At 64.8% G+C, this 56,852-nt stretch carries 48 protein-coding genes (2 of these 48 only partly in view); 26 read left to right on the top strand and 22 right to left on the bottom strand.

The window, feature by feature from the left end:
- Positions 1–1,093 carry the 5' portion of a selenium-binding family protein gene (locus tag SB764_RS05205; RefSeq protein ID WP_410862834.1) on the bottom strand. Its footprint begins 302 nt before the window's first position, so only the first 1,093 of its 1,395 coding nucleotides appear in the window; the start codon lies at positions 1,091–1,093; its stop codon lies off the left edge, out of view.
- A gap of 303 nt (positions 1,094–1,396) precedes the next feature.
- Here SB764_RS05205 and SB764_RS05200 point away from each other — a divergent pair, with 303 nt between their 5' ends.
- Positions 1,397–1,690, top strand: coding sequence for a DUF4148 domain-containing protein (locus SB764_RS05200; RefSeq protein WP_065065404.1), 294 nt, complete (start codon positions 1,397–1,399; stop codon positions 1,688–1,690).
- A 129-nt stretch (positions 1,691–1,819) separates the two neighbouring features.
- On the opposite strand, the gene SB764_RS05195 is transcribed toward SB764_RS05200, so the two are convergent.
- Positions 1,820–2,398 (bottom strand): TetR/AcrR family transcriptional regulator, encoded by a 579-nt coding sequence (locus SB764_RS05195; protein WP_183713696.1) that lies wholly within the window; start codon positions 2,396–2,398, stop codon positions 1,820–1,822.
- Between the two features lie 119 nt (positions 2,399–2,517).
- Between SB764_RS05195 and SB764_RS05190 the strand changes: the two genes are divergently transcribed.
- The gene (locus tag SB764_RS05190; RefSeq protein WP_110326985.1) at positions 2,518–3,318 is read left to right on the top strand and encodes an SDR family NAD(P)-dependent oxidoreductase; all 801 of its coding nucleotides are present in this window, start codon (positions 2,518–2,520) and stop codon (positions 3,316–3,318) included.
- A gap of 62 nt (positions 3,319–3,380) precedes the next feature.
- On the opposite strand, the gene SB764_RS05185 is transcribed toward SB764_RS05190, so the two are convergent.
- The 6 genes from SB764_RS05185 to SB764_RS05160 all read right to left on the bottom strand — a co-directional run bounded on the left by SB764_RS05185 (position 3,381) and on the right by SB764_RS05160 (position 9,652).
- Positions 3,381–4,871, bottom strand: a complete 1,491-nt coding sequence (locus tag SB764_RS05185) for an efflux transporter outer membrane subunit (protein WP_183039108.1) — start codon at positions 4,869–4,871, stop codon at positions 3,381–3,383.
- The gene (locus SB764_RS05180; RefSeq protein WP_065065480.1) at positions 4,868–5,836 is read right to left on the bottom strand and encodes an HlyD family secretion protein; all 969 of its coding nucleotides are present in this window, start codon (positions 5,834–5,836) and stop codon (positions 4,868–4,870) included. Before SB764_RS05180 ends, SB764_RS05185 begins: the two co-directional genes overlap by 4 nt.
- A gap of 7 nt (positions 5,837–5,843) precedes the next feature.
- Positions 5,844–6,053, bottom strand: coding sequence for a DUF1656 domain-containing protein (locus SB764_RS05175; RefSeq protein ID WP_027818583.1), 210 nt, complete (start codon positions 6,051–6,053; stop codon positions 5,844–5,846).
- A gap of 37 nt (positions 6,054–6,090) precedes the next feature.
- Positions 6,091–8,223 (bottom strand): FUSC family protein, encoded by a 2,133-nt coding sequence (locus SB764_RS05170; RefSeq protein ID WP_074982441.1) that lies wholly within the window; start codon positions 8,221–8,223, stop codon positions 6,091–6,093.
- A gap of 10 nt (positions 8,224–8,233) precedes the next feature.
- The gene (locus tag SB764_RS05165) at positions 8,234–8,695 is read right to left on the bottom strand and encodes a MarR family winged helix-turn-helix transcriptional regulator (protein WP_065065398.1); all 462 of its coding nucleotides are present in this window, start codon (positions 8,693–8,695) and stop codon (positions 8,234–8,236) included.
- Between the two features lie 261 nt (positions 8,696–8,956).
- Positions 8,957–9,652, bottom strand: coding sequence for an HAD family hydrolase (locus SB764_RS05160; protein WP_110326836.1), 696 nt, complete (start codon positions 9,650–9,652; stop codon positions 8,957–8,959).
- 156 nt (positions 9,653–9,808) lie between these two features.
- Between SB764_RS05160 and SB764_RS05155 the strand changes: the two genes are divergently transcribed.
- Positions 9,809–10,570, top strand: coding sequence for a class I SAM-dependent methyltransferase (locus SB764_RS05155; protein ID WP_065065396.1), 762 nt, complete (start codon positions 9,809–9,811; stop codon positions 10,568–10,570).
- Positions 10,571–10,618: 48 nt separating this feature from the next.
- Here the strand turns inward: SB764_RS05155 and SB764_RS05150 are convergent, their stop codons facing one another.
- On the bottom strand, positions 10,619–11,758 hold the full coding sequence (locus SB764_RS05150; RefSeq protein WP_234774728.1) for a pyridoxal-phosphate-dependent aminotransferase family protein: 1,140 nt from the start codon (positions 11,756–11,758) through the stop codon (positions 10,619–10,621).
- Positions 11,759–12,153: 395 nt separating this feature from the next.
- Here SB764_RS05150 and SB764_RS05145 point away from each other — a divergent pair, with 395 nt between their 5' ends.
- Positions 12,154–12,549, top strand: coding sequence for a PaaI family thioesterase (locus SB764_RS05145; protein ID WP_065065395.1), 396 nt, complete (start codon positions 12,154–12,156; stop codon positions 12,547–12,549).
- Positions 12,550–12,666: 117 nt separating this feature from the next.
- Here SB764_RS05145 and SB764_RS05140 read toward each other — a convergent pair whose 3' ends face one another.
- The 3 genes from SB764_RS05140 to SB764_RS05130 form a co-directional block, all read right to left on the bottom strand.
- Positions 12,667–13,461, bottom strand: coding sequence for an ABC transporter ATP-binding protein (locus tag SB764_RS05140; protein ID WP_410862830.1), 795 nt, complete (start codon positions 13,459–13,461; stop codon positions 12,667–12,669).
- A gap of 1 nt (position 13,462) precedes the next feature.
- On the bottom strand, positions 13,463–14,359 hold the full coding sequence (locus tag SB764_RS05135) for an ABC transporter permease (protein WP_321904334.1): 897 nt from the start codon (positions 14,357–14,359) through the stop codon (positions 13,463–13,465).
- Between the two features lie 212 nt (positions 14,360–14,571).
- Positions 14,572–15,561, bottom strand: coding sequence for an ABC transporter substrate-binding protein (locus SB764_RS05130; RefSeq protein ID WP_065065392.1), 990 nt, complete (start codon positions 15,559–15,561; stop codon positions 14,572–14,574).
- Positions 15,562–16,613: 1,052 nt separating this feature from the next.
- Here SB764_RS05130 and SB764_RS05125 point away from each other — a divergent pair.
- The 5 genes from SB764_RS05125 to SB764_RS05105 all read left to right on the top strand — a co-directional run bounded on the left by SB764_RS05125 (position 16,614) and on the right by SB764_RS05105 (position 21,554).
- Positions 16,614–17,729 carry a branched-chain amino acid ABC transporter substrate-binding protein gene (locus SB764_RS05125; RefSeq protein ID WP_110326846.1) on the top strand — a complete coding sequence of 372 codons (1,116 nt, stop codon included), beginning with the start codon at positions 16,614–16,616 and terminating at the stop codon, positions 17,727–17,729.
- Positions 17,730–17,871: 142 nt separating this feature from the next.
- Complete coding sequence (livH, locus tag SB764_RS05120) at positions 17,872–18,798, top strand: high-affinity branched-chain amino acid ABC transporter permease LivH (RefSeq protein WP_065065390.1); 927 nt, start codon at positions 17,872–17,874, stop codon at positions 18,796–18,798.
- 7 nt (positions 18,799–18,805) lie between these two features.
- Positions 18,806–20,086 carry a high-affinity branched-chain amino acid ABC transporter permease LivM gene (locus SB764_RS05115; RefSeq protein ID WP_074982433.1) on the top strand — a complete coding sequence of 427 codons (1,281 nt, stop codon included), beginning with the start codon at positions 18,806–18,808 and terminating at the stop codon, positions 20,084–20,086.
- The gene (livG, locus tag SB764_RS05110) at positions 20,083–20,853 is read left to right on the top strand and encodes a high-affinity branched-chain amino acid ABC transporter ATP-binding protein LivG (RefSeq protein ID WP_065065388.1); all 771 of its coding nucleotides are present in this window, start codon (positions 20,083–20,085) and stop codon (positions 20,851–20,853) included. Before SB764_RS05115 ends, livG begins: the two co-directional genes overlap by 4 nt.
- Positions 20,853–21,554: an ABC transporter ATP-binding protein gene (locus tag SB764_RS05105; protein ID WP_065065387.1), complete on the top strand. Its 702-nt coding sequence runs from the start codon at positions 20,853–20,855 to the stop codon at positions 21,552–21,554. The genes livG and SB764_RS05105 overlap by 1 nt, the downstream gene beginning before the upstream one ends.
- Positions 21,555–21,673: 119 nt before the next feature.
- Here the strand turns inward: SB764_RS05105 and SB764_RS05100 are convergent, their stop codons facing one another.
- Positions 21,674–22,846, bottom strand: a complete 1,173-nt coding sequence (locus SB764_RS05100) for a helix-turn-helix transcriptional regulator (protein WP_410862827.1) — start codon at positions 22,844–22,846, stop codon at positions 21,674–21,676.
- Between the two features lie 332 nt (positions 22,847–23,178).
- Between SB764_RS05100 and SB764_RS05095 the strand changes: the two genes are divergently transcribed.
- Positions 23,179–23,802 carry a DUF4337 domain-containing protein gene (locus tag SB764_RS05095; protein ID WP_065065385.1) on the top strand — a complete coding sequence of 208 codons (624 nt, stop codon included), beginning with the start codon at positions 23,179–23,181 and terminating at the stop codon, positions 23,800–23,802.
- 92 nt (positions 23,803–23,894) lie between these two features.
- Here the strand turns inward: SB764_RS05095 and SB764_RS05090 are convergent, their stop codons facing one another.
- Together SB764_RS05090 and SB764_RS05085 are read right to left on the bottom strand one after the other, a co-directional pair.
- A complete protein-coding gene (locus SB764_RS05090; RefSeq protein ID WP_110326852.1) occupies positions 23,895–24,368 on the bottom strand; it encodes a hypothetical protein in 474 nt (157 codons plus the stop codon).
- 201 nt (positions 24,369–24,569) lie between these two features.
- Positions 24,570–25,076 carry a DUF2501 domain-containing protein gene (locus SB764_RS05085; RefSeq protein WP_321868260.1) on the bottom strand — a complete coding sequence of 169 codons (507 nt, stop codon included), beginning with the start codon at positions 25,074–25,076 and terminating at the stop codon, positions 24,570–24,572.
- A 739-nt stretch (positions 25,077–25,815) separates the two neighbouring features.
- Between SB764_RS05085 and SB764_RS05080 the strand changes: the two genes are divergently transcribed.
- Positions 25,816–27,054, top strand: a complete 1,239-nt coding sequence (locus tag SB764_RS05080) for a transposase (protein ID WP_065065383.1) — start codon at positions 25,816–25,818, stop codon at positions 27,052–27,054.
- Between the two features lie 429 nt (positions 27,055–27,483).
- Here SB764_RS05080 and SB764_RS05075 read toward each other — a convergent pair whose 3' ends face one another.
- A complete protein-coding gene (locus SB764_RS05075; protein ID WP_110326858.1) occupies positions 27,484–29,004 on the bottom strand; it encodes a mannose-1-phosphate guanylyltransferase/mannose-6-phosphate isomerase in 1,521 nt (506 codons plus the stop codon).
- Positions 29,005–29,508: 504 nt separating this feature from the next.
- Between SB764_RS05075 and SB764_RS05070 the strand changes: the two genes are divergently transcribed.
- From SB764_RS05070 to SB764_RS05025, 10 genes are all read left to right on the top strand, one after another.
- Positions 29,509–30,888, top strand: a complete 1,380-nt coding sequence (locus tag SB764_RS05070; RefSeq protein ID WP_065065477.1) for an undecaprenyl-phosphate glucose phosphotransferase — start codon at positions 29,509–29,511, stop codon at positions 30,886–30,888.
- A gap of 77 nt (positions 30,889–30,965) precedes the next feature.
- Complete coding sequence (locus SB764_RS05065; RefSeq protein WP_110326860.1) at positions 30,966–32,384, top strand: UDP-glucose dehydrogenase family protein; 1,419 nt, start codon at positions 30,966–30,968, stop codon at positions 32,382–32,384.
- Between the two features lie 43 nt (positions 32,385–32,427).
- A complete protein-coding gene (locus SB764_RS05060) occupies positions 32,428–32,877 on the top strand; it encodes an exopolysaccharide biosynthesis protein (RefSeq protein WP_065065380.1) in 450 nt (149 codons plus the stop codon).
- Positions 32,874–34,046, top strand: coding sequence for a polysaccharide biosynthesis/export family protein (locus SB764_RS05055; protein ID WP_065065379.1), 1,173 nt, complete (start codon positions 32,874–32,876; stop codon positions 34,044–34,046). The genes SB764_RS05060 and SB764_RS05055 overlap by 4 nt, the downstream gene beginning before the upstream one ends.
- A 52-nt stretch (positions 34,047–34,098) precedes the next feature.
- Complete coding sequence (locus tag SB764_RS05050) at positions 34,099–36,327, top strand: polysaccharide biosynthesis tyrosine autokinase (RefSeq protein WP_321904337.1); 2,229 nt, start codon at positions 34,099–34,101, stop codon at positions 36,325–36,327.
- Positions 36,328–36,344: 17 nt separating this feature from the next.
- A complete protein-coding gene (locus SB764_RS05045) occupies positions 36,345–37,271 on the top strand; it encodes a glycosyltransferase family 2 protein (RefSeq protein ID WP_065065476.1) in 927 nt (308 codons plus the stop codon).
- A 128-nt stretch (positions 37,272–37,399) separates the two neighbouring features.
- Complete coding sequence (locus SB764_RS05040) at positions 37,400–38,557, top strand: glycosyltransferase (protein WP_074982423.1); 1,158 nt, start codon at positions 37,400–37,402, stop codon at positions 38,555–38,557.
- A 140-nt stretch (positions 38,558–38,697) separates the two neighbouring features.
- The gene (locus SB764_RS05035; RefSeq protein WP_110326989.1) at positions 38,698–40,125 is read left to right on the top strand and encodes a glucose-6-phosphate isomerase; all 1,428 of its coding nucleotides are present in this window, start codon (positions 38,698–38,700) and stop codon (positions 40,123–40,125) included.
- On the top strand, positions 40,122–41,345 hold the full coding sequence (locus SB764_RS05030; RefSeq protein WP_176080208.1) for a glycosyltransferase family 4 protein: 1,224 nt from the start codon (positions 40,122–40,124) through the stop codon (positions 41,343–41,345). Before SB764_RS05035 ends, SB764_RS05030 begins: the two co-directional genes overlap by 4 nt.
- 54 nt (positions 41,346–41,399) lie before the next feature.
- Positions 41,400–42,560 carry a glycosyltransferase family 4 protein gene (locus tag SB764_RS05025; RefSeq protein WP_065065375.1) on the top strand — a complete coding sequence of 387 codons (1,161 nt, stop codon included), beginning with the start codon at positions 41,400–41,402 and terminating at the stop codon, positions 42,558–42,560.
- A gap of 97 nt (positions 42,561–42,657) precedes the next feature.
- On the opposite strand, the gene SB764_RS05020 is transcribed toward SB764_RS05025, so the two are convergent.
- From SB764_RS05020 to SB764_RS05010, 3 genes are read right to left on the bottom strand one after another with little or no spacing between them, the layout of a single operon-like run.
- Positions 42,658–43,614, bottom strand: coding sequence for a GDP-mannose 4,6-dehydratase (locus tag SB764_RS05020; RefSeq protein ID WP_065065374.1), 957 nt, complete (start codon positions 43,612–43,614; stop codon positions 42,658–42,660).
- Entirely contained in the window at positions 43,601–44,644 is a 1,044-nt protein-coding gene (gene gmd / locus SB764_RS05015) for a GDP-mannose 4,6-dehydratase (RefSeq protein ID WP_065065373.1), read from the bottom strand. The genes SB764_RS05020 and gmd overlap by 14 nt, the downstream gene beginning before the upstream one ends.
- Positions 44,645–44,688: 44 nt before the next feature.
- Positions 44,689–45,777: an acyltransferase family protein gene (locus SB764_RS05010; protein ID WP_110326866.1), complete on the bottom strand. Its 1,089-nt coding sequence runs from the start codon at positions 45,775–45,777 to the stop codon at positions 44,689–44,691.
- 379 nt (positions 45,778–46,156) lie between these two features.
- Between SB764_RS05010 and SB764_RS05005 the strand changes: the two genes are divergently transcribed.
- The 3 genes from SB764_RS05005 to SB764_RS04995 are packed head-to-tail and all read left to right on the top strand — an operon-like array spanning position 46,157 to position 52,341.
- Positions 46,157–48,340: a hypothetical protein gene (locus tag SB764_RS05005; RefSeq protein WP_410862888.1), complete on the top strand. Its 2,184-nt coding sequence runs from the start codon at positions 46,157–46,159 to the stop codon at positions 48,338–48,340.
- 39 nt (positions 48,341–48,379) lie between these two features.
- On the top strand, positions 48,380–49,846 hold the full coding sequence (locus SB764_RS05000) for a flippase (protein WP_065065371.1): 1,467 nt from the start codon (positions 48,380–48,382) through the stop codon (positions 49,844–49,846).
- Positions 49,843–52,341 (top strand): glycosyltransferase family 4 protein, encoded by a 2,499-nt coding sequence (locus SB764_RS04995; protein ID WP_410862822.1) that lies wholly within the window; start codon positions 49,843–49,845, stop codon positions 52,339–52,341. The genes SB764_RS05000 and SB764_RS04995 overlap by 4 nt, the downstream gene beginning before the upstream one ends.
- Before the next feature lie 148 nt (positions 52,342–52,489).
- Here SB764_RS04995 and SB764_RS04990 read toward each other — a convergent pair whose 3' ends face one another.
- The gene (locus tag SB764_RS04990) at positions 52,490–53,650 is read right to left on the bottom strand and encodes an acyltransferase family protein (RefSeq protein ID WP_410862820.1); all 1,161 of its coding nucleotides are present in this window, start codon (positions 53,648–53,650) and stop codon (positions 52,490–52,492) included.
- 247 nt (positions 53,651–53,897) lie between these two features.
- On the opposite strand from SB764_RS04990, the gene SB764_RS04985 reads away from it, so the two are divergent.
- Together SB764_RS04985 and galU are read left to right on the top strand one after the other, a co-directional pair.
- Positions 53,898–54,041 (top strand): hypothetical protein, encoded by a 144-nt coding sequence (locus SB764_RS04985; RefSeq protein ID WP_167371401.1) that lies wholly within the window; start codon positions 53,898–53,900, stop codon positions 54,039–54,041.
- A gap of 347 nt (positions 54,042–54,388) precedes the next feature.
- The gene (gene galU, locus SB764_RS04980; RefSeq protein ID WP_065065473.1) at positions 54,389–55,279 is read left to right on the top strand and encodes a UTP--glucose-1-phosphate uridylyltransferase GalU; all 891 of its coding nucleotides are present in this window, start codon (positions 54,389–54,391) and stop codon (positions 55,277–55,279) included.
- Between the two features lie 70 nt (positions 55,280–55,349).
- Here galU and SB764_RS04975 read toward each other — a convergent pair whose 3' ends face one another.
- On the bottom strand, positions 55,350–55,874 hold the full coding sequence (locus SB764_RS04975) for a nucleoside deaminase (RefSeq protein ID WP_110326872.1): 525 nt from the start codon (positions 55,872–55,874) through the stop codon (positions 55,350–55,352).
- Positions 55,875–55,948: 74 nt separating this feature from the next.
- Positions 55,949–56,852: the 3' portion of a BMP family ABC transporter substrate-binding protein gene (locus tag SB764_RS04970; RefSeq protein ID WP_080180213.1), read on the bottom strand. It continues 197 nt past the right edge of the window; the window shows 904 of its 1,101 coding nt (coding positions 198–1,101); its start codon lies off the right edge, out of view; it ends in the stop codon at positions 55,949–55,951.

Raw genomic sequence — 56,852 nt, 5'->3', positions numbered from 1 at the left:
CGCCGATCCGCACGCTGCCAGTCAGTTTGGGATGTTCGGGGTCCGAAACATCGTATTGCCGCAGATCGCCGGTTCCCCAGCACGCCACGTAGAGGAAGCGGTCGTCGAGCGACAGTGCGATATCGGTCACGAGCGGCGGCACGGCGGCGAAGCCCTTGAGCATCGGCGGCAGCAGTTCCGGATCGGCGGGTTCGGCGGGAATCTCGATGATTTTGCGCGCCGCCCATTGATCGCCGTCGAGATACCATTGCCAGATCGAGGCCGAAAGATCTTTCAGGCTGATCACGGAATTCACGAAGCCATACGGGCGCGTGGGATCGTGCGCGGGCCGCAGTTCGAAGACGAGTTGATTCTCCGCGCCGAAGTCGAGCGTCTGCTTGTGCCGCCGCGTGTGCAGGTCCCAGAAGTGCAGGCGGTGACCGTACTGGCCGCCCAGCAGCACTTCGGGCAGGAGGCCGTTTTCGAACGTCGCGGGCAGGCCCCATTCGCTCGTCACGACCGTGTCGAAGCCCAGATGCCACCAGCCGTCGTACGCCAGCTCCTGCGGGCCGCGTTCGATTTCCCACTGGCCGAGAATATCGAAGCTCTCGTGATCCATCAGGAAGATGCCGCCGGGCGCTTCGCCGTGAGCATTGGCGAGCGCGGTGACATAAATGCCATCCGGCCCGCAATGCACCGTATGAGGGCGCGTGTAGCCCGCACGTTGCGCGACGCTCTCCGGTTCGTGAACGCGCACGATATGCGGCCGACGCGGATCGGGTTTCGTATCGACAATATGAATACGCGACGATCGCAATCCCGGCACGACGAGATAACGGCGCTCCGTATGCGCGTGCGGCGCGTTCGGGCACAGGCACGAACTGCACGCATTCCAGCCGAAGTGATGTAGCTCGTCGCCGGTATGGGGCATCGCGAGACGATGGACGATGCGGCCGAATTCCGCCGAAGCAGGATCGAGATCGACCACGTCGAGCGAGTCCGGCACCGCGCCAGTAGGGTCGAAACTCGCGACCCACGCTAGCTTTTCGGGGGCCGCGTCGGCGGCAAGACGGGCCGAAGGGTAAAACGTCGGGTCCGGTTTCCACGTTGCCATCGCTGTCTCCTCCTTGCACTTCGACGAGTCGGAGTGGCTATGATGCACCAGAGCCGACTCGCGTGGGTGAGCGATGATTGCCCGCCGCGCCTTATTCCATAAGGGAAAAAGCTTATGTCTTAACAAACGAAGCGCATTCCCATCATGCGAACAGGGATAAAAATCGGCGCGCGATTATACGAGTCACGAAAACAGTGAATTCGTTTGGCTGACATTTATCTTGGAGCCCGGACTTTCTAGACTTGTCAATAACGGTTCGCAGCGAGCGCTGCACCGACAAGTCAAGTTACCGGAGGTTATGTCATGAAGTCGCTTCTCAAGGCTGTTGCGCTGGCCGCCGTGCTGGCGGTGCCCGCTGTGTCGTTCGCCCAATCGCAGCCGGAAAACGGCCCCGTCACGCGCGCACAGGTGCGCAATGAGCTGAAACAGCTGGAATCGGTGGGTTGGAGACCGAACGTCGTGTCTCCTTACTATCCTGAAGATTACCGCGCCGCGCAGGCCCGCCTCGCCGCACGTAGCGGCTACGGTCCTTCGACCGATGGCACCTCGCAAAGCGGTTCGGCCAGCTCGTATTCGCCGCCGGTCATCATGAAGTGAGCGTGATACAACGTAATGGAATGCGAAAACGCGGTGCGTCCCGATGGGGCGCACCGCGTTTTCGTGTTCTGAATAATTCAATACGATTGCGGTGAAAGCGCTTTCACTGCGGCGTATTCGCTGGACGCGTTAAATGTTTTGAATTGAATCGCGATCCCGGTCGTCGATCCATGCGTGCGTCTCGTCGAGAATTTCGTTCGAGAGCGCGGGATCGTCGATCAGGCGCGCAAGAATCACGGCGCCCACCATCGCCGACCAGCTGCCGATGGCCGCGCGCCGCACGTGTGCCGCCGTGGAAGCGTCTCCACTCGCCGCCTTCGCGGCACTCAATCGCTCGATCTGCTTCTTGAGGCCCGCCGCCATCACGGCGCGCGCTTCGGGCGTTTGACGCACCGTTTCCGCGCCCAGCGCCGCGGTCGGACAACCGCCGGCGAGATTGTCGCGATGCGCGCGCGACAGATAGCGCGCCGCGTAACGCGCCACATCCGTTTCGCCGACCTCGCCCTGCGCAAACACGTGCGAGAGCGTTTCCGCAATCAGATCGTCCTTCGACTTGAAATAGCCATAAAAGCCGCCGTGCGTGAGGCCGGCGGCGCTCATGACCTCGGCGACCGTAACGGCGTCGTAGCCGCGCTCGCGGAACAAGCGGCTGGCCGCTTCCAGAATTTTCTGACGATTGATCGCCACCTGCTCACGACTGACTCGCATCGCGTTCTCCACGGACTCCGATTTTCTGCTTGACATTATACATGATGCTCATCATGATTCGATTCAAATACATGACGGTCATCATGTATAAACCGATCGATACACAAAGGAGTGTCACCATGTCAGCAAAACCCGTTGTTCTGATCACCGGCGCGTCAGCAGGAATTGGCGCGGTCTATGCCGATCGTTTCGCGCAGCGCGGTCACGATCTCGTGCTCGTCGCGCGCGATCAGCCGCGGCTCGAAGCGCTGGCTGCACGGCTGCGCGAGCGAGATGGCGTGAATGTCGAGATTCTGCGCGCCGACCTGACGCAGCAAGCAGACCTCGAACAAGTGGAAGCGCGCCTCGCGAACGATGCGGGCATCGGCGTGCTGGTGAACAACGCGGGCACCGCGGCGGCGGGCACGTTCGTCGAGCAAGGCGCCGAGGTCGTGAGCAAGCTGATCGCGCTGAACGCCACGGCGGTCGCGCGGCTCGCCGCCGCCGTCGCGCCTCGTTTCGCGCGCGAAGGGCAGGGCGCGATCGTCAATGTGGCGTCGGTGCTGGGTCTCGTGCCCGAATATCATGCGACGCTCTACGGCGCGACCAAGGCGTTCGTGCTGTTCCTCTCGCAAGGGTTGCACGTCGAACTCGGGCCGAAGGGTGTCTACGTGCAGGCGGTGCTGCCGGGCGCGACGCGCACGGACATCTGGTCGCACGCGGGCAAGGACGTGAACGAACTGAATGGCGTGATGGAAGTCGACGATCTCGTCGATGCGGCGCTCGCGGGCTACGACCTGCGCGAGACGGTCACCATTCCGCCGTTGCCCGACGATCAGCAGTGGAAGACGTTCGAGGCCGCGCGTCAGGCGATGGCGGCGAACTTCGGTCAATCGAAGCCGGCGGCGCGCTATCGCGCGACGGCCGCCGAAGCGAAGTAAGCAAACGTGAAGTGTCGAAGCCGGGCGCGCGAGTCTGCTTGCGCGCCCGGGCTACGTTGACGTTATTGCGCGGGCGCGGCGGCCTGCGTGCCCGAAGCCGCATCGGCGGGCGCGGGCTTTTCCTGATCGGGCTGCCAGCCGCCGCCGAGCGCGAGGAACAGCTTGACCTGATCGAGCGCGACCTGGCCTTCGGCTGCGGCCACTTGCGAGTGCGCCGCCGTGAGCGTGCGCGTGGCGTCGAGATCGGAGAGGAACGATTCGCGGCCCGCCGAATAGAGGCGATGCGTTTCGTCGGCGGACTGCTGCGCCGAGCCATACGCGGTGCGCAGCGAATCGGCGCGTTGCGTATCGGCGGCGTAGGTGGCGAGGCTCGACTGCGTTTCGCGCAGCGCGTTCAGCACGACGCCGTCGAAATGCGCAAGCGCGCCGGCCGTTGCCGCTTGCGCGCCGCGCACGCGGGCGCGCTGGCCGTTCGCCGGGAACGTCCAGTTAATCAGGGGTCCGAATGACCAGCTATTGGTGATCGGCGAGAACAGATCGCTCGCGATACCGACCGAGCCGACGCTTGCGCCGATGCTGATATCCGGATACATCTCCGCCATCGCCACGCCGATTTTCGCCGTCGCGGACGCAAGCTGGCGTTCGGCTTCGCGCACGTCCGGGCGGCGGCGCAGCAGCGCCGCGCCGTCGCCGACCGGAATCGGCTGCGAGAGCTTCGGCAGGCGGTTGCAACTGAGTACGGCCGGCGGCAGCGCCGACGGCGGCTGCGCGAGCAGCATCGCGAGCTGATATTGCGCGATGCGCTGGCGTCCCTGGAAGCGCGGAATGTCGGCGGCGAGCGTCTGGACTTGCGTCACGCCGCGCGTCACGTCGGGCTGGTTGCCGCGGCCCGCGTCGCGCAGACGTTTGGTGAGCGCCACGCGCTGCTGTTGCAGCTTCAGCGATTCCTGCGCAATGGCGAGTTCCTCGCCCGCCGAGCACGATTCGACATAGGCCTGCACGACGTCGGCGACCACGGTGATGCGCGCGAGATCGGCGGCGGCCAGCACGGCTTCGTCTTCGGCCTGCGCCGATTCCACGCCACGGCGCAGCTTGCCGAACAGATCGAGTTCATACGAGACGTTCACGCCGAGCGAGCCGAGGTTTTCCACCGGCAGCTTGCTGAACAGCAGGTATTGTTCCGCCGATTCCTGGGCGCGCTGGAAGCCCACGGTCGCCCCGCCCGAGAAGCCGCCTTGCGCGTTGGCCACATCGAGCGCCGCGCGCGAACGCGCGAGATTCGCGGCCGCCACGCGCAGGCTCGCGTTCGATTGCAGCGCATCCTGCACGAGCTGATCGAGCGTGGGATCGTCGTAAAGACGCCACCAGTCGTTGGGCACGTCGCCCTGCGAGACCGGCGCTTTATCCGCGCCCGCGATCGGACCTTGCGCGAGCGGCGCGTTGACGAGCGCTTCGTTCGGCAGCTTGTAGTTCGGGCCCAGATTCATGCACGCGCCGAGCGCGAGCGTGAGCGGCGCAAGCGCAAACGAGCGCCAGAGGCGGCGGCGCGTCATTGCGAGGCTCCGCTCGCGGCCGTTGCTGCGCTTGCGCCGCTTGCACTGCTCGCACCGCTCGCGCCATTGGCGTTGTCCTTCGCGCGCTGCTTGTCGTTGGCGTCCGCGCGCACGGCGACGGTCGCGGTGCGGCCCGCGATCATGCGGAAGTCGTCGGGCACTTCGTCGAGCGCGACGCGCACCGGAATGCGCTGCGCAAGACGCACCCAGCTGAACGCCGGGTTCACGTTTGGCAGCAGGTTCGGGCTCGCCTGACGATCGCGGTCCTCGATCGCCGCGACGATGCTCTGCACGTGACCGCGCAGCGGACGCGTTTCGCCCATCACCGTGATCTCGACCGGTTGGCCGATATGAATGCCGTGCAGGCGCGTTTCCTCGAAATAGCCGTCGACGCGGAACGAATGCATGTCCACCACGGACAGCACCGCGCGGCCCGCCGACACGTATTCGCCCACACGCGGGGCGCGGTCGTTCAGATAACCGTCTACCGGACTCACGATGGTCGTGCGTTCGAGATTGAGCTTCGCGGTGTCCACCTGCACCTGGGCGTCGGCCGCGGCGGCTTCACCCTGTTCGACGCGCGTGCGGCTCTCTTCGAGCGTTTCGCTCGCCACCAGGTTGCCGAGCGTGATGTTGCGCGCGAATTCGCGTTTGGCCTGCGCGAGCGTGGCCTTGCGCTGTTCGAGCGCGGCCTGCGCGAGACGCAGCGCGAGCGTATAGCGCGCCTGGTCGATCACGAACAGCACCTGGCCTTTCTTGACCTGCTGGTTGTCGACCACATCGACATTCGTAATGAGGCCGCCGACATCGGGCGCGACCTGGATCACGTCGGCGCGCACGTGGCCGTCACGCGTCCACGGCGAGAACATGTAGTAGTTGACGATGCGCCACAGCACGAGCGCGGCGACGACGACGACGATGAGCGTCAGCAGGATTTGGCCTGCGGAGAACCAGGTTTTTTTCACGTTCACGTTAGTTCACGAAGCGATGCGACACGATGATGACGGCAGCCAGGACGAATACATAAATGCCGAGATCGAAAATGGAGCGATGCCAGACGAGCCGGTAAAAACCGACCCGCGTGAGCACCTTGCCGATCACGACATTGATGAGGTACGCGATCAGCATCAGCACGAGCACGGCCGGCACGAACACGCCGAAGATATCGATTTCGCCGATCATGGTGCGGGTTTTACAAAGACAGAAAATGGTTGTGCGCTCACGCTTTGCCTCCCGAGGTATCGCCGCTCGGACGCTGGGCGACCAGCGTCGGGTACAGCGAGAGACGCAGCCCGACCAGCGCGTGCAGCGTGTCGCGCAGCCAGCGCTGCGAGACGCGCATGCGCAGCGGCGCGGCGTTTTCGGTCTGCGCGTTGCCGAGGCCTTGCGCGATGCCGCGCGTGGCCACGCGGTGCAGCGCGTCGTCGATGGTGGCGAGCAGCGCGGGCGGCGCATCCTGGCGCGCGCTTGCCTGCGCGCAGCGCGCGTAATGATCGCTGACGCCGGCGAGCACGCGGTCGATGGCGGCGGGCACGTCGCCGTCGAGCTTGCGGCGCGAGCGGCGCAGATCGAGCGCATTGAGCGCGATGCGCAGATCGCGGAAGCTCTCGATCGACGGATGGCGGTGCTCGTCGGAAGCCGCGAGACGCGGCAGCAACTGCATCAGGCGATCGAGCATGCGCGAGGCCAGATTGCGCTGATCGCCGAGCGGCGCGACCGAGGCCGAGAGCGCCACGTCGGACCAGCTCGAACGCAGCAGTCGGCGCGCGGCGAGTTCGGCGCCGAACGGGCGCGTCACGCGCGTCCACACATAAGCGAACAGCAGGCCCGCGACGCCCGCGATATTACTGTTCAGGAACACGAGGAAGTCGGCCTCGTAGGCGCTCTGGATGCTGATGAAGGTGGCGGTGTTCACGGCCACGAGCATCGTCACCATATTGAACTGCGGACGCGGTATCAAGGTGCCGATCAGGATGAACGGTCCCGCGAACAGCAGCACGAGCATCGGGAAATCGTGCACCTTGGGCAGCACCACGAACAGATAGAGGCCCGCGAACACCACGCTCGCGGCGGTCGCGGCGAAAAAGCGGAACACCATCGGCGCGGGCTCGTCGAGCGCGGCGAAGAAGCAGCAGGCCACGGCCGCGAGCGTCACCGCGCCCGCGCCGTCGTGCCAGCCCGAACTGACCCAGAGCCAGCAGGCCACGAGAATCGCGCTCACCGGCACGGCGCATGAAATCAGCATCATGCCGCGATCGTAGAAGCGCTCGGTGCCGCCCAGGCGCCAATGGCGATAGCGCGGCCGCCACGAACCCGCTTCGTGTGCGATCAGCGCACGCAGCGAGCGGCAGTCCTGCCACACGTCGATCACCTGGCCCAGCCGCCAGAGCGCGTTCGAGAGCAGCGCGCCTTCCCAGCTCGTGAGCGCGTCGTGGCCGGGCTGCAGCGCGACGATGCGCGCGCGCAGGCTGTCGGCGACGGGGTCGCCGGAGTCGTCGTGCATCTCGGCGGCGCGCGTGGGCAGCGGCGCGTCGAACCATTGGGCGGCGTCGGCAAGCAGCTTGTCGAGGCCTTCGGGCCACGTGTGCAGGTCGCGGCGCAAGGCCAGCAGCGGGTCGGCGAGCGCCGAAATCATCGGCAGAAACAGTTGCATGCGGCCGCGCAGATTCTCCGCGCGCGCGAGCACTTCGGGATGAGTATGGTCGTAGCTCAACTGGCTGAGCAGGAATTCGAGCTGATTGACCGTGGCCGCGAGACGCTGGCGGCAAGCCGAAAGCGCCTTGCCGGTGATGTGGCCCGAGAGCGTTTCGCGGCCGTAGAAGGCGGCGTCGCGAAACCAGGCGTCGGCGCGCTCGATCAGCGTGGGCGCGAGGCGGCTCGGCAGGATGTTGCTCCCCACGACGCTCGCGCAGATGATGCCCAGCGTGATTTCCTCGGTCCGCGCGATGGCCACGTCGAACACGGTGCCCGGATCGGTCACGGTGGGCAGCGCGATCAGCGGCATCGTGTAACCCGCGAGCATGAACACATAGCTGCGCGCCGTGCGGTCCATGATCGCGAGATAGAGCAGCGTGCCGGTCCAGGTCGCCACGATCACGCTGAACAGCAGCGGCGTTTCGACGAAAGGCGGCACGAGCGCGATCGCGGCGGCCGCGCCGAGCGCAGTGCCGAGCGCGCGATAGAGCGCCTTCGAGCGCGTCGCGCCGACAAACGGATTCGAGACGATATAGACGCTCGCCATCGCCCAGTACGGACGCGGCAACTGGAAGATCAGCGCGATATAGAGCGCGAGCATCGACGCGGCGAACGTCTTGACCGAGAACAGCCAGTCGCGGAGGGTCGGGTAGGTCATGAGGCCGCTTTCAGCTTTCGGTCCGGGGCGCGCCCTCGGCCGGGTCCGGGGCGTTGAACGCGGTGAGCACGCGCAGCGTGGCTTCGAGATCCGCCCGGCTCACGCCTTTGAGCACGCGCGCGCGCAGATCGCGCAGATCGGCTTCGATGCGCGCGGTGACGGCGCGGCCTTCGTCGGTCAGTGAAATCGTTTTCGCGCGGCGGTCGTCCGGGTCTTCGTCGCGGCGGGCGAGGCCGGCGGCGCAGAGCTGATCGAGCAGACGCACGAGCGACGGGCCTTCGATGCCCACGTGTTCGGCGAGCGTGACCTGGCGCACGCCTTCGCCCAGGCGGCCGGCGATCAGCAGCGGCGAGGCGCAGGCTTCGGAGACGTTATAGGCCGTGAGCGCGCCATGCGTCGTGCGGCGCCATTTGCGGGCGGCGAGGACGAGCGAACTGCTGACGGCCAGTCGTAAGGTGTGAAGATTCGACATCGGCGGGATGATAGCCCAAAGCGATTTGGTAGCAAACTATCTTTTTCCGGCTGACGACGCCATCCTCGGATAGTAATCGAGCCGGCGTTCGCGTGGCGGCCGCGCGCCCTTCGTGTGACGCCCGCGCCACACCGGGCGGCTGCCGGAGCCCGGCGGGTGCAGATTGTCACACACGCTTACTTGCTTTGCAGCGAAGCGCCAGGCGCGGACACGTCGACACGCCAATACAGATAGCGACGAGCGATGACGCGCGGCGCGGTCTCAGCGCGCGGACCAGCCTTGCAGCACGGCCGACAGCGCGGCCATATCGGTGATCACGTGGGCGACGCCTTCGGCCCGCAGCGCCTCGGCGCTGCTGTGGCCCGGTTCGGCGGGGCTGTAGCCGAACACCGTCGCGCCCGCCGCGAGGCCCGCGCGCGCGCCGGTCACGGTGTCTTCGATCACGGCGCAGCGGCGCGGGTCCACGCCGAGCCCGGCCGCCGCCGCCAGATAGACGTCGGGATGCGGCTTGCTGCGCGGCGTTTCGTGGCCGCTATAAATATGTCCGTCGAAACACGCGAGCAGGCCGACCTTGCGCAGTTGCAGTTCGACCTTGCGGCGATCGGCGCCCGACGCCACGGCGATTCGTCCGCCAAAGGCCGTATGCACGGCGCGCACGGCGTGGGGCGCGCCCGGAATCTCCACGAGGTCGCGCGCGAGCGCCTCGTTGCGGCGCGCGCGAAAACCCGTCAGCCAGTCTTCGGTGATGCGATAGCCGGTGTGCGCCTCGATGCGATCGGCCTCGTCCTTCACCATCTTGCCGACGAAGATGCGCATGGCATCGTCGACGCTGAGCGTCCAGCCCAGTTCGCCGAGCATTTCGACCAGCACGACATGCGTGATGCGTTCGGAATCGACCAGCACGCCGTCGCAATCGAACAGCACGGCGTCGAAGGGGAGAGCGGAAAGTGCGGACATCGTCGAATGAGCGTGGGAGCAGTGAAAGCAGATTGAAATCATGAGCGGGCGCGAGCCGCGCGGCAAGAGCGCGATGATACCGGCACGCGGCGCGCACTGGAGTCGAAGGCACGAAACACGGGACAATGGCGGTTTCGCTTTTCCGTTCACGCCAGCATGCACAACGACTCCGCCGCCGACAAGACCGACGCCGCCCCCGAACTGCCGGGCCGCGCCAGCTACACGCAGTTCGCCGACCGCTACGCGCAAATGGCGCCCGAAAAGCCGCACAACGCGCTCTACGAGCGCCCGGCGACCGAAGCGCTGCTCGGCGACGTGGCGGGCCTCGCGGTGCTCGACGCGGGGTGTGGCCCCGGTATCGTCAGCGCCGAACTCGCGGGCAAGGGCGCGCGCGTGCAGGCTTTCGACGTCACGCCGGCGATGGTCGAACTCGCCCGCGTGCGTTGCGCGGACATGGCGGTCGAGGTCGCGCAAGGCGATCTCGGCCAGCCGCTCCACTGGCTCGCAGACGCGCAGTTCGACCGCATCGTCTGCTCGCTCGCGCTCGACTATGTCGAGCATCTCGCGGACACCTTCGCGGAGTTTCATCGCGTGGCGCGGCCCGGCGCGCAACTGGTGTTCTCGATGGCGCACCCGATGCGCGACTGGATCGACACGCGCACGCGCGGCGGCCGCACGTACTTCGAGACCACGCGCTTCGGCCTGCACTGGGGCGGCTTCGGCGAACCGAAGCCGTATGTGGAGGCGTATCGCCGCCCGCTCGCCGATATCGTCAACGCGTTGATCGACACGGGCTGGAGCATCGATCGCGTCAGCGAGCCGAAGCCTTTGCCCGAGATGAAGGCCGTCGCGCCCGCGCTCTACGCGGAGTTGATGATCGCGCCCGCGTTTATCTGCGTGCGGGCGCGTCGCGTGTGATCTGACGCGCCACGAAGCGCGGCGAGCGTCTGTGTGTGCGCCTGGCGATCAGCGCCGCGCGCTCGCCGCCGACAGCGACTCTTCGAGCGCGGCCACCCCCGCGGGCAGATCGACGTTCGCGCCCAGATCGCGCATCGTGCGGCCGAGCGCATGCACGGTGCGGAACAGATGGTGCTCGCGGCATTGCTCGCCCATCTGTCCGATACGAATGATTGGAAGTCCGAACGATCCAGCGATTTCCACCTGATACTGCTGCGAGATGTGATTGCACACGTCGCGCGGCGTGAGTCCGTTGGGCAACTCGATGCCGACCACGGAATTCAGGCGGCAAAGCTCGGGCGTGTACAGCGCGAGGCCGAGCGCCGCTACGCCGCTTTGCAGCGCGAGCGAGCAGCGCTGATGGCGCGCGAAGCGCTTTTCCAGCGTTTCCGTGCAGACGAGCCGCAGCGCTTCGTGCAGCGCGAGCACGCCCGACACCGGCGCGGTGTAGTGATAGCCCGCCTTGTGCCAGAAGTTTTCGGCGAGCACGGCGTCGAGACACCAGTGCGTGTTCGGCGCGGTGCGTGTGCGCACGCGCTCCCAGGCGGCGTCGGAGAACGCGATCAGCGAGACGCCCGGAATCGACGAGAGACCTTTCTGGCCGCCCGTAATCACCGTGTCGATGCCCCAGGCGTCCATTTCCAGCGGCATGGTGCTCAGCGTGCAGACGGCGTCCACCACCACGAGCGCACCCGCCGCCTTGGCGATCTGCACGATGTCCTTGAGCTGGCGGTTCCAGACCGTGTTCGAGGTTTCGCCGTGCACGATGGTGACGATGGCCGGGCGCGTGCGTTCGATGGCCTGCGCGACGGCTTCGAGCGACGCGATCTCGCGGTCGGGCACGTCGAGCGTGGTGACGTCGGCGCCGATGCGGCGTGCCATCTCCGCCATGCGGCCGCTGAAGAAGCCGTTGACGATGGAGAGCACGCGCGTGCCGGGCCAGGCGAGGTTGCAGATCGCCATTTCCATGGCCGCCGAGCCGGGGCCGGCCACGCCGAGCACCCAGTTCGAACGCGTCTGGAACACGTAGCGCGCCATGGTTTTCACCTGGTCGATGACGCGCGCCATGGTGTCGCCGAGGTGATTGATGACGACCGAGTTGGCCTTCGCGACGGCGTCCGGAATCGGCACCGGGCCCGCGCCCATCATGAGCAGCGGCTCGTCGGGCAGGATGTCGGTGAGCGGATCGACGCCGGGGCACGGGACCGGCAACGTGGCGGCGGCCGCCGCTGCCGCCCGTTGCAGGGTGAGGGAGTCGGTGGGTCGCGTGTTGTCGGTCATGATGATTCCTTTTCGGACAGTGGAGAAATGCGCGCGCTCGGGCGGCAAGGGAAACGTACAGTGTTCTCCGGCTCGCCGCGCAATACCATGTACAGTTGTGCGCTTTTCGCCTGAACAGTCGGGATGCGGCGCTGCGACGCGCGGCGCGGGGTTCTATAATCGGCTGCGCGGCGCGGCTTTGCAACGATGCTTCGAACGACGTTTCAAACGACGTTTCAAACGCGGCGCCCGCATTCATCGACAACACCGAGGGGACAGCACGCATGACGCAATTCGCCGTCGACAATCCGTTTCTCGAAACGCTCGGCGTGAGCGTCGCGGCCTGGCGCGAAGGCTACGCCGAACTGCTGATGCCGATCGACGCATCGAAGCTCAATCGCCAGGGCGTGCTGCAAGGCGGCGCGATCGCCACGCTGCTCGACGCCGCCGCGGGCTATGCGGGCCTGTTCGCCGAACTGGACGCGCCCAAACGGCACGGCTTCACGCTCTCGCTCACCACCAATTATCTCGACAAGGGTCTGGGCCAGTTCGTCCGCGCCAAGGGTTTTCTCGAACGCGGCGGCCGCTCGATTTTCTTCGCGCGCGCGGAAGCTTGGGTGGACGACACGCTGCTGATCGCGAGTGCGCAAGGCACGTTCAAGTACGCGAAATCGGCTTGATTGCCGGGATTGCTGGTTGATTCGGGATCCGAATTAATTGGTCAGGCGTAAAAAAGCCCGCTTCCGGAGGGAAGCGGGCTTTTTATCTTGCCGATGGCGTTGAGTCGCGTCGGAAAATCAGCCCAGCAGCAAAGCGTCGTCGTCGAGTTGCTCGTGGCAATTCTGTTCGAACATGCGCAGCAGGTCGGGCACGTCGAGGCCGCGGCGCTGCTCGCCGGACACGTCGAGCACCACCTGGCCCTGATGCAGCATCACGGTGCGCTGACCGTAATCGAGCGCCTGGCGCATGCTGTGCGTGACCATCATCGTCGTGAGTTTCGCTTCTTCGACGATGCGCGCCGTGAGTTCGAGCACGAACGCGGCGGTCTTCGGATCGAGCGCGGCCGTGTGCTCGTCGAGCAGCAGAATGCGCGACGGTTGCAGCGACGCCATCAGCAGACTCACGGCCTGGCGCTGGCCGCCCGAGAGCAGTCCGATGCGGTCGGTCAGACGATTTTCCAGGCCCAGATTCAGCAGCCGCAGCTTGTCGCGAAACAGCTCGCGATCCTGTTTTTTCAGTGCCGAACCGAAGCCGCGCCGCTTGCCGCGCGCCATCGCGAGCGCCATGTTCTCCTCGATCGTGAGCGCCTCGCAGGTGCCCGCCATCGGGTCCTGAAACACGCGTGCGACCAGATGCGCGCGGTCCCAGGCCTGCTTCTTCGTGACGTCCTGGCCGTCGATCGTGATCGTGCCTTCGTCGACCATCTGGTCGCCACTGATCGCGTTGAGGAAGGTCGATTTGCCCGCGCCGTTCGAGCCGATCACGGCGACGAACTGGCCGGTCGGAATCTCGAGCGTGAGCCCGCGCAGCGCGCGCGTCTCGATCGGCGTGCCGGGATTGAAAGTGAGTCGTAGATCGTGTGCGCTGAGCATCTCAGGCCCTCCCGTTCTTGCGGCCAAACAGCTTCTTGCGCGTCGCGGGCAGCACGAGCGCGATCGTCACGAGCACGGCGGTCACGAGATTCAGATCCTGCGCCTTGAGGCCGATGAAGTCGCTGTTGAGCGCGAGCGCAATGAAGAAGCGATAGAGAATCGCGCCGAGCACGGCGGCGAGCGTCGTGAGCACGAGACGGCGCGCAGGCAGAATGCTTTCACCGATGATCACCGCCGCGAGGCCGATGACGATGGTGCCGATGCCCATCGAAATATCCGAGCCGCCCTGGGTCTGCGCGAACAGCGAACCGGCGAGTGCGACGAGCGCGTTCGACAGCGCCATGCCCGCGAGCGTGGCGCGGCCGGTGGCGATGCCCTGCGCGCGCGCCATGCGCGGATTCGCGCCGGTCGCGCGCAACGCGAGACCGTATTCGGACGAGAAGAACCAGTCCACGCCGAACTTCGCCACGCACACGACGACGAGCAGCGCGAGCGGGCGCAGCACGTAGTCGGGCAGCCACGCGGGCTGGATCATCGTGAAGACGGTGGCTTCGGAAATGAGCGGCACGTTGGGCGCGCCCATCACGCGCAGATTGATCGAGTAGAGCGCGATCATCATCAGGATGCTGGCGAGCAGATCCATGATTTTCAGGCGTACGTTGAGCCAACCCGTGACGAAACCGGCGGCGGCGCCCGCGAGCATCGCGCAGACGGTGGCGAGAAACGGATCGTGGCCGCTGGCGATCAGCGTGGCCGCGACGGCGCCGCCGAGCGGAAAGCTGCCGTCGACGGTCAGGTCGGGGAAGTTGAGGATGCGAAACGAGATCAGCACCCCGAGGGCGACGAGACTGAAGATCAGGCCGATCTCCAGCGCGCCCAGCAGCGAATAGAGGGACATGGGGAATCCTGTTGCGGTCTCCGGCGCGTCGATTGTGGCGACGTCGCCGGATCGGTCGCCGCAGCGGCGTGCGGCCCGGGTGAGGCCGCACGCCGGCGCGTGCGAGGGTGCCCTGGCGGGCCTTGCGGAATCGACGGCGGGCGGCCGTTTCCGATGGGAAACGCGGCGCGCGCTACCTGCTCGGCTGTCGATCCTTCATGCGCGCGCGGGCCTTACTTCACGACCGAAGTCGCGTCCTTGAGCAGATCGGCCGACAGCGTCACGCCTTGCTTCTGCGCGGCGGCCGGATTCACGAACAGTTGCAGCTTGTTGCTGGTTTCCGAAGCGATCGAACCGGGCTTTTCGCCCTTCAGGATGCGCACGACGACCTTGCCGGTCTGATGGCCGAGGTCGCTGTAGTCGATGCCGAGCGCCGCGATCGCGCCGCGCTTCACGCTGTCCGTGTCGGACGCGACGAGCGGGATCTTCGCGTCGTTGGCGACTTTCACGAGCGCTTCGTAGGCCGAGACGACGTTGTTGTCGGTGTTCGTATAGATCACGTCGACCTTGCCGATCAGGCTCTTGGCGGCCGAGCCGATGTCCACGGTGCGCGGCGCGGCGGCTTCCTTGAGCGTCATGCCTTGCTGCGCGAGCAGTGCCTTCAGTTCCTTCACGACCACGACCGAGTTTGCTTCGCCGGGGTTGTAGACCATGCCCACCGTCTTCGCGTTCGGCACGACGCGCTTGATCAGCGCGACCTGCTTGTCGAGCGGCAGCTTGTCGGACACGCCGGTCACGTTGGTGCCGCTCGCCGTCCACGTCTTGACGAGCTGCGCGGCGACCGGATCGGTCACGCCCGAATAGACCACGGGCACCGACTTCGTTGCGGCCACCACGGCCTGCGCCGACGGCGTCGCGATGGCGACGATCGCGCTCGGGTTATCGCCGACGAACTTGCGCGCGATCTGCGCGGCGGTGCCGGTGTTGCCCTGCGCGCTCTGGTATTCCCACTTGAGGTTCTTGCCGGCGTCGTAGCCGGCGGCCTTCAGCTCGTCGCGCACGCCGTCGCGGATCGCGTCGAGCGCCGGATGTTCGACGATCGAGAGCACTTCGACGGTGGCGGTCTCGGCTGCGTGCGCGGCGCCGCAGGCGAGCGAGAGCGCGGCGGCGCTGGCGATCAGGGTAAGGGTGGCGGCGCGGGCGGCCAGTTTGACGGTCTTCATTCTCTTTGATCTCCCCCGAATGTTCGGTTCTGGACGGGTGTGGGCCGCTGTGTGCGGCTTCGCCGCAGCGCGGCGCGCGGCGCCCGTGGTGCCCCGGAAGTTGGCCCGCAAAGGTGCCCCGGTCATGCCCGCACGCCGTGCGCCGCGTTGGTGCATAAGACCGGCGGCGAGGCAGCGAGCATACACCGGAGTTCGCGCGTCTGGAACGACGCTGCCGCGCAGTGGTGCGGTAATGCGACGGTATGTCCGCTGATTTTCATCAACGTCGTTGGCCCATTTTTTAGAAAAATACGTAGGCGCCCGAAAATTTTCCTGGTTTCCAAATGGAAATATCCGCAGCGTGTGTGCGCGGCGATTTTCTCGGAGTCTCCATCCGACTCCGCGAGTCGATTGAAATGTTTGTGTAAGTTTTGTGAATCGAATCAAAGACTTGGCGCGTTATGCATTTAGGGTTTTCCTGTATGCGCATGTGCGAGATGTATTGAGATTGCTTGATGTGAATGACGTAAGTTTCCGATTGGATAAATAGTTTCGATTCGGAAATCACGGCGGTTTCCGAAAGGAAAAAACCGCGCCATTTATTTCGGATCGGAAAATGAAATCCGTCGTGCCACGCCAGCCGGGCCTCAGCGCGTGAACGGCCGATGTCGCGTCGTGGCCACCGGTCATTTTCCAAATGTTTTCAAGCGGTTCCTAATGATTTTCGTCAATTGACTCAAGTCAATACCCCTGTAGGTATCGGAAAAAACCCTTGCTTGCGAGTGGGAGGGTTTATTGATAGCATCCGCGGGTCGCTGATTGAGCCCGGACCACCTTCCCGGCGCGAAATGCAGTGAACGGGGCAGGCGGATCGCTTGCGCAACAGAGACACGTATCCACGCGATCTCTCCGAACTCAACCGCAACAAAGCGGGTGATATATGCCGGGCCCCGTTGCGTCTTTCTTTTCTGGCCCGTCGTTGTCGTTCTCCAATGCTCGCCATTGGGGTGCTGTTCGTTTGCGCAGGTCAATCCGTCTGACCGGTTGACCCGAAAACAATCGAGGAGCTCCTGATGACGTTGTCCCGCCTCACCGCAGTTTCCCTGGCTGCCGCGCTGCTCGCCTTTGGTGCATCCGCGCAAGCCGATACCGTGAAGATCGCCATTGCCGGTCCGTTCAGCGGCCCGGTCGCCCAGTACGGCGACATGGTCAAGGCGGGTGCCCTGACCGCGATCGAACAGATCAATGCCGCTGGCGGCGTGAACGGCAACAAGCTCGAAGCCGTCCTGATGGACGACGCCTGCGAGCCGAAGCAAGCCGTCGCCGTCGCGAACAAGATCGTCTCGCAGCACATCCAGTACGTGGTCGGCCACGTCTGCTCGGGCTCGACGATCCCCGCTTCCGACATCTACGAGAACGAAGGCGTTGTGATGGTCACGCCGTCGGCGACCGCGCCGCAGCTGACCGAAGGCAAGAAGCGCCAGTTCATCTTCCGCACCATCGGCCGCGACGACCAGCAAGGTCCGGCAGCCGCTGCGTACATCATCAACAAGGTCAAGCCGAAGAAGGTCGCGATCCTGCACGACAAGCAGTCGTACGGTCAGGGCATCGCGACGTCGGTGAAGGCCGCGCTCGACAAGGCGCACATTCCGGTCGTCGTGTTCGAAGGCATCAATGCCGGTGATTCGGACTACTCGGCAGTCGTCACGAAGCTCAAGTCGCAGGGCGTGGACTTCGTCTACTTCGGCGGCTACCACCCGGAAATGGGCCTGCTCATGCGCCAGTCGCGTGAACAGGGCGTGAAGGCGACGTTCATGGGTCCGGAAGGCGTGGGCAACAAGGACGTGACGGCGATCGCCGGCCCGGCTTCGGAAGGCATGCTCGTGACGCTGCCGGCCGACTTCGCCGCCGACCCGGCCAACGCGAAGCTCGTGAAGGCCTTCGCCGACGCCAAGCGCGACGCGAACGGTCCGTTCCAGATGCCGGCTTACGCGGCGGTCGAAGTGATCGCCGACGGCATCAAGGGCGCGAAGAGCACGGACCCGACCAAGGTCGCGGCCTACCTGCACGCCAACGCGTTCAACACGCCGATCGGCAAGGTGGAATACGACAAGCAGGGCGACCTGAAGTCGTTCCGCTTCGTCGTCTACACGTGGCACAAGGACGCCACGAAGACCGCCGCGAACTGATTCTCGCCGCGCATCGCAACGCCCCGTTCGCCGTCGCGGCGGGCGGGGCGTTTTCCAACGATGCGCAACAGCGGACGGATCGTCACGGTTTCAAGAGTTTCTCCAAGGTCTCTCATCGGCTTCATGGCCGCGGGGCTTACGCATGAATGATTTTCTTCCTCAGTTCACCCAGCAGCTCGTCAACGGGCTCACGCTGGGTGCGATCTATGCGCTGATCGCCATCGGCTACACGATGGTCTACGGCATCATCGGCATGATCAACTTCGCTCACGGCGAGATCTACATGATCGGCGCCTATGTGGGCCTCGTCACGCTCACGGCCATCGGCACCTCGGCGGGTTATCCGCTGCCGCTCGTGCTGGGCGCGGCGCTCATCGTCTCGGTGCTGGTCACCGGGCTCTACGGTTTCGCGGTCGAGCGCGTGGCGTATCGGCCGTTGCGCGGCGGGCCGCGTCTCGTGCCGCTGATCTCCGCGATCGGCATGTCGATCTTCCTGCAGAACTACGTGCAGATCGGGCAGGGCGCGCGCGACGTGTCGGTGCCGGAACTCATTTCCGGCGCGCTCGATTTCAACATGGGCGGCAACTTCGAAGTGACGATCCCGTACGCGCGCATGCTGATCGTCGGCGTGACGCTCGTGCTGATGATCGCGCTCACGCTGTTCATCTCGCGTTCGCGCATGGGTCGCGCGTGCCGCGCCTGCGCGGAAGACATGAAGATGGCCAACCTGCTCGGCATCGACACGAACCGCGTGATCTCGTTCACGTTCGTGCTCGGCGCGATGCTCGCGGCGGTCGGCGGCGTGCTGATCGGTCTGACGATCGGCAAGCTCAATCCGTATATCGGGTTCATCGCGGGCATCAAGGCGTTCACGGCGGCGGTGCTCGGCGGTATCGGCAGCATTCCGGGCGCGATGCTCGGCGGCGTGCTGCTCGGTCTCGCGGAAACCTTCGCGGCGGGCTACATGCCGTCGGAGTACAAGGACGTGGTGGCTTTCGGCCTGCTCGTGCTCGTGCTGCTGTTCCGTCCCACCGGTTTGCTCGGCAAGCCGGACGTCGAAAAAGTGTGAGGTCGATATGAGCCAATCTGTTCCGGTTCGCGCGGCCGACACTCGCGCGCACGGCCAGTCGTCGGCGCAGACGGTGAAGGGCGCGTTCGCCGCCGCCGTCGCGACCATCATCCTGACCGCGCCGATTCTCGGCCTGCAACTGACGCTCGACGGCTATCAGGTCGTGCTGCAGCAACACTGGCGTCCGGTGTGGATCGCCGCCGCCGTGGTGTTCGTGTTCCAGCTCGTCAAGCCGCTGTTCCAGCGCGCGACGAGCGGCCTGAAGCTGCCCTCGGCGCCCGCGCTCGGCGCGCGTCAGCAGCGCGTGGCGATCTGGGTGCTGCTCGCGTTCGGCGCGCTGTTCCCGTTCATGGGCTCGCGCGGCTCGATCGACGTCGCGACGCTCGCGCTCATCTACGTGATCCTCGGCCTCGGCCTGAATATCGTGGTGGGTTTCGCGGGTCTGCTCGACCTCGGTTACGTGGGCTTTTACGCGGTGGGCGGCTATACGTACGCGCTGCTCAACCAGTACTTCGGCTTCACGTTCTGGGAATGCCTGCCGCTCGCGGCGCTGGCCTCGGCCACGTTCGGTTTCGTGCTGGGCTTTCCGGTGCTGCGTCTGCGCGGCGACTATCTCGCGATCGTCACGCTCGGTTTCGGCGAAATCATCCGCCTGCTGCTCAACAACCTCACGAGCATCACGGGCGGCCCGGACGGCATCTCGGGGATTCCGAAGCCCACCGTGTTCGGTTTCGAACTCGCGCGCCACGCGAGCGTCGATGGCGCGAAGACCTTCAACGATCTGATCGGTATCGAGTACAGCGGCGAGCACATGGTGATCTTCCTGTACCTGCTCGCGCTGGTGCTGGTCGCGTTCACGCTGTTCGTCACGAGCCGCCTGCTGCGCATGCCGATGGGCCGCGCCTGGGAAGCGCTGCGCGAAGATGAAATCGCGTGCCGCTCGCTCGGTCTGAATCCCACGCGCATCAAGCTCTCGGCGTTCACGCTGGGTGCGTCGTTCGCGGGTCTCGCGGGCGCGTTCTTCGCGGCGCGCCAGGGCCTCGTCACGCCCGAGTCGTTCACCTTCATCGAGTCGGCGCTGATTCTCGCCGTGGTCGTGCTGGGCGGAATGGGCTCGCAGCTCGGCGTGGTGCTCGCGGCGATCCTGCTGACGGCGCTGCCGGAAGTGGCGCGCGGCTTCGCCGAATATCGCATGCTGATTTTCGGTCTGGTGATGGTGCTGATGATGATGTGGCGTCCGCAGGGTCTGTTGCCTGCCAGCCGTCCGCATGTGGAGTTGCCGCAATGAGCGCACAAAACCTGTTGAAAGTAGCGGGCTTGCAGATGCGCTTCGGCGGTCTGCTGGCCGTCGACGGCATCGACTTCGATGTGCGTCCGAACGAAGTGTTCGCCATCATCGGGCCGAACGGCGCGGGCAAGACCACGGTGTTCAACTGCGTGGGCGGCTTCTACAAGCCCACCGCGGGCGACATCGTGCTCGACGGCCACGCGATCACGGGCCAGCCGAGCCACATGGTGGCGCGCCGCGGCCTCGTGCGCACGTTCCAGAACATTCGCCTCTTCAAGCAGTTGACGGTGCTCGAAAACCTGATGGTCGCGCAGCACCTGAAGGTCAACCGCAACATGCTGAGCGGCCTGTTCGCCACGCCCGGCTATCGTCGCGCCGAACGCGCCGCGCTCGAACGCGCCGCGTACTGGCTCGATCGCGTGGGCCTGAAAAACGTGGCCAATCGCGAAGCGGGCACGCTCTCGTACGGTCATCAGCGACGCCTCGAAATCGCGCGCTGCATGATTACCGATCCGCGTCTGCTGATGCTCGATGAACCGGCTGCCGGTCTCAATCCGCAGGAAAAGATCGAGCTGCAGCAGATGGTCGACGGCTTGCGCAATGAGTTCGGAATCTCCGTACTCCTGATCGAACACGACATGAGCCTCGTGATGGGCGTGTCGGATCGCATTCTGGTGATGGAGCACGGCAAACCGATCATGATCGGCAAACCCGATGAAGTGCGCAACGACCCGCGCGTGATCAAGGCGTATCTCGGAGAGGACTGATGCTGAAGCTGGAACAGGTCCATACCCACTATGGCGCGGTGGAAGCGCTGGCGGGCGTGTCGATCGAAGTGAACAAGGGCGAGATCGTCACGCTGATCGGCAGCAACGGCGCCGGCAAGACCACGCTGATGATGACCGTGTGCGGCACGCCGCGCGCCTCGTCGGGCCGCGTGACGTTCGAAGGCGAGGACATCACGCGTCTGCCCACGCATGAAATCATGCGCAAGGGCATGGCGATTTCGCCGGAAGGCCGTCGCGTGTTTCCGAGCCTCACGGTGCTCGAAAACCTGCAAATGGGCGGTTTTTTCGCCTCGCAGCACGAGATCGAAGCGGGCATCGAGCACGTCTTCAAGCTGTTTCCGCGCCTGAATCAGCGTGCGAAGCAGCGTGCGGGCACGATGTCGGGCGGCGAGCAGCAGATGCTCGCGATCGGCCGCGCGCTGATGAGCAAGCCGCGTCTGCTGCTGCTCGACGAACCCACGCTCGGCCTCGCGCCGCTCGTGATCGCGCAGATCTTCGACATCATCCGCGCGATTCGCGAGGAAGGCGTGACGGTGTTCCTCGTCGAGCAGAACGCGAACAAGGCGCTGCATGTGGCCGATCGCGGCTACGTGCTCGAAACGGGCCGCGTCGTGCTGGCGGACAGCGCCGACAACCTGCTCGCCAACGACGATATCAAGCGCGCTTATCTGGGCGGTTGATCACGCGGATTCGAGTCGATTTCGCCGTATCACGGCCCGCGCAATGTGCTGCTTTCGAGCGGCGATTGCGCGGGCCGGTTTCATTTTTACGCCGCTTTTTTTAGGGTCGATCGCGCTATTCAATCGCCGCGCGTCAGCGCGATCTGTTCGAGCAGACGCATGAGATCGCCCTGACGGCGCGTGGCCGTTTTCGCAAAGACGTGATGCAGATGCGTGCGCACGGTCGACGGCATGATCTGCAAGGTCGCGGCGATGTCACGCGGCTCATGACCTTTGCCGACTTCGCCTGCCACGCGCGCCTCGGCGGGCGTGAGTCCGAACAGGGCGATCAGACGCTGCTCCACGCCGCGCCGCGCGGCCTGCGGATCGGTTATCACCAGCATGGCCGTGCCGCGCCGCGAGACGGCCACGGCGCCCTCGATGACACGATGCGTACCCAGCGGCGCGACCAGCACCTGCAGCGGCGCGTCGTGCGCCGCGCGTTCAATCAGCATCGCGCCGCCCGCGCGTGTGCCCGACTCGCTGGACGACGCGCGCGCGATCATCGCGCGCAAGCGCTGCGTGGCGTTGAGCGTCGGCGCGCATAGCCCCTGGCGTTCTTCGCGCAGGCCGCGCGCCTGCGCGAGCAGCGCGCTCGCCGCACGGTTGGCGAATACCACGTGCGCGTCGCGGTCGGCGATCAGCACGCATTGCGCGAGGCTGTCGAGCGCATCGAAGGCGTCGAGCGCCGCGAGCGGATCGGCTGGCGGGTGTGACGTGCTCTGCAGGCTCTGCGTCACGCGACGTTGCACGCGGATGGCGTTGCGCAGATGCGGCAGCAGCGCGCGCAGTACGTCGAGTTCATCGTCGGCGTAGAAACGCGGCGTATGACGCAGCGCGCCGAGCACGGCCGTCACGCCGTCCTCGCGCATCACGCTGGCGAACGCGACCGTGTGAATGCGCTGCGGGCGTACCCAGTCCTGCACGAATTCGCTGCTGGCATGCGCGGTTTGCGGACGGATCATCGTGTCCGTCACGAGCGTGCCCGCCGGCCAGCGGCGCACCTGCGGCACGAGCGGATCGAGCGCGCCGTAATGCTGCGCGTAACGGCGGGCAAAGCCGCTTTCGATACCGCTCCAGTCGGCGAGCGACAGCGCCTCGTCCGGCGCGAGCACGCTCAGGTTCACGTACGTCGCGCCGATACGCCGGGCGAGGCGCGCAAGCAGGGCCGGCCAGCGGCGCGCGTCGAGCCCCGCGTCGTAGATCGCGTCGATCAGGCTGCCGAGCGAATCGGCTGCGTCGTCTGCCGGCATGGCGTGCTCCGGGCGCGCGGCGAGGCCGCTGCGCCCAACGCAATCCAGAGCGTGATAAGGATGTGGCGGCGCGGAAAAAAATGCCTCAACGCAACGCGCCAGCTTCGTTAGCAAACGGCGTACATAATGAATGCGCCGCAGCATGCTAAACGCATCGTCTATTGATAGACGATTGATCTTGCGAATAGCTTTCGAAATGATGCGTTTCTCTTTCTTGTATCGACATGCATTTCGAATACTGGACAACGGCCGCGCGCTCACGATAATTGAGCCTCCGGCGCGCGCAAGCGCGTCAGAAAAACATGCAGCCAGTCACACCGGAGAGTCGTTGGATGTCTGAAGAGTATGAAGTGCATGGACCGCACGATCACGCGGTCGAGCATGCGGCCGCCGGTCATGGGCACGGCGGCCACGAAAGCCACGGCGAAGGCGGCCGCGATCCGTTCCCGAGCCGCATGGCGGTCATGACCGCAATTCTCGCCTCGATCGGCGCGATTCTCGCGTATCAGAGCGGCAACAGCGAAAACCTCGCGCTCTATTACAAGAACGAAGCGGCGATTCACAAAACCGAAGCGGCGAATCAATGGGCGTATTACCAGGCGAAGGGCGAAAAGCAGAATCTCGCTGAACTCGGCGCGTCGCTGTCCGCGCTCGCGCCGAATGCGGGCGATGCGCAGCGTCGTTTCGCCGCTGACGCGGATCGTTATCGTCAGCAAAAGGAACCGATTCGCGCGAAAGCCGAGGCGCTGGAAAAGCAGGTCGAAGAAGACGATGTGCGCAGCGAGAAACTCCTGCACGGCCATCATCGCTGGGCGCAGGCCACCACGCTGATTCAGATTTCCATCGCGTTGACGGCGATTACGCTGCTCACGCGCAGCAAATGGCTGCTGCGCGGCTCGCTCGGCGTGGGCGCGGTGGGCGTGGTGCTCGGCGCGCTGGCGTTCTTTTCAGGCTGATTGAATTGAGCTCAATGCCAAAACGCGCGCGAGCCGCGCGGTTTGGCCCGGCCGTTTCGCGTGCATTCCTTTCACGCAAGAAAGATTGTTATTCAACCGCCACACACGATGGCAGTGAGCAGTAGCGGCACGACCGAATGCACGGTGGCGTCGCTATCGGCTTCGCGTAGTCGCGTGCGTACCGATTCCGCCGGCGCCGACACTACGACGCCATAGAGCGGCGCAGGGATTTCCTTTCCGGCGCCGCGGCGGAATAAATCATCGTCCTGCGCATAACCGATCACGACATAAACCGGAAAGCCGAACGCGCTCAAACGGCTGCCGTGCACGGGTCGGAACGCATTCACCGAATTGGCTTCCACGCGGCTGGGCTGCGCTTCGATCGACTTTTCTTCAATCAGCGATGCAATAAATGCGTGGGGATTCGACTTGCAGTCGAAATGCTCGTCCTGCGGCTGCGCTTTGACGGAAAGCGGAACCAGCAGTGCGGCCAGCCCCGCGCATAAGGCGCAGACGAAGGCGAACCACGACAGCAAAGGGGCGAGGCGGGCGAGGCGCGGATTCATGGCATGAGCTCAGGACGCTTGAAAACCGTACAACTCATTCGACACCCAAACCGGGCCGGTGTTCAAGCGTTTCAAACCGTCGCGGCATACTAATTGCGCACTTCTGCGCCGCGCCGCACATTCTTGCAAAGAAGGTCCTGCGGCGCAGGCGGCCGCGTCGTGCGTGCACATGAGCGCGGCCGTCCGGCGTACGAGCGTCGATCAGAGCATCGACTTGGCCTGACTCAGGATCTTGTCGCAAACCTGCTTCGTGGCGGCGTCCTTGAGGCCGCCGCCGGACAGGTCGAGCTTCTGACCGCTGCTTGTCGTGAGAATGCCGTTGCTGCCCTGCTGATAGCCGCTATCGCTGGTGGATGCGCCGCCGGGCAGTTTGCTGAGCAGCGAGTCTTTGACGTTGCTCGCGGCGTCGGCATTCAGGTAATTGTTCTTGATGCAGTATTGCAGCACACCCGTGACGTTGCCGAGACTGCCCGAGGTGACCGACGATCCCGAGAGGGAACTGCCGAGGCCGCCGAGGTTGCCGAGCGCGCCCGAAGTCGAACCGCTGTTGCCGCCCTGGTTGAGCAGATTGCCGAGCTGCGCCTGGGCGGCGCCCCACGGCGCGAGCAGCGCGGCGACGGCCACGCCGGCGGGTATCAGCAGTCGATGCAGTCGATGCAGTCGAAGCGGCCGGTGCGAGCCGGCGTTGCGCGGTGCTGATGTTTGCATACCCAGTTCTCCATGATGTTCGTGGCCTTCGTACTATAGACGGATTCGTTTCGCGGCTTTTCGAGCGTGGCCGCATGATTCCGGCGCGTCGAATTGCTTCCGGATTGCATCCGGATGCATGTCACCGCGTTCGCATCAGGGTGATGGGTGCCGTGTTTCAATCTGTGCGGCATGATGTGCGCAGGTGCAACCCATCAAGCGCGGCGGTTTCATCGCCATGTCATTTGTTGCGGGCACAACATCGAAAAGAGAAAAGCGGGTGATGATGCAATTCGATTCGATTTAATTCGAATTCATTGAATTCGATTCAATTCGAATTAATGCATTGGCACACGAAGCGAGTCGTGAAAGAATCCGGTCGACGGGGCTGCCACGCGATGCGCGGATGAGGCGCTAAATTGCGTGCGATGGCAGAAAAACAGGGCGTTTTTAGCGAGCGGTAAGGCTGCAATTTGCCGCACAAAGCGATACTTTGTTTCTAACCGTAACACTTATTACGGGCCTCCTCATCGGCTGGTTTCAGGTGGTATGCTTCCTGCACAAATTCTCCCTTGCACGAGTGAGACCACGTTCTTTGCGTCAATACCGTGAACACGCGCACTGCCTTCGTGCAGTCGGTGACGCAAACGGACATGACATATAAACATATGGTGCAACCGAGCACGTCAACGCGAACAGCAAAGATTCGCGAGCGACGTCTCAGTCACTGCAGCCCCGGTCCGGCTGCGTGGAGAAAAGCATGAATTTCGATGAACTGAGCGACGACGAGTGGATGTTGGTGTCCTCGCTCGTATCCGATGAACCGCCTATTCGGCTCAACCGGCGCGGCCGCCCCCGCGCCGAGCCGCGTGTGGTCGCCAACGCCGTATTGTGGATTCTCACGACAGGTGAGTCCTGGTCGCGGCTGCCCGCGCGTTATCCGTCCGGACCGACATGCCGCCGCCGTTTCGAGGAATGGCACGTGACCGGCACGCTGGGCGAACTGGTCGCACTGCTTGCGCAGCGCGGGCGTAACTTCGTCTATGTGCCCGAGCCCGTGCCGGCCCAGCCGGTCGTGCAGGAGGCCCAGGCCGTTCAGGCCGTGGCCGTTGCGGTCGAGGAAGCTGTCGAGGACGACGGCCTGCCGGCCGTTTACTGGAAGAGCCCCGAGGCCTGGCAGGCGCCGGCTTCGATCGCCGAGACGCCGCTGGCCAATCCGATCGAGAGCATGACGCGCCAGCTCGCGCGTCTGGACGAAGCGATCACGAGTGCGCAGACGCACACCACAACACGCAGCCAGCAGGCGCGTGCGGCGCAGCCTGCGCCAACGCGTCCGCGCGTGCCTGGCGCGGGCCTCGTGCCGCCCCAGGCAGACTCGAGCGCCACGGCCACGCGCGTGAGCATGCCGCTCGCGCAGAGCGCCGTTCGGACAGCTAACCAGGCTGCCATGCCCGTCGAAGCCCGCTTCGAAGAGGGTCTCGACGTCGACGCCGGTCCGCTCTGGACCAACGCCATCGTCGAAGCCACGCAGATCGTGGAATGGGACGGCTACGCCATGCACCTGAGCGTGGAAACGTCGCGCAACAATATGTACCGCGCGGCCGTGGAAATCCTCAAGGATGGCAAGCGTCTCGAACGTTCGGGGTTGATCGGGCCGCCGTTCGAAGACGCCGATAGCGCGCGCAATTTCGCATTCGACTGGGCCCGTCAATGGGTCGAGCGCGAAGGCGAAATCGAACCGGAGGCGGCCACGTCCGCGGCTGAACCGGGCAGCAGCGTCGCATCGGAAGCGGCTAGCGAAGCGGGCGCGCAAACCACGGCGCTGAGCACGACGCGAAGCACGAATGGCGTGATCACGCGCAGCGCGGCCGGCAGTGTGCGGCTGGCGCCCATGCAGCGTTTCACCGCGAGCACGCCCTTGCGTGCGAGCGTCGATCCCTGCGATTCCAGCGCCGAGCGCCGCGTGCACGTCTCGCGTTACCGCACGCATCTGGGCTAGTACCGTGTCAGACAGGCGCCGGCGCGCGTTCGACCGCGCGCCAGCCGCCACCGCGGAGCGATCCGCGCGTTCGCCTGGCTTCACCGCTGTCATCGCCGTTGTATTCGCCGCTGCAATCGACGCTGTTATCAACTCAGTCATCGACGCCGCAATTGAATGCGTCGCGCGTGTCGTAGCACACTGCGTTGCGTACATGTCTCGCATCACCGTCTTTGGCAAAACGCCGTAGCAGCACGACCGTTCGTGATTCCGTTCGTTGGGCTGCTACAGCGCTTCGTCGTGTCTCCGCCATGGCAGGGCGTTCGGTTGTTGCCGACGCCCCGTCCTCGTTGCTGCCGCTGTTGCTTCTGTCACTTCTGTTGCTGCTGTCGCTGTCCTGACCGCATGCCGCGTGGCCGGTGCTTCAGCAGCACCGGCCATGCATGAGCATCACTGGCGTCCGTACACGTCTTCGAGACGCACGATGTCGTCTTCGCCGAGGTAGGAGCCCGACTGCACCTCGATGATTTCGAGCGGCATCTTGCCCGGATTCTCAAGTCGATGCGATACGCCGAGCGGAATGTACGCCGATTCGTTCTCCGAAACGATAAAACGTTCCTCGCCGCGCGTGACGAGCGCCGTGCCGCGCACGACGACCCAATGTTCGGCGCGATGATGGTGCATCTGCAGTGACAGACGCGCGCCCGGCTCGACGACGATGCGCTTCACCTGGAAGCGTTCGCCGCTGTCGACGCTGTCGTAATGACCCCACGGACGATGCACGAGACGATGCGCCACGGCTTCGCTGCGGCGTTGCGTCTTCAGGCGCTGGACGATCTTCTTCACGTCCTGCGCGCGCGAACGGTCGGCCACGAGCACAGCGTCGGCGGTTTCGATCACCACCAGATTCTCGGTGCCCAGACACGCGATCAGGCGGCCGTCCGAATGCGCGAACGTGTCGTTGGCGCCTTCGAACATCACTTCGCCTTGCGCCACGTTGCCCGCGTCGTCCTTGTCGGAGACTTGCCAGACGGTGTCCCACGAACCGAGATCGGTCCAGCCCGCCGTGAGCGGCACGACCACGCCGCTCGCCACGCTCGGATCGCCCGAGAGCGGCTCCATCACCGCGTAGTCGATCGAATTCGCCGGCGAACGCTCGAAGGCTTCGCGGTCCACGCGGAAGAAGTCGCCATCGGACTTGCCGTGCTCGACGGCCGCCGTGCACGCTTCGTGAATCGCGGGGTGGAAGTGGCGAATGGCCTTGAGCCAGGTGCTCGCGCGCACGATGAAGATGCCGCTGTTCCACCAGTAGCGCTGCGACGAGACGTACTGCTGCGCCAGTTCGAAATAGGGCTTTTCGACGAAACCGTTCAGGCGTCGCGCGCCTTGCTCTTCGCCGCTTGCGACCGGCTCGCCCACGTGAATGTAGCCGTAGCCCGTTTCGGGGCGCGTGGGCACGATGCCCATCGTCACGATCTGGCCGCTGGCCGCGTGGCGCACGCCGTCGGCGACCGCGGCCTGGAACGCATCGAGGTCGGCTAGCGCATGGTCGGCGGGCATCACGACGAGAATGCCGTCCTGCTGCTCGGCCACCACGGACAGCGCCGCGATGGTGAGCGCCGGCGCGGTGTCGCGTGCGAGCGGTTCGAGAATCAGCTTCGCTTCCTTGCCGGCCGCGCGCACCTGCTCGGCGGTCGTGAAGCGATGCTCCTCGTTGCACACGATCATCAACTTGTCGGCGAGCGTGACGCGCTCAGCGAGCGCATCGAGGCGGCTCGCGGTATTCGCGAGCAGCGACTGTTCGCCGACGAGGTTGATCATCTGCTTCGGGTACTGCTCGCGCGACAGCGGCCACAACCGCGAACCCGAGCCGCCCGCAAGCACCACGGGGCAGACTTGCAGCGCACTGCGTACCGCATTCTGCGGTTGATCCGCTCGCACCGTTGCCGTTGCGGAACCCGTATCCGTCATCTCGATCTCCTGAAAGGGGTTTCGGTTCTGCGATTTGTAGCATGCTTAAAATCAACAGAAATCACGCCGTAAAGAAGAAAATGAAAAATATTCGGATTAAATTAAAAGTCGGCTATTCGTCATAAATCGCTGCGCACAAAAATTCGAATAAAAAGAGGCGATATGCGCGTTGCACAGAAAAATAAATCGACGCAAAAGACGCGCGGAGCGGCAAATTTTGCCGCGAATTCGACCCCTCAACGGCCCGTCCGGCGTGGCTATCCGGCAATCGTTGCCGAAAAAATGCGCCAAAAACCCTATCGTTAGCAACGAAACATTTGGAGATACTTTTGTACCTTGCGCGCGGAATTTTTATCGCGCTTTATTAGGGTTTATTCGGATCCGTTTCATCAACGCCGGGGTAATCTGGCGTGAAATTCCCTGATTCCCGTCGTGCAGCCCGCAGTGCGCTATGGCGCAGAACGCGTGGCTGTCGTTTATTTTTTTCAACCCGAGGTGCCGGACATGCTGAGCGTTCTAGCGAGAATCATCGACGTTGCCGCCATCGCCGCAGGCGCGCTGCTGGCGGCTGCCTTGCACCACGGAAGGCTTGCGCCGCTGTCCGACCCGGAGAGCGTGGCGCTGGCGTTCAACTGCGTGCTGGCGATCTGGATGTTCCCCGCCTTCGGCATCTACCAGTCGTGGCGCGGCAAGTCGCTCTACGTGCTGTTCGCGCGTGTGTGCGCCGCGTGGGTCGCGGTGGAGTGCACGGGCATTCTGCTGAGCTTCAGCGTCCACCGTGCCGATTCGCTCTCGCGCATCTGGCTCGCATACTGGGTGGTCGCGTCGGTGGCGTTCCTGATCGTCTCGAAGGCGCTCGTGCACATGGTGCTGCGCGGTTTGCGCCGCGAAGGCTACAACCACAAGGCGGTGGCCGTGGTGGGCAGCCCGCGGTATGCGCGCTTTCTCGTCGAGCAGATGAAGAGCCGTCCCGAGGCGGGCTTTCATCCGGCGCTGGTGTTCGATGAGGACAGCGACGCGGACGGCGAAGCGTTCCTCGACGGCGTGCCGGTCGCGCGCGACCTGCAGTCGGTGATCGAGTTCGTACGCGAACACGACGTGCGCGAAATGTGGCTCGCGCTGCCCATCACCAAGGAGCGCACGATTCATCGCATCACGATGGCCTTGCGCAACGACTTCGTGAACATCCGCTTCATTCCGGACGTGCGCAGTCTCTCGTTCTTCAGCCAGCCGGTGGTCGATCTGCTCGGCGTGCCGGCGATCAATCTCGCGGCCTCGCCGGTCACGGATCTGCGCGTGATGCCCAAGCGCGTGTTCGACTTCCTGTTCGCGGGCTGCGTGCTGATCGCGCTCGCGCCGCTGTTCGCGGTGGTCGGCCTCGCGGTGAAGCTGACTTCGCGCGGTCCGGTGTTCTTCAAGCAGCGCCGCAAGGGGCTCGACGGCAACGAGTTCGAGATCTACAAGTTTCGCTCGATGAAGGTGCATGCGGAAGTCGCGGGCCAGGTCACGCAGGCGCGCCGCGGCGATCCGCGCGTGACGCGCGTGGGCGCGTTCCTGCGTCGCACGAGCCTCGACGAACTGCCGCAATTCATCAACGTGCTCAAGGGCGAGATGTCGGTGGTCGGTCCGCGTCCGCACGCACTCGCGCACGACGACATCTACAAGGACCTCGTGCGCGGCTACATGGCGCGCTATCGCATCAAGCCGGGCATCACGGGCTGGGCGCAGGTCAACGGCTATCGCGGCGAAACCGACCGCGTGGAAAAAATGCGCGACCGCGTGCGCTTCGACCTGCATTACATGCAGCACTGGAGCTTCGCGCTCGATCTGCGCATCGTCGCCATGACCATGTGGAAAGGCTTCGCAGGACAGAACGCATATTGACGCGCGGCGGGCGCGCGGCGTGCTCATGACGCCGCGGCTCTCGCGAACACCAACAGGCAATTACATTTGAGGTGGGCATGAATCTGACGATCATTGGCAGCGGTTATGTGGGTCTCGTGACGGGCGCGTGTCTCGCCGACATCGGCAACGACGTGTTCTGTCTCGACGTGGACCAGCGCAAGATCGACCTGCTCAATCAGGGCGTCGTGCCGATTCACGAGCCGGGCCTTCAGGAAATCATCGAGCGCAATCGTCGCGCGCGCCGTCTGACGTTTTCGACCGATGTCGAAGCGGCTGTCGCGCACGGCGACGTGCAGTTCATCGCCGTCGGCACGCCGCCCGACGAAGACGGCTCTGCGGATCTGCAATATGTGCTGCAGGCGGCGCGCAACATCGGCCGCTCGATGACGGGCTTCAAGGTGATCGTCGACAAGTCGACGGTGCCGGTCGGCACGGCCGCGCTGGTGCGCGACGCGATCGCGTCCGAGCTGCGCAAGCGCGGCGAAAACCACATGTTCTCGGTGGTCTCGAACCCCGAGTTCCTGAAGGAAGGCGCGGCCGTGGAAGACTTCGCGCGCCCCGACCGCATCGTGCTGGGCTGCGACGAAGACGTGCCCGGCGAACGCGCGCGCGAACTCATGAAGCGCCTGTACGCGCCGTTCAACCGCAATCACGAACGCACGCTCTACATGGACGTGCATTCGGCGGAGTTCACGAAGTACGCGGCCAACGCCATGCTCGCCACGCGCATCTCGTTCATGAACGAACTGGCGAATCTCGCCGATCGCGTGGGCGCGGACATCGAAGCGGTGCGTCGCGGCATCGGTTCCGATCCGCGTATCGGTTACGACTTCCTGTACGCGGGCTGCGGTTACGGCGGCTCGTGCTTCCCGAAGGACGTCAAGGCGCTGATGCGCACCGCTGAAGATTTCGGCGAGCCGCTGCAGATCCTGCGCGCGGTCGAGAACGTCAACGAAGGGCAGAAGCAGGTGCTCGCGCAGAAGATCGTCACGCGCTTCGGCTCCGATCTCACGGGCCGCACGTTCGGTCTCTGGGGCCTCGCTTTCAAGCCGAACACCGACGACATGCGCGAAGCGCCGAGCCGCACGCTGATCGCCGAATTGCTCGCGCGCGGCGCGCGCGTGGTCGCGTACGACCCGGTCGCGATCAAGGAAGCGCAGCGCGTGATCGAACTCGACTTCGCGAAGACGCCCGAGCAGCTCGAACGCCTGAGCTATGCGCAGGATGCGATGGAAGCCGCCAACGGCGCCGACGCGCTGGTGGTCGCGACCGAATGGAAGGTTTTCAAGGCGCCCGATTTCGAAACGCTGAAGTCGCAGCTGAAATCGCCGATCGTGTTCGACGGCCGCAATCTGTACGACCCGCCCGCGCTGCAGGAACTCGGTTTCGAGTATCACGCGGTGGGTCGCGCGAGCGCCACGCAGGCAAGCCGCGCGCGTGCCGAAGCCGTCACGCAGACGCGTGTCACGGCCTGATCGCCGGCACACGCTGCAAGCCGCAACAAGGAGCCATACGGCCATGTTCAACGACGTATTGATCGTCTGCCACGCGAACGTCTGCCGCTCACCGGCGGCGGAGCAGCTGTTTCGCGCGGGCCTTCGCGAGCACGCGAAAGCGCATGCAGGCGCGTTTCACTCGGCGGGCCTGCGGGCGCTCGACGGCGAGGACATGGATCCGGTGATGCAGCGACTGCTCGCGGAGCGCGGCGTGGATGTGGGCGAACACCGCTCGCGCCGCCTCACGAGCCAGCTCGTGCGCGCCGCCGATCTCGTGCTCGTCACGGAGCGCCGCCAGGTGGCGGCCGTGGAGCGCATCGAGCCGACCGCGCGCGGGAAGGTGTTCGCGCTGGGCAATTGGGAGAACTCGGACGTTTCCGATCCGCACGGCCTCGACGAAGCCGCGTATCGCGAGAGTCTCGAATTGATGGATCGTCTGGTTAAGGGGTGGCTAAGCCGAATATGCCAATGAAGAAACTCAATCTGATGACCGTGCTGGCGTTGAGCGCCTTCGTTTCCGCGTGCGCGACCGCACCGGGCAATTATCTCGACACGTCGAGCCTGAAAGAGCAGCCGAACAATCAGCCGCAACAGCAGTACGACGTGCATCTGATCACCTCGCAGCTCGTCCTGCAGCAGGCCCAGGCCGCCGCGGGCGTGCAGGTCGATCTGCCGCCCGCGAAGTACGCCAATGCCGCCGATTACACGTATCACATCGCGCCGCAGGACATTCTCGGCGTGACGGTCTACGACCACCCGGAAATCTCGACGCCGCAAGGCTCGACGTTCTCGCAGGGCGGCAACACCACGCAGACCGTGGGGCAGACGCTCACGCAGCCGTACACCAACGCGCTGTCCGGCGAGTCCGATCCGTACGGTCAGACCGTGGCGAAGGACGGCACGATCTACTTCCCGTTCGTCGGCCGCGTGATGGCGGCGGGCAAGACGCCGGGCCAGTTGCGCGATCGCCTCGCGTCGGGTCTCGGTCCGTATATCAAGAATCCGCAGGTGGACGTGCGCGTGCTCGCCTACCGCAGCCAGAAAATCCAGGTGACCGGCGACGTGAAGACGCCGGGCCCGCTCGCCATGAGCGACGTGCCGCTGTCGCTCGTCGACGCGATCACGCGCTCGGGCGGCACCACCGACAACGCCGACATCAACCGCGTGCGCCTCACGCGCAACGGCAAGCTCTATGTGCTCGACGCGAACCGCATGCTCGATTCGGGCGACGCGACGCAGAACGTGATGCTCCAGGACGGCGACATCATCAACGTGCCGGACCGTTCGGATAGCCGCATATTCGTGATGGGCGAAGTGAAGACGCCGATCCAGACCGGCATGATTCGCGGCAAGCTGACGATCGCCGACGCGCTCACGTCCGCCGGCGGCATTCTCGACACCGACGCGAATCCGCGCCAGATCTTCGTGATGCGCGGCATGAAGGACAACCCGACGCAGCCCGAGATCTATCGTCTCGACATGACGAAGCCGGACGCGATCATGCTGTCGTCGCAATTCCAGCTCAAGCCGATGGATGTCGTGTACGTCGGTACGGCGGCCTCGACGACCTTCAACCGCTTGCTGCAGCAGGTCCTGCCAACGGTCCAGACGGTCTTCTACCTGAAGCAGATCACGCGCTAAGGGCGTGAGGTCTTTCCTCCCACGCAACACGATTTAAAACGGGATCGAAAACGTGAGCATTCAAGCCAACAGTCAGGCGGCCCCGGCGGCCCGCACAGAGGAAGAGGACGTCGTCCTCGGCCAGTTGCTGCGCGTCATCATCGACGACATCGGCTGGCTCATCGCGATCGCGGCCGTGGTGGTCGGCTGCGCCGTGTTCTACTGCTACGTGGCCAAACCGGTCTACACCGCGGACACGCAAGTGCGCGTGGAGCAGGCCGATTACACGTCGCAGGCGCTCACGCAAACGCAGTCGGGCGCCAACATCACCAACGGCCAGCAGGGCTCGCTGCCGACGGACGCTGAAATCCAGATGATCCAGAGCCGCAGCGTGCTCGAGCCGGTGGTGCAGCAGTTCAAGCTGAACTACTCGGTCTCGCCGGTCACGCTGCCGGTGATCGGCAGTCTCGCCGCGCGTCTCGCGACGCCGGGCAACCCCGCGCGTCCGTGGTTCGGTCTGACGAGCTACGCATGGGGCGGCGAAGTGGCGACTGTCGATTCGATCGACGTCGCGCCCGAACTCGAAGGCAAGAAGCTCACGTTGACGGCGCTCGACGACAACCGCTTCGTGATTTCCGGTCCCGACGGCGGCCGTCTCGTCGAAGGCACGGTCGGCCAGCAGGTGCAGGGCGGCGGCGTGACGATGCTCGTGAGCGCGCTGAAGGCGCGTCCCGGCACGCGCTTCACGGTCGTGCGCATGAACGACCTGGACGCCGTCACGGCCTTCCAGAACGCCATCAAGGTGCAGGAGCAGGGCAAGCAGACGGGCGTGATCGACATCTCGCTCGAAGACAACGATCCGGAGCACGCCGCCGCCGTGGCGAACGCGGTGGCGCAGTCGTATCTGCGCGAGCACGTGGCCACCAAGCAGGCCGACGCGAGCAAGATGCTCGACTTCCTGCGCAGCGAGCAGCCGCGCCTGAAGTCCGATCTGGAAAACGCCGAAGCCGCGCTGACCGCGTATCAAAGCAAGTCGGGTTCGATCAACGCCAGCGACGAAGCGAAGATCTATCTCGATGGCAGCGTGCAGTACGAGCAGCAGATTTCCGCGCTGCAATTGCAGATCGCTTCGCTGCAACAGCGTTTCGGCGACCAGCATCCGGTGCTGATCGCGGCGCGCCAGCAGCTCGCGCAACTGCAGGGCGAGCGCGCCAAGTACGACACCAAGTTCCGCGATCTGCCCGCGACCGAAGTGAAGGCCGTGCAGCTCCAGCGCGACGCCAAGGTGGCGGAAGACATCTACGTGCTGCTGCTGAACCGCATTCAGGAACTCTCGGTGCAGCGCGTGGGCACGGGCGGCAACGTGCATATCGTCGATCCGGCGATGCGTCCGGGCAAGCCGTCGAAGCCCAAGAAGCTGCTGATCGTTTCGGCGGCCGCGATGCTCGGCCTGATTGTCGGCACCGGCTTCGTGCTGATGCGCCGGAACATGTTCAAGGGCATCGTCGATCCGGACGTGATCGAACGCACGTTCCAGCTTCCCGTCTACGGTCTCGTGCCGCTCTCGGCCGAACAGACGGCGCTCGAAAAGCGCGCGCCGGTGCGCGGCGGCACGCGTCTGCGCGAAGTGCTCGCGAGCGCCGCGCCGAAGGATCTCACGGTCGAAAGCCTGCGTTCGCTGCGCACCTCGTTGCAGTTCAGCGTGATGGACGCGCGCAATCGCGTGGTCGTGCTCACGGGTTCGGTGCCGGGCGTCGGCAAGAGCTTCATGACCGCCAACCTTGCCGTGCTGCTCGCGCATTCGGGCAAGCGCGTGCTGATGATCGACGGTGACATGCGCCGCGGCGCGCTTGAGCGCTATCTCGGCGGCCCGCAGGACAACGGTTTCTCCGAACTGCTCTCGGGTCAGATCTCGCTCGACGAAGCGATTCGCGCGACCGAAGTGGACAACCTGCACTTCATCTCGTGCGGCCGCCGTCCGCCGAATCCGTCCGAGCTGCTGATGTCGCCGCGTCTGGGCCAGTATCTCGACGGCCTCGCGAAGCGCTACGACATTCTGCTCGTCGATACGCCGCCGGTGCTGGCCGTGACCGATGCCGCGATCATCAGCGGTCACGCGGGATCGACCTTCCTCGTGCTGCGTTCGGGCATGCATACCGAAGGCGAAATCGCCGATACGCTCAAGCGTCTGCGCACCGCGGGCGTGCATGTGACGGGCGGCGTCTTCAACGGCGTGCCGGCGCGCGCGCGCGGCAGCTACGGCTATGGCTACAGCGCCGTGCAGGAATATCTGAGCGCCTGATGAAAGGGGAACACGCGATGAAAGTGACCGTGCTCGTACCGACGTACAGGCGTCCTGAAGATCTCTCGCGCTGCCTCTCGGCGTTGTTGCGCCAGGAACGCGCGCCCGATCAGATCGTGGTGGTGGCGCGCGCCGACGATGCCGCGACGCACGCGTGCCTCGCCGAACATGTGACGCCGCGCGTGCTCAACGTCGACGTGGCGAGCGTCGAGGAACCGGGTCAGGTGGCCGCGCTCAATCGCGGTCTCGAAGCGGCCACGGGCGACGTGATCGCGATCACCGACGACGACGCCGCGCCGCACGCCGACTGGGTCGCGCGCATCGCCGCGCATTTCGAGGCCGATGCGAAGCTCGGCGCGCTCGGCGGCCGCGACTGGGTTCACGAAGAAGGCCGCGTGCTCGACGGCGAGCGCCCGCTGGTGGGCCGCGTGCAACGCTCGGGCCGCATCGTCGGCAATCATCATCTGGGCGTGGGCGAGGCGCGCGAAGTCGATCTGCTCAAGGGCGCGAACATGAGCTACCGGCGCGCGGCGATCGGCGGACTGCGTTTCGACCGCCGTCTGCGCGGCACGGGCGCGCAGACGCACAACGACATGGCGTTCAGCATGGGCGTGAAGCGCGCGGGCTGGAAGCTCGTCTACGACCCGCGCGTGGCTGTCGACCATTATCCGGCGCCGCGTCCGGGCGAGGATCCGCGCAATGCGCAGACGCTCGCGTCGATCCGCAACGCCGCGTTCAATTTCCATCTGATTTTGCGCAGCCATCTGCCGCCGCTGCATCGCGAGACGGCGTGGTGGTGGTGGACGCTGGTCGGCACGCGTGTCTATCCTGGGCTGCTGCATACGGGCCTGAGCGCGCTGCGCGCGGGCTCGCCCGGCGTCGCGTTCGCGCGCTGGCGCGCCGTGCGCGGCGGCGCGCGCGAGGCGCGTCGCGCGCCGGTCTGAACGACACGACACGCACCGAACGCTAAACGCGCAGACGGAACGCGCTACGCGGCGCGCGGCAGACAGGCATCGGCATCGAAGCGCCGATTCGCCCGCGCGCCTGCAATCGAATTTACGGAGGACCTCGAATGAGCGGTACCCAAGTCCACGTGCACCTGTTTTACGGCGCCGATCCGCGCCGTTACCGAAAGGGCGAGAATATCGGTTGCCTGTACGGCTACCATCACGCGGAATCCGCGGAATTCGCTCTCAATTACGCCGAAGACGCGCGCGAAGGCACGCCGGTGCGTTTCGCGCGCCGCGCGCTGAAAGCGGCGCTCGGCTTCGATCTGATTCACGCGTGGCGCAATCGCCGCGCGATTCTCGACGCGGACGTGATCTGGACGCATACCGAGCAGGAGCATCTGGCCGTGGCCGCCGTGCTGCTGATGCATGCGAAGAAGGGCGGCGCGCGTCCGCTGCTGCTCGCGCAAAGCGTCTGGCTGCTCGACCGCTGGCCCGGTTACGGCGCGCTGCGTCGCGCCGCGTACCAGCGTCTGCTCAAGCGTGCCGATCTGCTGACCACGCTCGCGAGCGAGAACGCCGCGCTGTGCGGCGACTTCTTCGGCCGCGACGCGCGCCATGTGCTGTACGGCCTCAATACGCAGGACTTTCCGCTGCGTCCGCCGTCGCACTGGAAGCCGAATACGCCCGTGCGTATCGCGGGCATCGGCAACGATCGCGACCGCGACTGGACCACGCTCGCCGCCGCGCTCGGCAACGACGCGCGCTACCATGTGCGTATCGCCACGCGTCGCCGCATTCCCGCCGAAGTGCGCGCGCCGAACGTCGAAGTCGTGCGCGTCTCGGGCCTTCAGCAGCAGCACGCGCTCTATGAGTGGGCCGATATCATCGTCGTGCCGCTGCGTCCGAACACGCACGCCTCGGGCATCACGGTGATGCTCGAAGCCGCCGCGCTCGGCAAGCCAATGATCGTGACAAAAGTGGGCGCACTCGAAGATTATTTCGACGAGAAGGCCGCGTATTACGTCGAGCCCTTCAACACGCAGCAGTTGCGCGACGCCGTGAACGCGCTCGTGGACGATCCGGCCCGCACGCTGGCGCAGGCGCGCGAGGCCTGCGAGCAATTGCAGACGCGCGACCTGACGACCGAGAACTTCGCCCGTCAACATGCGCAACTCACGCGCGACATGCTGCGCGAGCGCGATCCGCGCGTTGCGCCGGCGAGCCGCGCGGATGGGGTGAGCAGTGCTCATGCGGCCGGCCAGATGCCGCGCGGGATGTAAGCATGCGTGTGCCTTCGTATCCGGCGCCGCGCTCGCCGCATCTGCCGCCGAACCGGCCGCCCAATGTTCCGCCGAACCTGCCTGGCGCGTCCGCGCGCGCACCGGCGGAACCGGCGCGCCGTTCGGGCCTGCGCCGCGCGATGGGCCGCGACACGCTGCCCGTCATCGCGCTGTGGACCTTCACCGCGCTGCTGATCCTCGCGCATCAGGGCTCGGTGCTCACGCTCGCGTTTCCGGTGCTCGCCATCGGCGTGGGTTTCTGGCTCTATTTCGTGAATCCGGTGCGCTATATCGGCTTCATGTGGTGGCTGTGGTTCCTGAGCCCCGAAGTGCGCCGTCTCGCCGACTACGGCAAAGGCGGCTTCACGCCCACGAGCCTGATTCAGGTCGCGCCGCTCGCCGTCACCATGATCAGCGGCATTTCGCTGATCCGCTATTACCCTATCCTCGCGCAACGACGCGGTTTGCCGCTGCTGCTGGCGCTGCTCGGCATCGCCTATGGGTTCGCGGTGGGCGTGGTTGCGAGCGGCCCCGCAGCGGCTGTCTACGACCTCGCGAACTGGGTCTATCCGCTGCTGATCGGCTTTCACATCATGGTGCTCACGCGCCAGTATCCCGAAGCGCGCGACACCATCATCAACACCTTCATCTACGGCATGTTCGTGATGGGCGCGTACGGTCTCGTGCAGTTCTTCATCATGCCGCCGTGGGACGCGATGTGGATGATCGGCTCGGACATGAACTCGCAGGGCGACCCCGTGCCGCTCGGCGTGCGCGTGTTCAGCACGATGAATTCGTCGGGTCCGTTCGCATTCGCGATGATGGGCGCGATGGTGCTCGTGATGGCCGCGAAGCATCGCGTGCGCTGGGTCGCGGCGGCCTTCGGCTTCTTTTCGTTCGCGCTGTCGCTGGTGCGATCGACGTGGGGCGGCTGGGCGATCGCGATGGTGATCCAGCTGATGAAGTCGAGCAACAAGGTGCGCATCCGCATCATCGTGAGCGCATTCGTGCTCGCGGGCGTGTGCGTGCCGTTGCTCACCTTCGGCCCGGTCGCGGACCGCATGCAGCAGCGCCTGAACACGCTCGTCAATCTCAGCGACGATCAGAGCTACGAAGCGCGCAACCAGTTCTACGCCGACTTCGCGAAGAAGGCCTTTACCGACGTGTCGGGCGAAGGCTTCGGCTCGACCGGCGCATCGACGAAGCTGTCGAGCAGCAACGGCCAGCTCGGCCAGTACGGCAGCTTCGACAGCGGCGTGATGAACATTCCGTTCGTGCTCGGCTGGCCCGGCACGCTGCTCTACATGTCGGGCGTGATCTGGCTGATGGCGCGCGCGCTGCGCATCGCGCTGCGGCTCTCCGAAGACCGCTACGTGTGCGCGTGCATGAGCCTGATGATCTCGATCTTCGCGATGCTGGTGTTCACGAACTCGCTGGTCGGCACGGGCGGTCTGCTGCTGTTTTCCAGTGTGTTTTCCATTCTCAGCGCGGGGCACTGGACCCGGATGAACCGGCAGGCCTCGCGCGCCACTCCCGTTGTTACCCCTGTTACGGAGATCTCCGATTGAGAGTCGCAATCGTCACGCACGTAGTGCGCCATAACGACGGCCAGGGGCGCGTCAACCATGAAATCGCGCGCGCGGCGCTCGACGAGGGCTTCGAGGTCACGCTGGTGGCCCGGCACGTCGCGCCCGAACTGCTCGAACATCCGCGGGTGAAGTGGGTGCCCGTGCAGCCCTCGCGCCTGTGGCCGACCAACTTGCTGCGCCAGCAGGTGTTCGCGCTGAAAAGCGCGTGGTGGCTACGCCGCCATCGCCGCGACTACGACGTGCTGCACGTCAACGGCTTCATCACGTGGGCGCATGCCGACGTGAACACCGCGCACTTCGTGCACGGCGGCTGGGCGCGCAGCAAGTACTACCCGTTCGGCCTCACGCGCGGCGCGTGGTCGGCGTATCAGTTCGTCTATACGCGCGTGAACGCGGTGCTCGAACGCTGGGCGTACCGCCGCTCGCGCGTGATCGCCGCCGTTTCGCGCAAGGTCGCCGATGAAATCCGCGCGTGCGGCGGTGATCCCGTCGAGCGACTCGACGTGATCTACAACGGCGTCGATACGCGCGGCTTCTCGGGCGCGAGCGCGGACCGCTCGCACTTCAAGCTGCCCGTGGACAAATTCCTGCTGCTGTTTGTCGGCGATCTGCGCACGCCGCGCAAGAACCTCGGCACCGTGCTCGAAGCGCTCAAGCAATTGCCGGAGCACGTGCATCTCGCGGTGGCCGGTTATCTGCCGGGCAGTCCGTATCCGGAGATGGCGCGCCAGCTCGGCATCGAGTCGCGCGTGCATTTTCTCGGCCTCGTGCGCGAAATGCCGATGCTGATGCGCAGCGTCGACGCCTACGTGTTCCCGTCGCGCTACGAAGCCATGTCGCTCTCGCTGCTCGAAGCGATGGCGGCGGGGCTGCCGGTGGTGACGGCGCGCACGGCGGGCGGCGCGGAAATCATCACGCCCGAATGCGGCATCGTGCTCGAAGATCCCGACGACGCGGCCGCGCTCGCCAACGCAATCCAGCAACTCGACGACGACACGCCGCGCCGCCTCGCGATGGGCGAAGCCGCGGCGGAACTCGCGTGCAGCTTCGGCTGGGCGCGCATGGCGGCACAGTACATCGCGCTCTACCGGCAACTGGCCGGCGACGCCAACGAAGCCGTGCGCGGCGGCGAACGGCCCTTCGCGGCGGCGGCGACGCTGCCCGGCGGCCAGACGCTGCAGCGCGCGGATACTCCCTGAAATAACGACTCAACGCCAATTCAACGGCACAGACGGCCATAACAAGGACATGCGATGACGAAACATTCCATCCATTCGCTACAGATCGGCATGCACTGGTTTCCGGAGCGTGCGGGCGGCCTCGACCGCATGTATTACTCGCTCGTGGGCGCGCTGCCCGGCGCGGGCGTGAAGGTGCGCGGCGTGGTGGCCGGCTCGCCCAAGGTGGCCGAGGACAGCGGCGGCGCGATCCAGGGCTTCGGCTCGGCCGCGCGCGCGTTGCCGTTCCGTCTGATGGACGCGCGCCGCGCGCTGCGCCGCGAAGTGCGCCGCGAACGCCCGGACGTGATCTCCTCGCACTTCGCGCTCTACACGTTCCCCGGCCTCGACGTCACGCGCGGCATTCCGCAGGTCTCGCATTTTCAGGGACCGTGGGCCGACGAGAGCTTCGTCGAAGGCGCGGCATCGCTGAGCCAGCGCATCAAGCATTCGCTGGAGCAGTCGGTATATGAGCGCTCGTCGCGTCTGATCGTGCTGTCGAAAGCGTTCGGCGACATCCTCACGAAGCGTTACGCGATCTCGCCCGAACGCGTGCGTATCGTGCCGGGCTGCGTGGATACCGCGCATTTCGATCCGGCCTGCTCGCAAGGCGAAGCGCGTTTGCGCCTGCAACTGCCGCAGAATCGCCCGATCGTGCTGGCCGTGCGCCGCCTCGTGCGCCGCATGGGTCTCGAAGATCTGATCGACGCGATCAAGCAGGTGAAGCAGCGTCATCCCGACGTGCTGTTGCTGATCGCAGGCCGTGGCCGTCTGGAGTCGGAGTTGCAGCAGCGTATCGATGCAGCGGGTCTCACCGACAACGTGAAGCTGCTCGGCTTCGTGCCCGACGCGCATCTGCCGTCGCTCTATCGCGCCGCGACGCTGAGCGTGGTGCCGACGGTCGCGCTCGAAGGCTTCGGCCTCATCACCGTCGAATCGCTTTCCGCAGGCACGCCTGTTCTGGTGACGCCGGTCGGCGGTCTGCCCGAAGCGGTGGCAGGACTTTCGCAGGATCTCGTGCTGCCTTCGACGGGCGCGGGCGCGATTGCCGAAGGTATCGACGGCGCGCTGTCCGGCCGCATCAAGATGCCCGACGAGCACGCATGCAAGGCCTACGCGCGCGAGCATTTCGACAATGCGGTGATCGCAAAGCGCGTGGCGGATGTCTACGCCGAGGCGATCGCGGCGGCGCATTGAGCGTCACGCGTATCGAAGGCGGAAAATCGAAGCCGGAAAATGAAACTGCCGCTCGAAAGAGCGGCAGTTTTTTGCAGCGGAAGAAACAAGCGTCGCCTCATCGCGTATCGAGACACACCTGGCGCGCTTCTTCGTACATCCAGCGCAGCGTATCTTCGAGCGGCTTGCGCGCGCTGTCGCCGACAATGCCGCGCAGCTTCGCATTCGAGCCGATCAACTGACGCACTTCGTTGGCGCGCACGAAACGCGGATCGACTTTCACGTCGATGCTGTAGCCCGCGATACGCGAGAGCGCGTCGAGCAATGCGCCGAGCGTGTGGCCCGTGCCCGAGCACACATTGACGGTCGCGCCGCGCGGCGCCGCTTCGATCAGTTTCGCATAGGCGTTCACCACGTCGCGCACATCGGAGAAGTCGCGCGCGACGTGCAGATTGCCGAGCGAAATCGTTTTCTCGCCGCGTGCGTAGTGATCGACGATCTTCGGAATCAGGAAGTCCGCCGACTGACCCACGCCCGTGTAGTTGAACGGCCGCGCGACGATGATCGGCAATTGCGCGTCCCAGCGTTTCGCGACGTACTCCATCGCGAGCTTGCTCACGGCGTAGTCGTTCGCGGGCTGGGGCGCGACGGTTTCGTCGATCACGCCGTTGGTGGCGTTGCCGTAGATGTTCGCGCTGCTCGCGAGCAGCACCGCGCGCGGCACGTGGCGTTGATGCGCGAGCGCGTCGAGCAGGTTGCGCGTGCCCACGACGTTGACCACGTAGGTGCGCGCGACATCGCTGTCGGCCACGTGCGCCACGGCGGCGAGATGCACGACCACGTCCGGCTGCACCGTTTCGACCGCGTGCGCGAGCGCACCGCGGTCGAGCAGATCGGCGGCGAGCGGCGTGACGATGTCGGCGAGCTCCGTGTCGGCGAGCGTTTCGCCGGGGCGCACCGTGCCCCAGACGCGATAGCCGCTCGACGCGAGCCGCGCCGCCATGTAGCGGCCGGTGAAGCCGCCCACGCCGGTGATCAGCGCGCGCGGGGCGCGCGTGTCGTCAGAACGTGTCATGTCGTTCGTTGCGGGTGAGGTCGGCCGTGACCATCATCTGGCAGAGCTGCTCCAGCGACGTCTGCGGCTCCCAGCCGAGCTTGGTGCGCGCCTTGTCCGAGCTGCCGATCAGCAGATCGACTTCGGCGGGGCGATAGAAACGCGGGCTCACGCGCACGAGCGTGCGGCCGTTCGAAATGTCGATGCCGGTTTCGCGTTCGCCGCGGCCCGACCATTCGAGCTGAAAGCCGGCCGCCGCGAAGGCCATCGTCACGAAGTCGCGCACGGTTTCGGTGCGGCCCGTCGCGAGCACATAGGTGTCCGGTTCGTCGGCCTGCAGCATGCGCCACATGCCTTCGACGTATTCGGAGGCGTAGCCCCAGTCGCGCTTGGCGTCGAGATTGCCGAGTTCGAGCACGCTCTGTTTGCCGAGCTTGATCTTCGCGACGGCGTCCGTGATCTTGCGCGTCACGAATTCGCGGCCGCGCAGCGGCGATTCGTGATTGAAGAGAATGCCGCTGGTCGCGAAGATGTCATAGGACTCGCGGTAATTCACGGTCGACCAGTGCGCGAACAGCTTGGCGATGCCATACGGGCTGCGCGGATAGAAGGGCGTATCCTCGCGCTGCGGCACGGCCTGAACCTTGCCGAACATTTCGGACGTCGACGCCTGGTAGTAGCGCGTGCGCGGATTCACCACGCGAATCGCTTCGAGCAGATTGAGCGCGCCGATGCCGGTGACTTCGGCGGTCGTGACCGGCTGATCGAACGACACGCCCACGAAGCTCTGCGCCGCGAGATTGTAGATCTCGCCCGCCTGCGAGCGTTCGAGCAGACGCATGGTCGAGCCCGCATCGGTGAGATCGTGCTCGACGAGTTCGAGCGAAGGATGATCGGTGACGCCGAGTTCGTTCATGCGCCAGAAATTGACCGAACTGGTGCGCCGGTAAGTGCCGACCACCTGATAGCCCTTGTCGAGCAGCAGTTTGGTCAGATACGCGCCGTCCTGGCCGGATACGCCGGTGATGATCGCTTTGCGTCGTTCGTTCATGTGTGTACCTTTGAAGTAGCGAACGTGGAAACGGAAACTGCCTTTCAGGACTGCGAGCTGGACGTGCTCACGCCGCGCACCGTGGCGCTCGCGCCAACCGGCGTCGAGCGGCGCGACGGTCCGCGCGTGAGGCGTTTTTCGAACAGGAACCAGCTGGCGCTTGCGTAGGCGAGCGTGATGGCGAGCGCGATGGCCGCGCTCACCGGGCGGCTGTAGTGGTGCTCCCACACCGCATAGAGAATCGTGAGGTGAATCAGGTAAATCGTGTAGCTGATGGTGCCCACATAGACGAGCACCGGATTGCAGAGCAGACGCTTGACGATGCCCTTCGATTGCAGCGCGACCACGACCGCCGAGGTGCAGAGCACGAGCGACACGCTATAGAGGAGCGCATTCGACAGCGGCGTGTTCATGCCGCGAAAACGCGGGTAATGCAGATGCAGCCACGCGAGCACCGCGAGCGCCGCGAAGAAGAAAATCGCCGCGGGCACCTTGAACGGCTCGAGCGCATTGCGGTCGCGGCGCACCATCACGGCGAGCAGCGAACCGGCGGCGAGCAGGTCCATGCGGAACGGCGTGAGGTAGTAGATCGGCCAGTAGCTGTCGAACCACGGCGTTGCGACGGCGCGCAGCACGGGCACGATCAGCACGAGCGCGACGGCCACCACGGCGAGCAGGCGGCGCGGCAGCAACAGCACCACGAAGGGCCAGAAGATGTAGAACTGCTCTTCGACGGCGAGCGACCAGAGAATGTTGAGACTGTCGTGGCCGCTCTGGCCGAGCGCATCGCCGATATTGGTCGCGAAGAACGCATACCACGGCCAGTAGCGCGCCCAGCCGAGGCCGAACAGCAGCGACGAAACGATCATCAGCAGGATGTACGGCGGCAGGATGCGGCGCACGCGTCGCGCGTAGAAGTAGCTGAAGTACGACTGCCCGCGCGCCTTGCGTTCGAGCAGGATGCCCGTGATCAGAAAGCCGCTCAGCACGAAGAACAGATCCACGCCCATCCATAGCGGCGCCTTGAGCGCGTGCTGTGCGAAAACGGCGAGCACGGCGATGGCGCGCAGGCCGTCGAGCTGGACGATGCGGTGGGCGTGTTGCGGCGGGCTGGCGAGGCTGTTAACGGTCATCGGTTATCCGGTGGGTTCATACGTGCACAGTCCGGATCATTCTAGAAAGAATTAAATGGTCAAAAAGCCGAAATATATCGGTGGCCTGATTTTTAAAATGAAAGCCGATTTAGATCGGTAAATATGAATCGGCGCACGCGGAAGTCGTGATTGCGAAATCGGGAAAATCTTGCTGATCGCCCATGCGGCATGGCTTTGCGCGCGGCGCGGATATTTATTTCGCAAACGCCGCGCAGGTGCCGGTTTCGATTGAATTTTTTTGAATTATTTTCGCTTTTTGTGGGGTGATTTTTCACCGTGAATGTACGGCATGATCCAGCGGAATCGCCGTATTCTGACCGGAGGAATTGCCTTGCCGTTTCCGATTCCCGACCGCCGCATGCGCAGGGCGCTGGCGCTGGCCGCTTTGAGCGCGTTCGTCTGTACCTCGTCGGTGCAGACGCTCGCCGCGCCGCCACTGAACGTCACGACGTCGTGGATCGGCAATACCTTTGGTTATGGCCAGGGGACGTGGACGCAGATCAATATCACCGCGATCGCGGTCACGCCCGACGGCAAGGTCTTCACGAACGCGCCGTGGGATGAAAGCGGCGGCGAGATCAGCGCCTACCAGGACGGCAAATCGCTCGGCTTCGCGGGCGGCACGCATGGTTGGGGCGGGCAGGGCGGCAACGCCGTGGCGCTCAACCACCGCTATCTGTACGCGGCCGTGGGCGTGGGCAACGAGAAGGGGCATCTGGTGGGCGGCGGCGTGTGGCCCGACAAGGGCCGCCAGTGGTTTGGCATCACGCGTCGTCCGCTCGACGAGCCCAAGCGCGCCGCCGCGTTCCAGGCCTCGCCGCAGCCGCTCAATCCGCATGCGCAGCTCGCCAGCGCCTTCCTGAAGATCGCCGATGTGCCCACAGGTCAGCACGCCGATGTAGGCGGCCTCGCGGCCACTGACACGCTGCTTTACGTGAGCAACACGTCGATGAACCGCATCGAGGTCTACGACGCGAACTCGATGCAGCGTAAATCGCAATTCGACGTGCACGAGCCGGGCCGCATTGCACTCGCCGCCGACGGGTCGCTGTGGGTGCTGACCGGCACCGTGAACGACCGCGCGCCGCGCGTCGCGCATTATTCGCCGGACGGCAAACTGATCGGCGACACGCTCGAACTGCCCGCCGATACCCAGGCCGTCGATCTCGCCGTGGACCCCTCGCAACGCATTCTGGTCGCCGACAACGGCCCGCGCCAGCAGATCCTGATCTACGCGCGCAACGGCAAGAGCTACGCCGCAAGCGGCACGCTCGGCGAGCGCGGCGGCATTTTCTCGGGCGTTGCCGGACGCCCCGGCCCGGGTCGCTTCAACGGACTCACGGGCGTGGGCACGGATGCGAAGGGCAACATCTACGTCTCGACCAACGGTATCGGCCCGAAGCACGACACGATCGGCGCGGGTCTCGGCGCGACGCTCGAAAGCTACGCGGCCGACGGCAAGCGCCAGTGGATCGTGGAAGGGCTGCTGTTCGTCGATGGTGCCTGGATGGACCCGGCGCGGCCTAACAGCGTCTACACCGGCAACAAGCGTTTCGAACTCGATCTGTCGAAGCCGCCGGGGCAGGATTCGAAATATGTAGGGTTCCTGTCTAATCGATTCAAGTATCCCGACGACCCGGTATTTCACACGGATCAGTGGCCCGGCCTGCCGACGGCGCGCCAGCTCAACGGCCACACGTTCCTGTATCTCACCGACATGTACGCGGATCACCTGAAGATCTATCGCTTCGATCCGCAACGCGACGGCGAGACCGCGATTCCTTCGGGCTTTATCGCGGGCCGCGAGCGTCCCGTGCTGCACGTGCCGAACGCGCCGCCCGGCGGCGACTGGATCTGGCGCGACGTCAACGGCAACGGCGCATTCGATACCGACGAATACGCGCGCAATCCGGGCCGCGAAAAACTCGGCGGCGGCTGGGGCTGGTGGATCGACACGCGCGGAGACATCTGGCGCGCGCGCGACGAGAAGGGCATCTGGCGCTTCCGTTTCGGCGGCCTCGATGCAAAGGGCAATCCGATCTACTCGTACGACAAGCTCGATAAGTACGCGATTCCCGCGCCGTTCACCGAAGTGCATCGCGCGATCTACGAACCGGAAACGGACACGCTCTACGTGACCGGCTATACCGCCGACGCGCCGCACGATCCGGGCTTCTGGAAAGAAGCGGGCCGCGTGCTGGTGCGCTACGACAAATGGTCGAGCGGTCATCCCGAACAGCGCTACGTGCTGCGCCTGCCGTGGGACCCGAAGGCGAAGCCGCCGGTTACGCCCGCGGGCCTCACTGTGGAAGGGCAATACCTCTTCGTGGTCGAGCCCGCGGGCAACGTCCACGTGTTCGACAAGACGAGCGCGAAGGAGATCGGCAGCTTCGGCCCCGGCGCGGAAGTGGGCAATGCGTCGGGCTGGGTCGACGTGCCCTTCGGCATCACGGCGCATCGCCAGCCCAATGGCGAATACCTGATCTTCGTGGAAGAGGACGCACGCGGCAAGGTGCTCATGTACCGCTGGAAACCGGCTTGAAGCGCGCGTCCGCCGCCTCGCCACGCTACTGGACAATCTATGGATAAAGGCATTCTGCGCAACGTTGCGATCAACCTGTTCGGGCTCATACTGCCGACCTTCGTGTCGCTCGTCACGGTGCCCTCGTACATCAAGATGCTGGGCGTCGAACGCTACGGCGTGATTGCGCTGGTGTGGACGCTGATCGGCTATTTCAGCGTGCTCGATCTGGGCATGAGCATGGCCGCGCAGAACCAGATCTCGAAGGCGTATGCGTCGAAAGACGCCGACGCCTGCGAGCGCGTGTTCTGGAGCGCCTTCTGGCTCAACTTCATTACGGGCGCGATTGGCGGCCTGCTGATCTATTCGGGCGGCGCGTTCTACACCGCGTACTTCACGCACGTGACGCCCGAGCTGCGCCACGAGGTCTATCTCGCGCTGCCGTGGCTCGCGGTGGCGATTCCGATTGCGAACGTTTCGTGGGTGTTCGCGGGCGCGATCAACGGCGCGGAACGCTTCGGCATCTACAACACGAACCAGACGCTCGGGACCTTTCTGTTCCAGCTCTTGCCGCTGGGCGCGGCCTGGGTCATCGCGCCGAATCTGCAGACCGTGCTCGCCGCCGCCGTGATGGCGCGTCTCTTCGCGGGCCTGCTGCTCGGCCGCTCCGCGTTGCGTGTGCTCGGCATTCGCCGCGTGCTCGGTCCGCGTCTGGACACGTCGAAGGCGCTGTTCAATTTCGGCGGCTGGATGCTGGTCGCGAGCATCACGACGATGGTCGCCGATTCGCTCGACCGCATGATGCTCGGCGCGGGGCTCGGCGCGCGTTTCGTCACGTATTACACGGTGCCGCAGAACCTCGTCACGCGTTTGAACATGGTGCCGAACGCACTGGTGCGCACGCTGTTTCCGCGTCTTTCCGCCTTGCGCCGCGAACACGCCGACGAGATCGCCGCGCAGTCGCTGCAATTTCTCAACGCGATTTTCACGCCCGTTGCGATTGGCGCGATCGTCGTGCTCGAACCCTTCCTGCGCGTGTGGGTGGGGCCGGTCATCGCCGGACATGGCGCGCCCGTGGGCCGTTTCCTGATCGTCGCCGTGTGGCTGATCGGGCAGGCGGGCGTCACGCGCATCCTGATCCAGTCGCAGAACAACCCGGCGGTGGCCGCGCGCGTCGGTCTGATCGAACTGCCGCTGTTTGCGGGGCTGCTGTGGCTCGGCATCGACCGTTTCGGTCTGCCCGGCGCGGCGGCGGCCGTGCTGTTCCGCTCGCTGTTCGATTACGTCGTGCTGCTGTGGCTGTCACGCATTCATAGCCGCGCGATCGTCGTCGATATGTTTGCACACCTGAGTTTTCTCGCCGCCGCGCTCGGAATCGCGTGGTGGGTGCCGGACGCGCTCGTCGCGATCGGCGCGGGCGTGGTGCTGGCGCTGGCCAACTGCGCGTGGTCGGTGATCACGACGCCGTTGCTGCGCGGCTACGTCCGTTCCCTCTTGTTTCGTCTCAACTCCCGGAAAAGCGCATGAGTCATGAACTGATCGACGAAGCGGCGTCGTCCGAACGCGCCGCCGCGCCTGTCCAACGGCGCGACGCTTCTTCTTCCTCGCGCGGCGAATCGCGCACGGTCACCGAGTTGCGGCCCGCGCACGAAGGACGTGCCGCGCGCCGCCACCCGCGCGTGGCCATCGTGCACGACTGGCTCGTCACCTATGCGGGCGCCGAGCGCGTGCTCGAACAGATCATCGACTGTTTCCCCGACGCGGATCTGTTTTCCGTGGTCGATTTCGTCGAGGACAAGGATCGCGGCTTCCTGCGCGGCAAGCGCGCGACGACGTCGTTTGTGCAGCGTCTGCCGAAAGCGCGCACGAAGTATCGCGCCTATCTGCCGTTCATGCCGCTCGCGATCGAGCAACTCGACGTCTCCGATTACGACGTGGTGATTTCGAGCTCGCACGCGGTCGCCAAGGGCGTGCTGACCGGGCCGGACCAGTTTCACATCAGCTACGTGCATTCGCCGATTCGTTATGCGTGGGATTTGCAGCATCAGTATCTGCAGGAATCGAAGCTCACGCGCGGACCGAAGTCGATGCTTGCACGGCTGATTCTTCACTACATCCGCAATTGGGATGTGCGCACGGCGAATTCCGTCGACCAGTTCGTGGCCAATTCGGAATTCATCGCGAGGCGCATTCACAAGGTGTATCAGCGTGAAGCGGAGGTGGTGTATCCGCCCGTCGATGTCGATGCGTTCGAGCTGGAAACGAAGAAGGAAGATTTTTATCTGACCGCTTCGCGACTCGTGCCGTACAAGAAGATCGATCTGATCGTCGAGGCGTTTGCTCGGATGCCGGACAAGAAACTCGTCGTGATCGGCGATGGTCCGGATATGCAGAAGGTCCGCGCGAAAGCGGGACCGAATGTGGAAGTGATGGGGTATCAGCCGTTCGCGGTGCTGCACGATCGCATGCGCCGCGCGAAGGCGTTCGTGTTCGCGGCGGAAGAAGACTTCGGCATTTCGGTGGTGGAAGCGCAGGCGTGCGGTACGCCGGTCATCGCGTATGGCAAGGGCGGCGCGCTCGAAACCGTGCGCGATACCGGCTCGCATCCGACTGGCTTGTTCTTCGACGAGCAGCGTGCGGAAGCGATCATCGCGGCGGTGGCGTCGTTCGAGCGCGACCCCGGACGATTCCGCGCCGAGGCGTGCCGTGCGAACGCGGAGCAGTTTTCGGCGCAGCATTTCCGCGAACAGTTTTTCGCGCGCGTGGCGCGGGCCGTGCCCGCGATCGCCGAAGCGGGACTGGCGCGCGCGCCCGTTGCGCCGCCGCCCGATACGCGTGGCGATGCGGCCGCAAGCAACGCACCGCGCGTGTTGGCGATCGATCAGAGCGGCGTGCTGGGCGGCGCTGAATTGTCCTTGCTCGAAGTGGTGAAGGGCCTGCGTTCGCGCATCGACGTGCTGCTGTTCAACGACGGGCCGTTCCGCGAAGCGCTCGACGCCGCGGGCGCGCGCGTCGACGTGCTCGATTCGGGCGCGTTGCAAAACGTGCGGCGCGACGGCGGCGCTGCGCCGAAGCTGGGCGTGCTGGCCGGCATCGCTTCGCTGGTGCGCGAAACGCGCCGCCGCGCGCGCGAAGCTGACGTGCTCTATGCCAACACGCAGCGCGCGATGGTGATCGGCGTGCTGGCGGGCAAACTCGCCCGCAAGCCGGTCGTCTGGCATCTGCGCGATATCGTCAGCGATGAGCATTTCGGGCGCGTGCAGCGCACGGTCATCAAGGGCTGCGCGAAGCTCGGCCTCGCGCATGTGATCGCGAATTCGCATGCGTCGGCGCAGGTGTTCGCCGATCTCACGCGCTTCGACGCGCGTCGTATCGACGTCGTGCATAACGGTGTCGACGAATCGCCGTTCCGCGCGCTCGCGCGGGTGCCGCAAGCGCAGTTGCGCGCGCAGATCGGCTTGCCGCAGGACGCGTTTCTGGTCGGTGCGTTCAGCCGTCTCGCGCGCTGGAAAGGCCAGCATGTGCTGCTCGAAGCGTTGTTGCTCGAACCGCGCGCGCATGCCGTGTTCGTCGGCGCGCCGCTGTTTGGCGAAGATGCCTACGCGCAGGAACTGCATGACTTCGTGAAGGCGAACGGTCTGGAATCGCGCGTGCATTTCCTCGGTTTCCGCCACGATATCGCGGCCTGCATGCGCGCGATGGATGTGATCGCGCATACGTCGATCACGGCCGAGCCGTTCGGACGCGTGGTGGTTGAAGGCATGTTCGCGCAGCGGCCCGTGGTGGCGTCGCGCGACGGCGGTGTGACCGAGATCGTCACGCACGGCAAGAGCGGGCTGCTCTGCACGCCGGGCGACGCGCGCGAACTCGCAACGACGCTGGGCGCGCTCTACGACGACGAAAATCTGCGCGAGCGGCTCGCACAGGACGGCCTGGCAGTGGCGCGCGAGCGCTTCGGCAAGGAACAGTATGTGGAGGCTGTTGAGCGCGTACTGGACGGCGTGGCGGCCCGCGCGCGTTAAGCAGACGCAGCGGACATAGCCGGCGCATCGACCGGAAGACGGCACGCAGATTCAGGGAGGACGCTTCGGCCTGCACAGGTGGGAGCAGCAAAAGAAAGGGGCCGCCTATGCGGCCCCTTGCTTCATGGCGAGATGTGAAGCGCTTGAATCACACCGCGCGCTTGCGCAGCCGCGCCGCCACATTGAGCGCGGGGCGTTCGAAGAGTCGATAAAACACCCACGCGACCGGCAGCACCGCGAGCGTGAAGCCGAACGACGGCCAGATCGACGTTTGCAGTTCCGAGCGGAACAGCAGCGAGCCGAGCAGCACGAACAGCGGCAGGTGTATCAGATACAGCGAATAGCTGAATTCGCCGAGCTTCGAAAACAGCGGCAGCAGCACGCCGCCGCTCGCCAGCGGGCGCGCGAGCGCCTTGACGAGATAGCAGGCGAACGCGCAGGCCCAGAGCTGGAACGCGCCGTACTGGCCGAAGTGGAACGCGGCGCAGCCCGCGACCGCGAACACGGCGGCGGCGGGCCAGGCGAAGCGAAAACCCTCCGAGCCGCGCAAACGCGCTTCGGCGATCCACGCGCCGAGCATCCACGAGAACCAGTAGGACGTGAAGAACACGATGTCGTGCGGCGCGAGCGTGAGCGCCGAAATCACGTTGATGGCGGCGACCGCGGCGAGCACCGCATTGAAGCCGAAGCGGCGGCGCGCGGCGAACAGCAACGGGTAGAGCAGATAGAACTGCACTTCGAGCGAGAGCGTCCAGAGCGCGCCATTCGAGCCGTAGGTCTTGCCCGCCACGCCTTGCAGCGAGAACAGATTGACGAGAAAGGCCTGCGGGCCGATGTCGAGAATCTTGTGGCTCACGGGCGTCATCGTCAGGCTGATCGAATCGGCGACGAAGGTGAGCGCGAGCGCCGCGAGCAGCACCGGATAGATCCGCACGAAACGGCGCAGCCAGAATTGCTTCGCATCGAGCTGGAAGCCGGGATTCGCGAGCAGGCGCGCGGCGCCGCTGCGGTGAATGCAATAGCCGCTGATGACGAAGAAGATCGGCACGCCCGCCGATCCCCACGCCACCGGCAGCGTGAGCCACGCGGCGATCGTGCCGGGGCTCGCGAGGCTCGCGTGGGTCTGGTGGAATGCGCCCATGCCGATCCAGGTGACCTGGCGGCAGTGGAAATAGGCCACGAGCAGGGCTGCGAAGCCGCGCAGTGCGTCGATCAGATGATCGCCGGCGACGACGCTGGCAGCGGGCCGCGCGGCGGCGGGCATGGCGGATGCTGGCGGCAGAACGGTTTCGAGTGCGGGATCGCTCATCGTATGCACAGGGAGTCCAGGGTACTTCGCGATCTTAGGCGGCCTGCGCGACGAAATTATGCAAAAGTTTTTCGAAAAGTATTCCTGGCGTATTCCTGGAAATTGGGAGAAATGAGGGAAGCGGACGGTGAATTAATGCCGGTTGCGTCGAAATCAGGAAATAAAACCTTGTAACCTTAAAGCGATTTATTTGCGCAATTTGAAATGCTAGCGTGAAGGGGATCGCCTATGGTCGCTGGAGATTTCGATGAACCTGCATTTACTGGCCGGCATTGCCGTGCTGTTGATACTCGTCGCGGTGTCGGCGTATCGGGAGGCGCTGCGCAATGAGCCTATCCGGCGCTCGCGCACGCAATCGGCACGATTGCCGCCCGCCGACGAAGCGGAGTAAACTGCGCGGGCATCGTTGTGCCATTCGTGCCATTTCGTGTCATTGCGCCACGCTTCGCGCAGTCGCTCTGGCACAGCGCCACTCGCCGATAAGCCGATCCGGAAATTCATGCCGGTTATTCGCATCGCATGGTAATAATTTCCGCTAAGCCGCTGTAAATCGGCGATAAGTCGGCAGCATTGAGTCCGTGTCAGATTTAATTCGGATTTTTGTCTTTTTATTTTTCCGCAAAAAAGACGGGCCGATATCTTTCAATATAAAAAAGTTGCTGTGACAGAACACTCGGGGATGCCGGCTTGCCTTGCTGCGAGACCGTTACTCAAACGATCGAACTGGGAATGGACATCATGCTGAAAGTTACCAAAGCGGTATTTCCTGTTGCGGGCCTCGGTACGCGCTTCTTGCCTGCCACCAAGGCCAGCCCGAAGGAAATGCTGCCGATCGTCGACAAGCCGCTCATTCAATATGCGGTGGAAGAGGCGATCGCTGCGGGAATCACCGAAATGATTTTCGTGACCGGGCGCAGCAAGCGCGCGATCGAAGATCATTTCGACAAATCGTACGAGATCGAAGCTGAACTCGAAGCCCGCAACAAACAAAAGCTGCTCGACCTTGTTCGCAGCATCAAACCCAGTAACGTGGACTGCTTTTACGTGCGTCAGGCCGAAGCGCTCGGTCTCGGCCACGCGGTGCTGTGCGCCGAAAAGCTCGTGGGTGGCAGCCCGTTCGCGGTGATTCTCGCCGACGACCTGCTGTACAGCCCCACGCCGGTGATGAAGCAGCTCGTCAACACCTTCAACCACTATCACAGCTCGGTGGTCGGCGTGGAAGCCATTCCGCGCGAGCACACCGCGCAATATGGCGTGGTCGACGGCCGCGAGTGGGAAGAGGACGTGTTCAAGCTCTCGGGCATCGTCGAAAAGCCGGCGCCGGAAGTCGCGCCGTCGAATCTCGGCGTGGTGGGCCGCTACGTGCTGATGCCGACGATCTTCGATCACCTGCGTGCGCTCAAGCCGGGCGCGGGCGGCGAACTGCAACTCACCGACGGTCTGCAATCGCTGCTGACCGAGGAGCAGGTGCTCGCGTACCGCTATATGGGCACGCGTTTCGATTGCGGCAGCAAGCTCGGTTATCTGAAGGCCACGGTGGAATTCGCGCTGCGTCACCCGGAGGTGAAGGACGAATTCGAGGCCTATTTGCAGAACCATCTGCCGCAAGCGCTGGCTGCGGCGGCGTAATCCGGCAATCGGTTCAGGAAACGCATGGCGCGTGTGGCGCGCCGTGCGTTTTCACGCTGGACTCGCCCATTCAGGCGCGCGCCTGCCAGAACGCGCGCTGCACACGCATCACGTCGTCCTCCACATCGGCTACGGGGCCGATCAGTTCGACGGGCTTCTGGCAGTGATCGAACACATAGCGCGACGCGACGCTCATCGTCGGATTCTCGGCGTGATTGCCGGTCGCCTCCAGCAAACGCGCTTCGGTCATGCCGAACACCACGCGGCCGATATTGGCCCAGTAGGCCGTGCCCGCGCACATGCAGCACGGTTCGACCGATGTGTAGAGCGTGCACGCCCATAAATACTCGGCGCTGAAATTCATCGCGGCAATGCGCGCGAGCACAGATTCCGCGTGATTCACGGTGTCGACGTTGCCTTGCTCGATCAGCACGGTTTCGTGATCGGGGCCGACGAGGATCGCGCCGAACGGATGGTGGCCGAACGACGCGGCCCGTTCGCCCACGGCCGCCGAACGCCGCAGGTGGCGCACGATCTGTTCGTGCGTCGGCGCGGTGCGTGGCGGCGCAGTGGACGATTGATGGGTCGGGTTCATCGCTGCGTGTCTCCGTCTTGATTGCAGAAAAGGCCTGATTTTCAGGCCTTTTCTGCATTTTATAAATTGCGCGCTTACTTCGGCACCGTGCCGTCCACGCCTTCCACGAACCAGTTCAGGCGCAGCAGATCGGTATCCGACAGCGCCTTGCCCGCGGCCACGCGAATCGCGCCCGACTGGTCCTTGATCGGACCGGCGAACGGATCGAATTTACCCGCGACGATCGCATCGCGCTTCTCGGCCAGCGCCTTTTGCGCGGTCGGCGAAACGGCCTGCGTGTTGATATCGGCGAGATCGATGGCCTTTTCCTTGAGGCCCCACCAGACCGGCGCGTTGGTCCACGTACCCGACATCACCTGCTGGATCAGATGCGAGTAATAGACGCCCCAGTAGCTCACGCACGCGCCGAGCTGGGCGTTCGGGCCGAACTTCTTCATGTCCGAATCCCAGCCGAATGCGTGCACTTTCTTCTGCTCGGCGGTTTGCATCGTTGCCGTGGAGTCGGTGTTCTGGATCAGCACGTCGGCGCCCTGGCCGATCAGCGTTTCGGCGGCCTGCTTTTCCTTGCCCGGATCGAACCAGCTATTGATCCAGATAACCTTGGTGCGAACCTTCGGGTTCACCGAACGCGCGCCCATCGTGAAGGCGTCGATATTGCGCACGACTTCGGGCACCGGCACCGAGCCGACGAAACCGAGCGTGTTGGACTTCGTCGTGTAGCCCGCCACCACGCCCGCGAGGTACGCGCTCTGATACGTGCGTACGTCATAGGTCGCGAAGTTCGGCGCTTTCTTGTAGCCCGTCGCGTGCATGAACACGGTGTCGGGATAGTCCTTCGCCACTTTGAGTTCGAAGTCCTGGAAGCCGAAACTCGAGCCGACGATGATCTTGTTGCCTTTCGCGGCGAGGTCGCGGAACACGCGCTCGGAGTCGGCCGATTCGGGCACGTCTTCGACGCGCGTCACCTTGATCTTGTCG

It is taken from the genome of Paraburkholderia sp. SIMBA_027 (assembly GCF_046535315.1).
GTDB classification, from domain to species: Bacteria; Pseudomonadota; Gammaproteobacteria; order Burkholderiales; family Burkholderiaceae; genus Paraburkholderia; species Paraburkholderia tropica.
Note: the sequence above shows the minus strand (reverse complement) of the source record. Positions and strands in the feature narration are given on the sequence as shown.

What these genes read in the sequence shown, in the direction of transcription:
- SB764_RS05045 (WP_065065476.1), top strand. Translation starts at nt 36,345, where the DNA reads ATGAAAGTGACCGTGCTCGTACCGACGTACAGGCGTCCTGAAGATCTC.
- galU (WP_065065473.1), top strand. Translation starts at nt 54,389, where the DNA reads ATGCTGAAAGTTACCAAAGCGGTATTTCCTGTTGCGGGCCTCGGTACG.
- SB764_RS05190 (WP_110326985.1), top strand. Translation starts at nt 2,518, where the DNA reads ATGTCAGCAAAACCCGTTGTTCTGATCACCGGCGCGTCAGCAGGAATT.
- SB764_RS04985 (WP_167371401.1), top strand. Translation starts at nt 53,898, where the DNA reads ATGAACCTGCATTTACTGGCCGGCATTGCCGTGCTGTTGATACTCGTC.
- SB764_RS05125 (WP_110326846.1), top strand. Translation starts at nt 16,614, where the DNA reads ATGACGTTGTCCCGCCTCACCGCAGTTTCCCTGGCTGCCGCGCTGCTC.
- gmd (WP_065065373.1), bottom strand. Translation starts at nt 44,644, where the DNA reads ATGAACGAACGACGCAAAGCGATCATCACCGGCGTATCCGGCCAGGAC.
- SB764_RS05175 (WP_027818583.1), bottom strand. Translation starts at nt 6,053, where the DNA reads ATGATCGGCGAAATCGATATCTTCGGCGTGTTCGTGCCGGCCGTGCTC.
- SB764_RS05145 (WP_065065395.1), top strand. Translation starts at nt 12,154, where the DNA reads ATGACGCAATTCGCCGTCGACAATCCGTTTCTCGAAACGCTCGGCGTG.
- SB764_RS05040 (WP_074982423.1), top strand. Translation starts at nt 37,400, where the DNA reads ATGAGCGGTACCCAAGTCCACGTGCACCTGTTTTACGGCGCCGATCCG.
- SB764_RS05195 (WP_183713696.1), bottom strand. Translation starts at nt 2,398, where the DNA reads ATGCGAGTCAGTCGTGAGCAGGTGGCGATCAATCGTCAGAAAATTCTG.
- SB764_RS05070 (WP_065065477.1), top strand. Translation starts at nt 29,509, where the DNA reads ATGCTGAGCGTTCTAGCGAGAATCATCGACGTTGCCGCCATCGCCGCA.
- SB764_RS05200 (WP_065065404.1), top strand. Translation starts at nt 1,397, where the DNA reads ATGAAGTCGCTTCTCAAGGCTGTTGCGCTGGCCGCCGTGCTGGCGGTG.
- SB764_RS04990 (WP_410862820.1), bottom strand. Translation starts at nt 53,650, where the DNA reads ATGAGCGATCCCGCACTCGAAACCGTTCTGCCGCCAGCATCCGCCATG.
- SB764_RS05150 (WP_234774728.1), bottom strand. Translation starts at nt 11,758, where the DNA reads ATGATGGGCGCGGGCCCGGTGCCGATTCCGGACGCCGTCGCGAAGGCC.
- SB764_RS05095 (WP_065065385.1), top strand. Translation starts at nt 23,179, where the DNA reads ATGTCTGAAGAGTATGAAGTGCATGGACCGCACGATCACGCGGTCGAG.
- SB764_RS04975 (WP_110326872.1), bottom strand. Translation starts at nt 55,874, where the DNA reads ATGAACCCGACCCATCAATCGTCCACTGCGCCGCCACGCACCGCGCCG.
- SB764_RS04995 (WP_410862822.1), top strand. Translation starts at nt 49,843, where the DNA reads ATGAGTCATGAACTGATCGACGAAGCGGCGTCGTCCGAACGCGCCGCC.
- SB764_RS05065 (WP_110326860.1), top strand. Translation starts at nt 30,966, where the DNA reads ATGAATCTGACGATCATTGGCAGCGGTTATGTGGGTCTCGTGACGGGC.
- SB764_RS05090 (WP_110326852.1), bottom strand. Translation starts at nt 24,368, where the DNA reads ATGAATCCGCGCCTCGCCCGCCTCGCCCCTTTGCTGTCGTGGTTCGCC.
- SB764_RS05010 (WP_110326866.1), bottom strand. Translation starts at nt 45,777, where the DNA reads ATGACCGTTAACAGCCTCGCCAGCCCGCCGCAACACGCCCACCGCATC.
- SB764_RS05155 (WP_065065396.1), top strand. Translation starts at nt 9,809, where the DNA reads ATGCACAACGACTCCGCCGCCGACAAGACCGACGCCGCCCCCGAACTG.
- SB764_RS05005 (WP_410862888.1), top strand. Translation starts at nt 46,157, where the DNA reads ATGCGCAGGGCGCTGGCGCTGGCCGCTTTGAGCGCGTTCGTCTGTACC.
- SB764_RS05000 (WP_065065371.1), top strand. Translation starts at nt 48,380, where the DNA reads ATGGATAAAGGCATTCTGCGCAACGTTGCGATCAACCTGTTCGGGCTC.
- SB764_RS05020 (WP_065065374.1), bottom strand. Translation starts at nt 43,614, where the DNA reads ATGACACGTTCTGACGACACGCGCGCCCCGCGCGCGCTGATCACCGGC.
- livH (WP_065065390.1), top strand. Translation starts at nt 17,872, where the DNA reads ATGAATGATTTTCTTCCTCAGTTCACCCAGCAGCTCGTCAACGGGCTC.
- SB764_RS05165 (WP_065065398.1), bottom strand. Translation starts at nt 8,695, where the DNA reads ATGTCGAATCTTCACACCTTACGACTGGCCGTCAGCAGTTCGCTCGTC.
- SB764_RS05085 (WP_321868260.1), bottom strand. Translation starts at nt 25,076, where the DNA reads ATGCAAACATCAGCACCGCGCAACGCCGGCTCGCACCGGCCGCTTCGA.
- SB764_RS05025 (WP_065065375.1), top strand. Translation starts at nt 41,400, where the DNA reads ATGACGAAACATTCCATCCATTCGCTACAGATCGGCATGCACTGGTTT.
- SB764_RS05115 (WP_074982433.1), top strand. Translation starts at nt 18,806, where the DNA reads ATGAGCCAATCTGTTCCGGTTCGCGCGGCCGACACTCGCGCGCACGGC.
- SB764_RS05105 (WP_065065387.1), top strand. Translation starts at nt 20,853, where the DNA reads ATGCTGAAGCTGGAACAGGTCCATACCCACTATGGCGCGGTGGAAGCG.
- SB764_RS05130 (WP_065065392.1), bottom strand. Translation starts at nt 15,561, where the DNA reads ATGAAGACCGTCAAACTGGCCGCCCGCGCCGCCACCCTTACCCTGATC.
- SB764_RS05160 (WP_110326836.1), bottom strand. Translation starts at nt 9,652, where the DNA reads ATGTCCGCACTTTCCGCTCTCCCCTTCGACGCCGTGCTGTTCGATTGC.
- SB764_RS05140 (WP_410862830.1), bottom strand. Translation starts at nt 13,461, where the DNA reads ATGCTCAGCGCACACGATCTACGACTCACTTTCAATCCCGGCACGCCG.
- SB764_RS05055 (WP_065065379.1), top strand. Translation starts at nt 32,874, where the DNA reads ATGAAGAAACTCAATCTGATGACCGTGCTGGCGTTGAGCGCCTTCGTT.
- SB764_RS05035 (WP_110326989.1), top strand. Translation starts at nt 38,698, where the DNA reads ATGGGCCGCGACACGCTGCCCGTCATCGCGCTGTGGACCTTCACCGCG.
- SB764_RS05170 (WP_074982441.1), bottom strand. Translation starts at nt 8,223, where the DNA reads ATGACCTACCCGACCCTCCGCGACTGGCTGTTCTCGGTCAAGACGTTC.
- livG (WP_065065388.1), top strand. Translation starts at nt 20,083, where the DNA reads ATGAGCGCACAAAACCTGTTGAAAGTAGCGGGCTTGCAGATGCGCTTC.
- SB764_RS05185 (WP_183039108.1), bottom strand. Translation starts at nt 4,871, where the DNA reads ATGACGCGCCGCCGCCTCTGGCGCTCGTTTGCGCTTGCGCCGCTCACG.
- SB764_RS05135 (WP_321904334.1), bottom strand. Translation starts at nt 14,359, where the DNA reads ATGTCCCTCTATTCGCTGCTGGGCGCGCTGGAGATCGGCCTGATCTTC.
- SB764_RS05080 (WP_065065383.1), top strand. Translation starts at nt 25,816, where the DNA reads ATGAATTTCGATGAACTGAGCGACGACGAGTGGATGTTGGTGTCCTCG.
- SB764_RS05060 (WP_065065380.1), top strand. Translation starts at nt 32,428, where the DNA reads ATGTTCAACGACGTATTGATCGTCTGCCACGCGAACGTCTGCCGCTCA.
- SB764_RS05100 (WP_410862827.1), bottom strand. Translation starts at nt 22,846, where the DNA reads ATGCCGGCAGACGACGCAGCCGATTCGCTCGGCAGCCTGATCGACGCG.
- SB764_RS05075 (WP_110326858.1), bottom strand. Translation starts at nt 29,004, where the DNA reads ATGACGGATACGGGTTCCGCAACGGCAACGGTGCGAGCGGATCAACCG.